The sequence below is a fragment of the Paenibacillus sp. Y859 genome, assembly GCF_056786405.1.
Genome location: NZ_JBXCIZ010000001.1, coordinates 230687 through 288357 on the forward strand (window position 1 = coordinate 230687; position 57671 = coordinate 288357).

Here is a 57671-nt window from a genome sequence, read left to right on the forward strand (position 1 = left end):
GTGCGAGTCCTTCGACATAGAAGTAATCTCCGTAAATTAGCGGAACATCAATATTCGTCCCTTGAGGATAATTGCTCGTTGCGTGGAGAATCAAGCCTTCCTCACTCGAATCATCCCATGTGCCATAGTTCTCGTACAACGATTTAAGTATACGAATCGCTGAATCTCGGTAGATCGCTGCCTCAACTTCATCCACTTTCTCAGCAAGCAACAGCAATCCACTTGCTGCGCACGCTCCAGCAGATGAATCCCGATATTGACGCTCTTCCATAGGTGCGCGGAAATCCCAATGCGGCACATCATCCTCTGGTAGACGAGTCAAGAAGAAATGGGACACACGCTTAGCGGCATCAAGATAATCTGTCTTCCCCGTATGATGATAAGCTAATGTTAATCCGTATATTGCCCATGCTGATCCCCGAGACCAAGCGGATTCAGCTGCATACCCTTGACCACCAATTCCCTCGATGACCTCCCCTGTGTGTGGATCGAATCGCACAATATGATATACGGAGCCATCTGGACGGATGAAATGTTCCATGACCATATCCATATGCGCTTCTGCGATATGACGATAACGCGGGTCCCCACTGACTTCTGAAGCCCAGAATAGTAAAGGCATATTCATCACGCAATCAATGATGGCATATCCTGCATTATCTTCACCTTCATACCATGGATTCCAGGCGCGAATGAAGTTACCTTTTATATTAAATCTTGCAGCAAGGAAATTAGCCGCTTTAAGTGCTCTAATCTTTGATACTTCATTACCTGATAATTTATAGGAAGCAACACTCGTTAATGTCCACATAAATCCAAGATCGTGATCCAGACGAACATAATCATTCAACACAGAATCAAGACGTTCCTCACATGCCTCCGCGATTAACCTCAATGATTCGTCTCCACTTTCTTTGTATAGAAGCCATAACATCCCTGGCCAGAACCCTGCTGTCCACCAATATGGCTCAGCCGAATCATATATTCCTCCTTGACTCGCGTGGGGAAACCCTGAGCCTATTCTCACACTGTTATGCTGAGTCTTCTTCAATGCTTTATGCCACGCTTCTTCTACCCATTGCTGATTCATCATATCCATTTCCATTCCCTCCACCAACCAATCTATCATTTTTTTAAGTCTTATCCCCGATACTCAACCGGTGTAACACCTACATGTATTTTAAATGTCTTAATGAAATAACTTTGGTTGTCGTAGCCCAAGAGCTCACATATTCCTCCAACCGTGTGATTCGTCTGATCCAACAGCTCCTTAGCACGTTCCATCTTTAACCTAGTTACATATTCGATGAAAGTGAATCCAGATTCCTTCTTAAACAGTCTGCTGAAGTAACTTGCATTCAAGTGCAGATGGTCTGCTACTTCATCCAAGCTAATTCTCGCATTCAACCGAAGAGAGACATATCTACAAGCCTCCATTACTTCAGCTCGCTTACTTGTACCTGGTCCATTAACTGTTGCTACGGACTCCAGATGTTCATTTAACCATAGACGCAATTCAGATAATGTATCCATATCAACGATTTCCCTATGAAGTGTATCTGCAGAATAAGAAGGCTTAATCGATTGCAATGAATGGAGCTTTAACTTAAGATCCAGTAGCAATTTTAACATCCAATCCTTAACATTCTCTGGAGCATACTTCTCTTTCTGAATAAGGCTGACCCAATTCTCAGTCACTTCACGGGCTTTATCCAGGTTCTTGCCTAAAAACACCCCACGCAGTTCTGAACTAGCCAGATCATAATAGTCAAAGATATTGTGCTGTTGTCCAGATACAGTAATATCTTGTATCTTCGTAATTTCTCCAGGTTCTAAATAGAATCGTTGTTTCTCGCATTCCAACATCCCATTCAAACTAACTTTCAAGCATTCTGGAGTAGCACAGCCGTGCCCGGTAATGAATGAAAACTGGATTTTAAGCACTTTGATTAGAGTAGCTTGAATCGCTTTCAGACTTGCAAGGACTTCGTCATATATATTCGTCTTTAAGCTAGGTTTATAAGTGAATAATAAGAATGACGTTTTGACGTCGTACTTAACATGCCGTACCTTCGTCTGTAAACTGTTCAAAACTTCATTGATAACATTAATGACCGCAAAATTCAATGTTTGTTCTGATAAGAAGCGATATTTAATCCTCCGATAGTCTTCCAAGTAAGTAATGACTGGCAAACAGAACTCACCATCTATGAACAACCCATATTCTGCTGCTTCCTTCCTCCATTCTTGCGGTGAAAGTAGTGGCTGATGAATGAAATTTTTAATATATTGTTCCTTGCGGAGTTCCTTTGTCTCACTATATAAATATTTCATTCGAGATTGCTCCCAACCTGCTTGCGCTACCTCATCTAATCCAATTTTGAATCGACTAAGTAACTGGACCAAATCCTCCGGATTCAAGCTATCCTTTAAGAGATAGTCCTGTACATTCAACCTCATCGCTTGCTGAGCAAATTGAAATTCATTATGACATGAAAGTATAATAATCCTTATGTCCGGTTTCACTTCTCTGATTCGGGTAATCAGTTCTAACCCATTCATCTTTGGCATACCGATATCTGTAATTAGAATATCTGGCATTTCTTCCTGCGCCTGCTCCCATGCGCTTACACCATTCTCATGAGTTCCGATCAGATGAAGTTCCAGTTCATCCCACTTGATTGCATCGGATAGTAGCTCGATGACGGGATAATCATCATCTACTAACATGATTTTATACATCCCGTTCCCCTCCTCTTTGCGGAATCACCATCTCAATAACCGTTCCTACAGCCTCTTTGCTTTGGATTGTTATTTCGAACTCTTGCCCGAATAGAATTCTCATACGTTCAACAACATTTTGGAGACCCATGCCAGAGAATGAACTCACTGCCTCTCCCTTGGCAATAACCTCTGATTCAACAACTACTAATTTATCGACAAGACGAGCTAATGCGATTGAGTCCATTCCCATTCCGTCATCCTCAACGGTTAGAATCAGATTCTGTTGATCCATCGTTGCAGAAATACGGATACTTCCCGCTTGCTGGTTAAGCCCATGAATCATAGCATTCTCGACAATGGGTTGAAGGAAGAGACGGGGTACTTTGATCAAAAAGGCCTCAGGTGCAATATTTAGTTCAATCTTCACTTCTTCTTTCTGTCTCATATTCATTAGAGTCATATAATGGGTGACCAGATCAACCTCTTCATGCAGATGAATTTCATCTTCCTCACGGCTAATAGTCATTCTAAGGAGTATAGATAATGAGCTTATCATCTGTGCACTCTCCGGGTCCCCCCGTTTCATGACCTTCATCCGAATAGAATTAAGTACATTGAACAGAAAGTGAGGATTAATTTGAGCCTGAAGCATCTTTAGCTCCGCTTTTCTTTTACGCGCATGCGTAACTGAAACTTCTGTAATCATTTCTTGGACTACATTCAGCATCTGATCGAACATAATTCCAAGATGACCAATCTCATCATTCCCGCGAACACCTGAGCGTAACTGCAGATTGCCCCTCTGCACAGCCGATGTAACTTTTCCTAATGTAACCAATGGCTTCGTAAATGCCCTAACAAGTGCAATTAGCAATACTAGAAAAATGATGAAAGATGATATCTGAAAAATAAATACTCGGTTAAAAATCGAACTAATATTTACAGTAGCTTCATTATACGGTTGCAATAGAACAAGCGACCAACCTGCATATGAGATCTGTTGTTGTGATAATAGATAGTTATTGTTGTTGACCTTAATCATCGATGAGGAATTTTTAAGATTAGATTGGTCCAAATAAGTGAATTTTGTTCCAATCCCCTTCGGATTCGGATTCGAAACGATAACCCCTGTATCGTCTACCAGTTGAATCTCACTTCCCGCTGAACGACTGCCCATAATTGAACTAATCTGATCCTCCATTATCGTAACCACGACATACCCATAAATCTCAGAATTAGCAAGCCTCAGTGTCCGAGCTACCGAAACCTGATACGGATGATCGAACTTGTCATATTGAAAAGAGGTCGGTTCGGCACCAATCCAATACGATTGTAGTCCTGTCAGCTCCTGTAGATTACTGAACCATGGTTCGTTTACGATATCCATCGGGTTGTAATCGCTTACAGAATAATTCATGTAATAAGAACCATTCGTTAGTAATACCGTTACATAGCTTTTCACACCGCCAACGGTCAAGCTGTCCAACTGTTCCAAGATGCGATTCGCTTCCATGAATTTAGTGTAAGGATTTCCATCCATATGGCCTGATACTACTTGCTTAAAATAAGATGTCATTCCAGAATTCACTTGGATATAGTTCACTGTCTTTAACATATTATCAAGCAGATTACTTACCGATTTATTTACAAGTTGCAGGGAATCTTCCGCATTAGCCAAAGCCTGCTGTTTCACAGCTTCTTGTGTTAAGGAATTGTAGATCAATAGTGTGAACACAGCGGGAACAACAATACAAGTAATAGAAGCTATAATTAGCTTATGACGAATAGATTTAGGAGTCCATCTTCTAATCCAATGAAACATCGTTACTCCGTCCCCTCTACATGAAAAAAATGGAGGCGGGAACTCCGCCCCCATTGATGGGTCCATTATATCAAATTATTTTTTGTTAGCGTCAATAATTTGCTGCACACGTTCTTGAGAAGCTTTCACAGTGGCATCAATATCTTGATTTCCTAGGATGAGTTTCTCATATTCATCGTTAACTGCTTTATATACTTCGTTTTGATACGAGGATGGTGGAACGATTGCCGATGCTTTCGAGACAACCAGTGTATCTACTAATGATTTCTTATCCACCTTCTCTGGATTCTTGGTACCCGCCAGAATGGTATCGATGATACCTTCCACTTGCTCCGTCTTCACTTGGCTCCATGCCGGAATATTCTTACCTTGTACAATCTGTCCTTCTGTCGTATACCAACGAACGAAGTTATAAGCTTCTTCTTTATGTTTGGATTTCGCACCAACTGCGACATAATCCGTTGTAACTGGCGTTAATCCTGTTGCATCCGCCGCTTTATTCTTAGGGAAAGGAGCAACGGCTATATTAAAGTTAAGTGGAACCTTTTCCGTACCCCCAATTTCGGTATTCATCCAGCTTCCAATCGTTAGCATACTCGCAGATTCATTGAAGAATTGTGTTCGATAAGCTAACTTCTGTGAGATCATATCCGAATAAGGAACTGAGGACTGATCTTCCTTCTCCATTCTAACTCTTAGTTCAAGTGTTTCTCTAAATGTAGCGTTGTCTAGATTGGACGAACCATCAGCCTTGAGGAAATCTGCATCCTGAGGTTGATTCTCCATTTTCAATTTCAAGAACTCCATCCAGCCACCTGCTTGCGGACCATGGAAGTAAGTACCGTACCGCTTCGCAGCTCCTTCTCCCTTGGTTAATACTTTGGCATAATCTGCATACTCATCCCATGTCCAATCCGTTGGAACGGCAAGCCCTGCTTCGTCGAGATGATTCTTATTGAGCAATACATACCATGGATTGAATTTACCAGGGAGTGCATACACTTTTCCATCTAGGCTAGTGTCTACTTTATAATCTTCCGCTTCCTTATAACCATCCTTAGCGATGAAATCATCCAAAGGTTCAGCCATACCTAGAGCTACACGCTGTGCATAACCCGCTGGATCACTGAACATGAGCACATCTATAGCTGCCCCAGATGCTGCCTCAAGATCAAGTTTCTTAAATGCTTCTTGTGTATCCCCTTTGTCACTAAGTTGTATGAGTTCAACCGTAACGCCTGGCGTTGCATCTTCATAAGCTTTCAATGTGTGCTTCCAATTGTAGGCTTCCTCTGTTCCATAGGTGTACAGACGAAGATTTACTTTTTCCACACTTTCGCTTGGAGCTTTAGGCGTATTGGTGGCAGTATCTTTAGCTTCTGTATTACTATTATTCGACCCACCACAGCCTGATAACAAACTAATCATTAGAACACCAGCGATTGCACCTGTCAACGCTTTTCTTTTCTTCATTCTATAACCCTCCCTGGTATGTTTAATGTCTACACTTTACATTATATATAGCGCTTTCATTTCACTGATAAAACTATATTTACTTATCTCGAATTATTTTTACCATTCATGGGTCTCTACCCCTTTACTCCACCGAGAGCAATTCCCTCAATAACACTTTTCTGTCCGATAATAAATATGATAACGAGCGGAAGAATCGAGGATACTGCGCCAGCCATAATCAATGAATAAAATTCTCCACTCATCGAAGTGAATTTCTGCAATGCTAACGGTAGTGTGTACAGATTGTCGGTTCTAAGAAATATAAGCGGATTCTGATAATCATTCCATGTCCAGATAAATCTTAGAATGGCATACGTCGCCACTGCAGGCTTTACAAGTGGTAATCCAATGGAATAAAAAATTCGAAAATGCGCTGCACCATCTATTTTGGCAGATTCTATAAATTCTTGATGAATGCCCATGAAGAACTGTCTGAGCATAAATGTCCCTAGCACACTAAAGCTTCCAATAATGATCAAACCGAAATGGCTATCAAACAATCCAATATTACGATACAGAATGAACTGCGGCACTAGAATCGCTTGGCTTGGAATCATGTAGGTAACAAGAACAATGATAAACAACCCATTACTTGCGGCAAAATGAATTTTCGAGAAACCGTATGCCGCGAGAGCAGACACAAGACAAGAGGTTATCGTCGTAAGAATACTTGTTTTAATAGAGTTCCAATAATATAGGTAGAATGGATAATCACCAAACCATACTTCTTTATAGTTCTCGATCACGTTCCAAGTCTGTGGAATCCACTGGATAGGGTAAGTGAACACATCCGTCTCCATTTTGAATGAAGTCATTAACATCCAAATGAAAGGTAACAGGAATAATATACTGATAACAAACATGATAGCTGTCATGACTGCTTTGCGCCAATCAATCCCAGAATGAACATTCATACTCTTCGCTCCTTCCTCTTAGTCTGTTAGTAGTTGACCCATTTCTTCTGAGCAATCCATTGGAATAACGTAATTAACATCACGAATCCGAATAGAACGGTCGCAATAGACGACGCATATCCAATCTTCAAATTCACAAAGGCGGTATCGTACAAGTACCACACCATCATCGTCGTCGAACCGATCGGTCCACCCTGTGTCATAATAGCGATCAGATCGAATACTTTAAACGTTGAAATAATCCCTGTCACCATAAGAAAGAATGACGTTGGTGATAACAACGGAAATGTAATACGTGTAAACTTCGTCCAGCCGTTCGCCCCATCCATATCAGCAGCTTCATATAAATCCTTCGGAATAGACTGCAGACCCGCGATGTAGATGATCAAATTGAATCCAATCGATATCCACACGGAGATCATCATGATGGAGATCAACGCAAAGTTTGGATCAGCAATCCATTTCGGCGGATTAGCAATCCCAATGGACTTGAGCATCTCATTAATAGGACCATAGGATGGCTGGAATAACACTTGCCACACAACCCCTACTGCTACAACCATGGAGATATAAGGCATAAAGTAAGCTACTTTAAAATATGACTTAAAATATACTTGCTTATCAATTAATATCGCAAGCACCATAGAAATAATCATATACGTAGGCACGGTCAGCAGAAATAGCAACGTGTTACGAACGGATTTAATAAACAGTGGATCATCAAGCAATTTACTAAAGTTCCCGAACCCAACCCATTTGATTCCACTCCACCCCTGTACGAAGTTCCAATCAGCGAACCCTAGAATCATCGTAGCCATAATCGGCAAGAGCACCAGTACGGACACGCCGATTAACATAGGACTTACAAATAGGAATCCCGCCAGTGTCTCTCCGCGTTGCAGCGAATAAACTTTACGTTTTCTCTCAACAGGTGGCCTCTTGGTTATCACTTTAATATGCTGCGCCATGTCAAACACCTCGCTTGTTTTAAATTAGCATCCTGTAATCTATCTTCATTATAAAAAAAATACCGTCAAATGAATGACGGTATTTTGATCATATTAACGTTAATTTTTACATTCTGTAATTTAAGTAGATTCCTTATTCAATAAAGAATTCTTGCTCTGGTCGTAATTTGGATCTTAACTGCTTCAGATTAAGTTCCATTTGTAATACGATATCCTCTATTTGAGTCGGATCAATTTTAGGCGTCGTCATCGTATCATGTACAACTCCCGCTTTTAAATCACGCATAACGATCTGCTGTTCCTGCCATTTATCCATGAGATCGGCAATCGTAGCATAGAAGCGTTCATAATCTTTAATCACCAGGTCCAGAAATGTATCTACTTCATCCGGATCGTATCCTCTAAGCTTATTACTGAACGCTTTTTCGTGGATCGATAGAGCATCCAAATGAATTCCCAATTGGTTAAACAGTTTTTTTTGTTTGTCTAGTCTACGCTGCATATGCTCGTCCAATTCCAATACCTCCTACAAAAGTTAATAATTATCTTTTACAGCTTTATTTAGTATCCCAAGACAACGATCAAGATCCGTCTTGATCTGTTTCTTATATAGATCAGCTTTCTCTCTACCCTCATCTGTAAAATGATATAAGACAATCTCCTGAAAATCAACTTTGGGATCATTTCCCTTCAATTGCTTCTGCCGATATAATACCCCTTCTTGTACTAATTCATGAAGCGCACGATATATTTCACTCTGTGGAGGTGAATAACCGTAATCGCTGAAATCCTTCCGGAGTTCCTCTAACATTTGATAGCCATAACCCCGTTGCTGCTCGACCATCGTAATCAGATAGACTTTTATAAATGCTCGCTGTGCGATCATGAATGCCATGGGTGGAGCCTCCTTAATTATGATAGATTTTCAAAACAAGTCCTTAAAAAGGAAAACCTTAAAATCCAAGTCCTTAAAACCAAGATCTTAAAACTTTCGTGTAGGGTAACCGCTTCGGTGACGGATTGTCCTTACGATCGCTGTTGCAATATCCATAACTTCATTATAAACCACTATTTCTCAAATTGCACAGCATGAATTATTCATGGGGATCCATTTGAACCAATGATGTGAATGTGATAAAAAGCTTCATAGTATGATGACGTAGGTATGAACTAATATTTTTTTGAAATCACTGTTATGAATTTTTCATATGATGAAATAATTACTGCATAAGCGTATTTAATGAACAACTCAAATTTTACACATGAATCAAATGCTCCAATTGCAGAATCCAAACACCACTTCAGCATCCGTAATGAAATACAGTAATGAATTTAATGTAATCACGGCCCCTAGACAATATGATATTGACGATGTAAATGTAGCTTATTAGTTCAAGAGATTTGGAAGAGGCAGTCATGAACAAGTTCATATCTATAATTTCGGTATTTCGTATAATTCCCTTGCTACTTATCGGATGTGGTGAAACAGCTCTTATGGGATAAGGCATCAAATCATTGTTTATTAAGTAATTTAAGCTAAATCTTTGTTAAGATTAGCAATGAATAAGTCGAATAAAAAAATTAATTGATAAACAATCGATTAGGCAAACTTGATTGTGTTAATAATTGCTGTAGTGGCTTTTGGCTACCTTGTTTCCATTACACCGAACTTTGGCTGGTTAAACTCTCTATTTTTAGGAGCTGTTTTATTTATCTGTGGTTTAATCCCTTTTTATTATGCTTATCGTTTAAGAGTGAAGCAAGCCAAAGAATCGGAAGATGAATAAAGAGGAAGGAAAAAACTCTGTTCCTTTAAAAAGACAGAGTTTTTCTGTCGTAATTTCCTCAATAGCTGCTGATGTTTTCCTTTTCACATTTAATATGCCGATAATTAATTTCTATTTATAATAAGTTTTCCTGAGTTCATTAAGGTAACCATCAAGTTCTGCAAGAATATTGTCATAATCCAATTCACTGATCTCTGAGTTTCTAATATCCTCCAGTATCTGATTTGTAAAACCAATATTCGCCCAAAAAATAAGCTGTTTGCATCTTTCAACGTCCAGCCCTTCTCTGAATTTAGATTCATCAACTATATCAAACATTGTCACATGGCATGATGATTGTTTTCCGTTAATTCTTTCCTCTAACTCCTTATTGATTACATCAGATTTAGTACTGGCAGTAATTTTATTGAATTCGAAAATCCAAGGATGCTTTTGCAGTAACTCAATCTGGAGAAGATATGATTGCCGCAATCTTTCAAAAATATCTTTTTCGTTAAAGTTCATTAGATCCAGATATTCTTTATTAATCATGTCAGTGCAATAATCATAAAGGAATAGAAAAAGGTCCTTTTTGCTATTTACATAGTGGAACATTAACCCTTTTGAAATTCCAGACTCTTTTGCAATAACATTTGTCGAGGCATCATCAAATCCTTTAGTGGCAAATTCCTTTAATGCTGCATTTAAAATAACTTCTCTTCTTTTGGATTCTAGTTTCAAAATTTTTGAAATCGTGATAACCACCTTTATATATTTTTGTATTTTACCCCCTAGGTCAATCATATTATAATTTCATTTTCCTATAAGATCAATACGCATCATCCCGTTCAGCATTTTCACATGCTTCACATTGAAGCCGTATGAAGCAATCATATCCGAACTGGATTTGGACATCACGAAACGATTCACCAGTGTTCAATAACAAAAAGCCCCTCAAATCAAAATCTCTACAGAATTGAAAGTTCTGTAGAGCAAAAAATACCAAATATGAAAGGTATTAAATCAATTTACTTCCTGAGCTGTCTACACTATCGAGTAAGTTCCAGATCGCTTCTATCACTTGGTCTGGACAATCCGTGTGGATCGTAGTATGTCCAGCATTCTCGAGTATACGATGCTCCCCACGCGGAACTGAATTTGCTAATTTTGTATAGATCGTACTTTTTATATTATTGAATGGATCAATAGTCTCACGCAGAAATGATTTACTCATGAGCGGAGTCATGAATGGGTCGATCCCCATCGCTGTAAACACAATCAACGGAATATCCGGCATGTCTCCACCATTACGGACTTCGTTATAGAGCTCGCTGTTCAAGTTTTTCCTTTCAGTAATCGTTTTCGATAATGTCCTGACATGATATTCAATCAGCGGTTCACGTATCGAATCTGGCCACTTTGCAAACATCTGCTCGAATAAACCACGAAAAAGCTGCTTGTAAGTTAGGAGTGTCTGAAGGATTGCAAAACCCTGCTGAAAAAGGTAGCGCTTCTTTAACTTTGGTGTATTGGTGAGAAAGTCCTCATGAGCTGGTTCTAGCAGAAGCATCCCAGCTACCTCATCTGGAAATCGTTGGGCGTACAGGCGTGAGTATATTCCACCCAACGAGTGGCCGACGAACAGATAGGGAGCTGGGACACCGGCGGTATGCAAAACACTCCGCAATTCATCAGTGACCTCGAGGGCACTTCGAGGTAGCTTAACCTGATCGCTCCAGCCCGTTCCCGCTCGATCATAGATCACTGATGTTGTACGCTGACTAATTTTATTGTGGATATTTAAATAATCAAGTCCGACCATGCCGGATGCCGGTATAAATACTACTGTTGGACTTCCAGTCCCAGAACAATCGAGTAACAATTCTCGTCCTTCCACGTTGTAGAAACTTCCAATCGGCGATCCACTGCCTAGGGACTTGTTACCTTGGTGTTTGTTTGTATAATCTTTCATCGCTGCATCAAGACCTCCAAAAGTTATTTTTTCTCATACATTGGAATCAGTGAAGATAGCAGCCCAAAAGAACCATGCGAGGCATCTTCAAATCCCCTTCGTGGCAAGTTACTTTAATGCTGCATTTAAAATAACGCCCTTTCTTTTGGATTTCAGATTCAAAACTTTTGAAATCATGATAATAACCATTATATATATTCACACCTTACCTACTAGGTCAATTTCATTATAACTACGTTTACCTAATAGGTCAATACGCATGAGCCTGTTCAGAATTTTCACATGCTTTACATTGAAGCCGTATGAAGCTAACATGTCCGAGCTGGATTTGGAAGTCACATTGATATGCAGGATGGTCACCTTTGAACTGTAGCTCAGAATAATGAAATCGCGTATTCTTGTGAGTAGAAAACCGTGTGTACATCAAAATATTCCCCATCATGCGTACATTCTCCCTGAAACTGCTTACTCCCGGATATTAAGGGAGTCTCCCTGCTGACTGTTTAGATACCTTTCGACAATTTCAAGCAAAAATAAGAAGGGAGCGTGACTACTACTCCCTTCTTATTTAACAAGTACACATTTGTACGATGATGACTACTTGCTTGCTCATATGTGCCAAGATGTTCAGCAGAACCGTTATGGTCTCTGCTCTTGTAGCGTGGTGTTGAGGAGCGAATTAGTTATTGACTTTACCTTGTCCAATCCCTGCTTGCTTCACGAAAGCAACACTATTTTTCGCCCACGCTGGTATATCCTTGTCATCTGCAAAGTCCGTTGTTGCATTTACTTCGATAGACTGCCCCTTAGTGATTGCGAGTATCGCTGCCATCTCAGCACGTGTAATGTCTGCATCTGGACGGAAAGTACCATCAGATTCCACCATTTACTGCTTGCATGATATTTGACCACTATTATAAGTAAGTGTTAATTACTTATCCACAAATTGGAGAATGCAAACAATTTCACATGAAATACCATCAGCAATATTATTGGGTTGCCAGTTCTTTTTACGTATTATAAAAGAAACGATATTTAAGTAAATAGCCTAAACAAAAAAACCGCTCATGATAAGAGCGGTTAATTTAACTATTGTATCTTAGTCCATCCCATGTTCTTTTCGAATCTTGTACATGCCTTGAACTAACAGCTCTGAAGGGTCCCGATTCAATTGTAAATGTGTGAACAATAGATGTAATGGGAAAGCGCACACGTTATTTCCTTCTTTTATCGCTGGGAATCCAACTTCGAAGATCGGACCGATCTCTTGGTTCCAAGCTAGACCCGCATGAACTTCCTCTGGAGAAAATTCCTCACGTACCTCTGCTATACATTTGGGAACTAACACCTTGTCTATAATTGCTTTCGCTTCGTCTTCGCTTGAGGCTGGTTGTGGAAGAGCTTTGCCTCCCTTATTCTTCATCAGCTCATAGAAGAAAGAAGCCATCCAAATTGCCGGATCATTGCCCGACTGAAACTTTGCAACTAACTCTTGCAGAAAAAAACCACTTGAATAAACATCATTCGAGTCATCCTTCACATGATAAACAAAAACAGGACCATAAGCTTCCAGATTCAACACTTGTCCTTGGACTTCGTTGAAATGCTTTTTCAAAGATACGATGCCGTTATGATGAACTGCCTTTAGGAGCTCAACCCTGTTTTCTTCAGATATAGTTCCTTGATTATTGTTTATTTCCTCGTTGGTTGTCTCATTGTTGGTTTTCATATTCATCTTCACCCCACTTTCTATCATACCATTCCGTCACTTGATTTTGTCCATTTAAAAACAGTACAATTAGGAAATCTATTACTTCATGCACTCTCTTCCTCGCAAAATAGTAGTCATTGAATTGTAGATTTGGTGAATAGATTAACTCAAGGAGACATAGACGATCATGGACATAAAAGAATTATCCAGTTATTGCTTATCAAAAAAGAGTAGCCTAGAAGACTACCCTTTCGGTCACGATGTTCTTGTAATAAAAGTTGCCTCAAAGATGTTCGCTTTAATTGCCTACCATAATAATCAGCTAACGATCAGCCTAAAATGTGATCCATTTATAGCAGAAAACTTAAGACAACAATACTCTTCGATCATTCCCGGGTATCACTTAAACAAAAACCACTGGAACACTGTCTTGATCGATGGTACCATTCCAGAACTAGAATTATTCACAATGATTGATCATTCTTACGAATTGGTGTTTAAAGGATTAAAGAAATCAGAGAAGGATGCCATTATCCAACAGTAATCCATTTTATTGAATTGAAGTATTACTTTCTCCAAATTCTAAAAATTAATCTTCTCCAAGTAAAGCCCACTTGCATCCGCCATGCCACCCGTTTGGACTCGTTCCTTGGAGAGTAGAATGGTAGGTAGTTCTTCCACCTCTATCTCTCCCAATCCAATCTCGATAAGCGTTCCAATCATCTTGCGAACCATATTATAAAGAAATCCATTCCCGCACACACGTAATTCGATGAAGCCTGCAACCTCTTCTAATTCTAGAGAATAAATTTCACGTACCATCGTCTTTTTATTAGACTTGGCATTGGAATATGCAGTGAAATCATGTTCGCCGATAAAATGCTGACATGCTCTTCTCATTTTTTCAATATCCAGCTTCTTCCTAACATGCATACTGTATTTCCGCATAAAGGGATGGCTATATGCCTCGTTCCATATTTTATACAAATATGTTTTATCTTTGGCATGATAACGGGAGTGAAAACGATCATCGACTAGAGTAATCTCCCGAATGCTAATATCCTGGGGTAAATAACTATTCAAAACACTCATCATTTTAGATTCAGTCATATTTTCACTCATTTTAAAATTTGCTATTTGCGCAAGAGCGTGTACCCCCGCATCCGTCCTGCTTGACCCAATAATTTCAATCGGTCGACCTATCATTTCGGATATCGCCTTTTCAATTTTCCCTTGAATCGTATTTTCATTATCTCCCAGACGCTGCCAGCCCTTATATCGTCCACCATCATATTGAATGGTTAGTTTATAATTATTCATTGTTTTCCCCTTTTTCCTTTAACATGATAGTTGCGATTGCGTTTAGTATTATTCCGTTAATTATATAGGATTGTTCACCGAGAAGCACATATTTACACAATTATAATTGTGAATTTTGATTATCACTAATTTACATATGATTTCCTTACAAATTAGCATGGTATTTTTGGCGAATATTATATGTTAGTCTTATTTAGATAGCGCTTTCATAACTTTTGATATTTTTTTATGAAAACGTTATCGAAACCATCTGTACCGAATCAAGATCATATTTATGTATCAAAATTTATCTATTAAAGGAGAACTCAATGACTACAAAAATGCACAAATCTTTCTTATCACTCACCATTGTCACTGCCCTTCTACTCTCTCTGTTCTCTTCCGTTACTTCCGCTGCTCCCACCGATGAGCAAGCTACGGTAGCACCCAAAAGTAAGATGCAATCGTATGTAGACAACATGCAACCTGGATGGAACCTTGGCAATACATTGGACGCACTAGGTGACGATGAAACATCCTGGGGTAATCCGCGTATAACCAAAGCGCTTATTAACGAAATCTCCGCACAAGGCTATAAAAGTATTCGACTTCCCATCACATGGGATAATCACATCGGTGAGGCACCAGATTATACTATTGAAAAATCCTACCTCGATCGTGTAGAAGAAGTGGTTGGCTGGGCGCTAGATGCAGACCTGTATGTGATGATTAACATCCATCATGACTCTTGGCTATGGGTAAGCCATATGGAAGAGAAACATGATGAAGTTCTGGCACGTTATAACGCTGCCTGGACCCAAATTGCTGATGTCTTCAAGGATCAATCGGACAAGCTAATGTTCGAAAGTATTAATGAGCCACGCTTCACTGATGGTGGCAGCACGGATGAGACAAAGATGGAAGAAATGCTAGTGGAACTCAATACATCCTTCCATACCATCGTCCGCAAATCCGGTGGCAACAACGCTGAGAGACCACTGGTCCTGCCTTCATTAGAAACTACTCCTTCAGAAACAAGAATGAATGCGCTTTATAAGACCATTACAGCGCTGAACGATCCAAATATAATCGCAACCGTCCATTACTATGGCTTCTGGCCATTTAGCGTGAACATTGCGGGTCACACGACATTTGATAAAGATACAAAGAACGATATTACTCAAACTTTTGATAACGTATACAACACTTTCGTTGCTAAAGGGATTCCGGTTATCATCGGTGAATACGGCCTACTTGGCTTCGATGTAGATACAGGTGTTATTGAACAAGGTGAGAAGCTGAAATTCTTCGAGTACCTAACTCATTATGCGAAAGAAAAAAAATTAGCTACGATGCTTTGGGATAACGGTCAGCATTTAAATCGTACGACTCATAAGTGGTCAGATCCTGAACTGCATAACATCTTGATGTCAGGTTTGAAGGAACGTTCAGCAACTCTTGAATCCGACCTAATCTTCCTTAATAAGAATTCTAAGATTAAGGACACGAACGTTAATCTTAACCTGAACGGTAATAAATTCAAAACGATTAGTGCCAATAATAAATATTTGATTGAAGGAAAAGACTACACCTTGAAAGGCGAAGTACTTACCTTAAAGGCAAGCAAGCTTTCTGTACTCACCGCTTCCAAGAAAATAGGTGAAGAGGTGGTCTTTACTGTCAAATTCAACAAAGGCGTAACTTGGAAGCTAAAACTGACAGTGTCAGACACAGTTAAATTCAGTAATGCAAAAGGTACAACCGAAGTTTTTGCCATTCCAACTATCTTTAACGGCAATCAACTTGCCACGATGGAAGCCGTATATCCAGATGGCAGCAATGCAGGTCCACAAGACTGGACTCCATTCAAAGAATTCGGCTATACATTCGCACCATCTTATGACACTAATGAGATCAAGTTGCTTCCGAACTTCTTTAAAGATGTAAAAGACAGCGATGTGACTTTGAAATTCCATTTCTGGAATGGTGATGTTATTTCCTATAAGATCACGAAGAATGGAACGAACGTTGTCGGTACAGTTTTGTAATAGCTATTCATGCGAACAAGCAGAAGTTATAATTCCTTATATTTCCAATAAAAGGCGTTCTCCAGAGAGGTTTCTGGAGAACGCTTTTTGATCTTGAGAAACCTATATTTTCTCCAGTAACTCTATTCCTCATCCAATACGCCGAGCGCTTTATTTTATCGACAAAATTTCTTTTATATACCCAGTTAATTCTTTTGCTGCCTTCTCGTGGGATAATATTCCTGGATGACTTCTTGCACCTACTGTTTCATCACTCATATTGGGTAGTTGATAAACCGAAACCTTCCGATCTCCAGTCTTTTTAGTATAACAATCTACTGCGCGGTAGATAGCTGGCATCAAGGGTACACCTAGCATTCCATATGCCCATATAATATGTGCCTCTTTATTATATTTTCTAAGCTGAATAAGAAAATTTCCGACTGCTTCCTCAAAGGATTTTAAATCATCTGCATTATAGGTGCCATCTTCATTTAATCGTTGTTTATACCTTTTCCCATTTACTTCATCTATCCACTCTGGTGAATGAAAAGCACCCGCATCATTTGTTCCAAGATTAACCACCACAACGTCTGGCTGCCACGAATAAAAATCATTTTCTTTCAATGCTCCTAAAGCTTCATTTTTCACTCCAGTAAGAAGTCCACACACTTTATCGTAATATTTAGGAATATTAGCATGTGGATTATTGTCCCAGCTTGTAAGTACACCCCATCCACTTTGAGATATCATTCGATAGTCTGCATTCAAAGCTTCTGCTGTTATCGTACTATAATTGTTTGATGCGCTAAACCACATCGAAATCCAGTCTTCTTCCGTCTTTGACCCAATAATTCCTTCCCCTGAAGTAATACTGTCTCCTATAAACTCAACCTTATATGGTTTCTCCTCAACAGCCAACAATTCCCCATCAAACTTCACTGCATGGATCTGTAGTGAGCAATCAGGATCTCCACTCATCGCCTGGACCTCTTTTACAATACGAACATTTTTCACAACATCCTCACTCATCCCTCTAAATACACAAACCCAATACCTCCCTGCTGTCAGCATTTGTCTACTTACAGGAACAGAGTTAATTATTGTGCTAATCCAAGGCTCATAACTTTCATAATCCACTTCTACTTCAATCCATAGTTCAGAACCCTTTGCATTTAATTCAATAGCACTTCCTGTCCAAAAAAGAGTCAATGGGGAAAGACACCCTGTTGTTCTACCATGAACTTTTAAATTTTCGATATCCGCTAATGTATGTACCTCTAACCTTTCATTCTTCTTCATTGTTGTTCCTCCTTTATTAAATATTTCAGTTCATCTTAATAACATATACTATCTCGGCTATTTCCTTTCCCCATCAATATTAAGCACCCCACATTCATGGAGTGCTTTGCACGAAATAAAGATTGAGAGCTATAATGAGCATCCTAATGTTATGGTTCTTGATTATTCACTCTTAACCTTCCTATGCAATATCGCATACCCAAATGGTGGAAGTTCCAAGTTCAATTGACCATGCACAGTTGTAACTAGTGTATCGGACACTATGTCCATCCAGCCTTCTCCCGTTACCGTTGTCCGAAATGCAGAGGCTTCTTCTGATTTGTTAATAAGAATAACGAACCGATCCTGAGCATCTCGGCGCTCGTAGATTAAATTCCCGTCGTTCGCCTGATCCTGTAGAAAGGTGAGCATTCCGTCTTGTAATGCAGAATATTGGTGTCGCAAAGTGATTGTTTTCTTGAAAAATTTGAGTAAGTCACCATTCTGCTTCTGCGGATCCCATTCCATACATTTGCGGTTATCAGGGTCATGCTCCCCGTCCATACCAATTTCATCGCCGTAATAAATACAAGGAGCGCCTGGGAACGTAAGTTGGAACAAGGAAGCTAGCTTCATCCGTTCTATGCTATTTCCACACAACGTGAGCAACCGCACCGTATCGTGACTGCCGAGCAAATTAAAAGCAACTTCATTCACTTGCTGTGGATAGCTACTCAATTGCCCGCCAAGCCTATTAACGAACTGACTTGCTCCGATCCGATCATGTGCAAAAAAGTCCAGGCATACCTTCGTAAATGGATAATTCATGACCGCATCGAATTGGTCGCCAAGTAGCCACGGTAGTGCATCGTTCATAATTTCACCAACAATATACGCGTCTGGATTGACATCCTTTACTGTTTTTCGAAACTCCCTCCAGAAGGCATGATCAACCTCGTTCGCTACATCGAGTCTCCAACCATCGATTTCAACTTCTTCTATCCAATACTTCGCTACCTTAAGTAGGTAATCCTTCACTTCAGCATTTTCGGTATTCAATTTCGGCATGATCGGCTCGAAGCCGAACGTATCGTAAGTCGGTACGCCATCCTTCACCGTGAGCGGCCATTCATGCACGTGAAACCAATCGGCATAAGGAGAGGTATCACCATGAGCCATCACATCTACAAACGGTTCAAATGTGTGACCGCTATGAATCAGCTTTCTTCGTCCGAATCCGGATATGCAAAGTCTGATCATCATAGGCATAAGACCAATTAAATTTTGCACGGTGATAAATAGCTTCTATATTCATATTTGTATCATTCTCCTTTTCCCGGGATAATGCAAAAAGGGCCCAACCCACGTATACACGAGGTTGAACCCAAAGGTTACATTGCCCTTTAATTACCATCAGACTAACATAGCATCTTTATTTCGTCAATAACAGGACCATATTGGATGCAGTCTTTCCTAAAAGTGGTTGTGCTGCCGCTCGTCGGGTATATGAGTGATGACATCGTCCATATCTAGTTTTTCGAAAATCTCATTGATACTTCCCAATGAAAAAGTAACAAAAAAAAGCTCAAACATCATGTTTGAACTTCATCAACTTACTCTGGCCATTCAAAAGATTCATCCGCAACCTCTCGCTTCATCTCATTGAAGAACCAAGTGACTCCCTTCCACCAATCTGGATCCTCGGCATAGGTGAGATTTAACCATTGAATCGGGTGACTTGCTCCTGGACGACGACCACTAATATTAAATACTGTCCGTGCTGCTATCGTAGCTGAACCTTCAATCGTTGTATTGTAACTCTCCCAACTACCAAAAACGTTAAAAGGATTATTCGCTATTTCTTCAGCCCGCGTATGATCCTTTCGAACGAATCCTTGTTCTTGTCCAGTAATCGCGAACAACAAGAGAGGGTGAATATTGAATTCCTTGCTTGCTTTCACAATCGCGGACAAATAAGGTTCCTCGGCTAACATGGAGTTTTTATCCCGCAAATATTGCTGCAAACGTTTCGTATCTATAGAAACATATTCGAAATCTTTAGGAATTCCATCGACTGGCTCCTGCTTCACATTCTCATTCAACTTAAGTTCTAGCACTTCACCTGTTACATCTGGTACGAGTACAGACGACTGTTGATCCCATGGAAGTGGCATAATCAGTAATAACGAGAGAATAACGGCCATCGAACAAGCTAGCGCAATCCATTTCTTTCGATTGAACCATTCCTTGTTCCATATTGGAACAACAGGCTCGCTGGCAACTGCAATCTCGCTATATACACTCATCTGATGCTGATCCAATTCCTGCTCCAGCACTTGTAGTGAGACGGCATCTATAGGCATTAATTGCTGTGACCACTGAAGAAGGTTGTTTCGAACAACCGCTTCATCCACAGGAGATTCAGATCTACTGCACACCCATGCAGCTAAGGAGGATAATAGATCCTCTTGTCTCAAATCCAAAGACATACAATGTTGAAGCACATCTTCCGCATGAATGACGAGGGTTTCTCTATGCTTCATAAGTAGCTCATGACAAATCTGCTTCTTCACCTCATCTGGAAAAGAAGGAAGACGGCTCTCAATGATCCGATGCACCGCATCGGCTAATATCGGTGCCCGTTGCTTCGGCTCAAGACTGCGATGCTTGTCTTCAATATAATGCTTCAATCGTACAACTTCTCCACCAGATAAAACATACTCTTGCATCCTAATGATCCCAGCCCATCCTCAAGTTCAGTTAGGGATACATCCCCTTTGAAAGTGATTCCACGTTCGGGCTGGAATATCCTTCTTGAATGTATCAGCATTATCGTATGCGAATTGTAAAAGTCATCCGTTCGACTCTTCCATCCACAATTCCAGAAGATTATCAAGCTGTGATTGTCTCTCTACCCGCTCATGCCACCTTGCTTCAAGTTGAAGTGTATCGCCTATATGATCTAGACGATGAAGATCTTCGTCGGCACGGATTAGCTCCTCTTCAAGTACAGCAATTTCAAGTTCCAACTGCTCAAGTTTCCGCTCGTTTGTACGACTCAAGTCGGTGCTTTTAACCCCTTTGACTCCTTGTTTCTGCCGATCAGTAGCGAAAGTTTTCCCTTCGGTTATACGTGATGCACCACTCACCAATTTGCTCTCTTTCGACAACCGTTCTTCACTCTTCCCTTTAAAATCATCATAATTACCGAGATATTTAGCAATCTTACCTTGCTTCAGCTCCCACACACTCTTCGCTAGACGATTAATGAAATAACGATCATGGGAAATCGCCAATACCGTTCCTGGATAATCTTCCAACGCCTCCTCCAATGCTTCGCGTGAAGCCATATCAAGATGATTCGTCGGCTCATCCAGCAGAAGTAGGTTCGGCTTACGTCTTACAAGCACTGCTAGACGCAAGCGAGACCATTCACCGCCAGAGAGCATTTGCAATGGCTTGAATACGTCAGCGCCAAAGAACAAATATTTCGCCAACACATTTCGCGCTTCACCTTCCTCCAAACTTCCCTCAGTCTGAAAATATTCCAATACCGTCAGCTTATTGTCGTTCACTGGTTCTTGCTGAGCCAAGTAACCCATTTCCACACGTGCCCCTCGCTCTACCTCACCTGCATCCGCCTCAAACGAACCTAGAAGCAGGTTGAACAGCGTCGTTTTGCCCGATCCATTATCCCCCAATAACACGACCTTCTCACCGTACAGCAGACTCCCCTCTGCTCCATTCAAAATCACCTGTGTCCCGAATTTCTTCGTCAAACCCTCGAATGTGATCACCTTGCGGCCAGAACGATCGAGTGGGGACAGATCGAAATCCGCCGTTTTCTGCTCCAGTACGGGACGTTTTACAGCCTCCATCCTTTCTAAAGCTTTACGAATCGACGCTGCCCGTTTGAAAAATTTCTCATCCCCTGCAACTCGCCCCCATTCCTCTAACTGACGAATCGTTTCTTTCATTTTTTTCATCACCTTCTGCTGCTCTTGAAACTGCGCGAACTGTTGCAAAAGACGTGCTTCCTTCTCCTTCATATATCCACTGTAGTTAGTAAGATACGTATAAGCCTCTCCATCCTCCAATTCGATCATTTTCGTGCCGATAGCATCGAGGAAATAACGATCATGCGATACGATAATACATGCGCCATCATAACGTTGAAGAAACTGCTCCAGCCACTCTATCCCCTTGAGATCTAAGTGATTCGTCGGCTCATCTAATAGCAATAAATCTGGACGGACAACTAATTGGGACGCCAGAACAATACGAGTCTTCTCCCCACCGGACAAACTGCCAAACATCCGCTCATCGTTGCTACGATCAATCTGCAATCCACTTGCTACTTGATCAATAGCCGTATCCATCTCATAACCGCCACTTCGTTCAAAGCGTTCCTGAACTACCGCATACGTCTTGAGCAGAGCCTCCATCAGTTCAGGATTGACAACAGCCTCAGAGCTGGACATTTGCTGTTCGATAACGAGCATTTCCTGCTTAGTGACCATCAGTTCCCGATAACCATAAGCTAGTACCTTATATACGTTTAGTTTCTCGAACTCGGCAGGAATTTGTGGCAAATAACCAATACGTAATCCCTTCTTGATCGTTAGCATACCTTCATCTACCCGCTCATGGCCCGCAATTAACCGGAGTAAACTCGATTTTCCGCTGCCGTTACGGCCTATCAGACCGACTTTCTCACCGGTTTGGAGTTGAAGCGTTACCCCGTCCAATACAAGATTTGCAGCATGGTATTTTTTTATTTGTTGAATATTAACTATTATCATTTCAAAAGCCTCCTATTTAGATGAAGACCCTAACATTTGATGCACAAAAAGAGCCGCAGCAACAAGCCCGCGACCCTCAGGATGGTAAAAATATCCGTTGTGGTTAAGGTAGGCGTCTTCTCACGAATGGTTCAAACGTATGTTCAGAATTGGACAGACTGATCCCGTTCGTGAAAAATGTATGAACAATACCAGCCATAGAAATCGGCAGCTGGCTAATACGGTTATTGACCATTTCGTGATTCACCTACCTCACCCCCTTCACATTAATTTCTATACTTTAACATAAATAATGATGTTAAGCAATGCTTTCCATATGTGTGGAGTCGGTAATAGAAGCTTACGTTTGTTGATGGTATAACAATGGTTAATAAAACTAGGGTTTTACGATAATATAACTACTTTCCATAAATAGGTTCGCCCGAAACTGCATCTATATACTGTAAAGTTCGTTTCTCCCCCCACTCATTGCAGGTAGTCGCGGTCGGTTCATATAATAGCCGATATGCAGTAACCTCTTGATCAGGGTCTAAGTGCCACTCAAGATGAAGTTTCATCTGTTCGGCATAGTAATCAAATACGGTTTCCGACTCGAGAATTGGATTGAAACTGCGTCCTACCAATTCTAGAATCATCTCATAAGAAACACCCATATAGTTACAGACGTCTCCCGTCGATGTGCTAACACTGATCGTTATTCTCTCATGGTTCACGGGGATTCCGTCGATATAAACGGGCAAATAGAAAAATTCACGTTCGCACGGTTCCCCATCTGATTCATCTTTATCAATTTCAAGTTGGAGATAATCGTTGTAGTCTGGAAATACGATACGCAGAAATTGTTCAGCCTTCTTCCAACACTGTTCCCGGTTTAGCGCCGTTTCTCCTTCCTTCACCCGATCTAACCAGTGATACCCGACCAGACGTCCAGTCGTCTTCTCCAGTTGTACCATGATCGAGGAGTCCCTAAAATTACGCAGATTTTTACCCCATTTTCGTTCCATGTAAGCATCTCTTGACAAGGGATCCCGTTCTGGGTTCTCCTCCTCCTGCCCCCTTAGTTGATAAAAGGATCTTATTCTCTCCCCGTCATCCGTCGACTTCTCTAGCACATAATGCTCTAGATTGATCCCAAGCCGTTGTTCCCAGGACACCGTCTCGTCAGTAGCAGGCGTCGGAACAGTATCGATTAGCACCAAAGGGCGACTTGGCGGCATGACGTAGTGTTCAGGACCAAACAGATCACGACCTGTAACAGCATCAATACTTTGATGGCCTAAAATCGGTTCATACACTAGTCGATATTCCTGTTCGGTTCCTTTCATTTCATACATAGAAGGATGTAGGGAAACAATCGTTAGTGCCATCCGTAAATTGCTCCGTATATCCTTCATCACAGTATCCGCATCCACAATGGGGGACGGCCATTCAGGCTTCCGAGCCTTATTAGCCTTTCCCCCATCTAGATGATATCGTACGACGTTTAGTTCTGTATCTAGCGTCAGCCAACAACCTGTGCCGGGTAGAGGCAGCCCGCCGACTTCCTCGCGAAACGTAAAGTCGACTCTGTCTCTTCTTTTTTCAAGTAAGACTGACGTATATTCCTCAGGATAGGGAGCAAACTTCGCAACGAATTCATCGGCTACCGCTCTAGCCTTCCCATCCATGCCTAACCGTTTAGCCTCCTCCTTGGTCTCTCTCACTTCTTCCCGATCAATAGCAAGCCGTGTCAGGTGTCCGGTTACCAAATCCAGTGTGATCTCAATTGTGTGATCCCGATTTGCAGGGTCCTCCCAGATAAAGCACCGTTCTTTCTCATCGCCTTCGGGCATGTTGTCTTCCATCTCTAGCTGATAATACTCGGGTATCATAACAATGGTTTTCGCTCTAGCCAAAAGCTTCTCTTTATCGATTGACACGTTTTCCCTCCTACTAAAGTCATCCTTTTACGCAATCATTACAAGCAATACCTATGAGCAATACTATCACATCTATTCTTTCAGACCCATCAATATCAAGCACTCTACATGTGTCATATACATGATTACAAACATCCTCAAACAAAGAAATGGCACATGTGAGCTACTTCCTTAGCAATCAAGGAGTTGTTAATCTCACATAGCCCACTTCCTCTACCAACTGTTGGCCTTGAGGTCCTTGCATCCACTCTAGAAATGGAGCAATCATTGGCTTAGGATTATCCTTCCTCAATGTAATAGCATACAAATGAGCGGAAAATGGATAAGTGCCATTTGAAATATTATCTTCATTGGGTTCCACCCCGTTGATAGCAAGAAGTTTAATACCCGTGCTTTGATTCATACCTGTTGCAAAAAAACGAAATGAAAACCCAATTGAATTTTCATAATTCCGATAATCAGCTACTTGCTCTAGAATTCCGCCCATACCGCGTGGTACCTCTTCTTTTAAAGGTTTAATTATAGGTGTGTCTCCCATAATCTTTTCCAAAAGGGTCTGGCTTCCCGAATTTTCGGGACGTTGGAATGCAACGATCTTCTTGTTCTTCCCACCAACTTCTTTCCAGTTCTGAGTCTTACCGGAGTATATGTCTGTAATCTCTGACACCGTCAACCCTTTGATCGCATTATTTTCGTTCACAAAGAATACGAATGCTTCCTTACCGATGGGTGTCATGACTAGTTCATGCCCACTCTCTTTTGCCATTTTCAGCTGATGCGCAGACGGTTCTGCCCCAAAGTAAATGTCAACTTCTCCTCTCAATAACCGTTCATAAGCATAAATAGTGTTTGTGAAGCTGACGAATGCCCCCTTAGAATCCCCTAAATCCGTCTGGTCGTATGTGGCCTGAGCAAAAGCAGAGTAGACAGGAAAAGCCGCTTCCGCTCCATCTAAAATAAGCATACCTTTGGAATCTTCAATTCTAAATTGCGCTTCTTCTGCCAGCCGTGGCAATCGATTACTAGGATTTGAAACGTCATATGGCCACAAATCAGTACTTGAGTAGCCTCCTCCATGCTCAAATCCATAAGAAAGCAGTACGGTTTGGCTACGCTGCCACTGCACTGAGCCTCCGATTCCACCTGCTATTAAAATAACGATAGCTACGGAAATCAACTGTTTACTATGTATTTCAACCCTTGGCAGCCGCGTTCTCTCTTTCAAGAAATATCCTAATACAAAAGTCGAGTGAAAAAATAAAGGGGCTAATAAATATAAGATTCCCGTCCCTCCGAATGAAGCCATAAAGCTAATAGGGAGAAACGGTATATGCAACAAGGCGTAAGCACCCCATATAGGGTCTCCATAAAAACCATCACTGATTAACATCCCTACAGCCCAGACCACAACAGTGTAACCTAGTGGATATACAACGGGTAAATATCTTTTACCAAAACTACCAGGAAGATGTCTGTCCATAGCCGCAAATATACCCGATGCTATTCCACTTATGGGCATTAACACCATTGTAATGTTCACCAAGCTCAAATTTGTGTTCATCAAAGCTAACGTCAGTATGGAAAAGGTGAATGGTAACAAACCACAATATAATAGCAATATCCGTAATACGTATCCCATTGTATTCACTCCTTCAGATTGGCATAAGATCAAAAGTAAGTTAATCGAATCATTATACCATGGCAGTTGAATAGAAGACCGCCATGAATAGGAATATACCGAACCAACCGTATCCTATCTAAACGGAATGTGCGGATCGATAGCGGCTAGGAGTCATCCCAGATAAACGTTTAAAAGTATGGCAAAAGTGAGAAAGATCTTGAAAACCAACAGTCGCTGCGACTTCCGTGATCGGCAGTTCAGTTCCTTGTAAGAAGTCCTTTGCCTTATTCATTCGAATAGTGATCAAGGATTCATTAATAGAGGCTCCTGTATTCTGCTTAAATATCCTGAATAAGTAGGAACGCGACAAATGGAACTGTACACATAACGTTTCTGCGCTAATTGGCTCGTGGTGATGCTCCATCATATAACAGAGAATGTTCTCGACCAGCCTTTTCTGTTCACAGCTCCCTCCTTGATCTTCACCCGTTTCAAATTGATAACGTCCTAGTTGGGCAAATAATTGTAGGATGAGGCTTTTGACAATCAAAGGATAGCAAGGCTGTTTCTTATTAATTTCCCTTTCTAGTTGGGCCAGCGTATCCTGTAAATTCAATAACTGTCGGCCATTTAATTGAAAATGAATCGAATCATTATCTGGTTCTGGAAGCCATTGTCTAATTGTAATAGAAGAAGCCCTATCTTCTACATATAAATTTTCCAAATAACTTCTTTGGACCGCAAGAACATAGCGATGAAAGGGCACACTCCTATCTGGCCTCGAAAGATGTAACGCCATTGGACTGACAACGGTGAACGTTCCCATTCCCAGAGTATGTATCTGTTCACTGGCAATGAAATCACCATTTCCCTGTACACATAAATAAAGCTCAAATCCATTATGGGAGTGAAAATGTGGCTGTTCTAAGCTCGTTGTCCGATACGAGCAGTGAACTGGGAAATCCGATAGTATCGCATTCGTGAATTCATCCACTACGGATTCTGGCATATGAGACTCATCCTGCATATCGTACTTTTTAATAAGCTCCTCACTCTCCACTGTTTGTTCCCCTTTCCACTTATTTCTAATATGAAAGACAATATCCCAAACCGATAAGACGATAGACCAAGATTCACTTCATTCTACAATGTATATTGAATGTATACCTTTACACATCCATGGAGGAATGAATCGAATGCCAAATACGATTTCAAGCAATATTTTAAATCAAACTGCAGACCAGGTTTATCAATTTATGTTATTGGATCATCTGGGTAATTGGGGGATGGATATCCATCATTGGGACTGGGTTCCCGGCGTCGGTGTCATATCCATGCTGGCCTATTATGAAAGTACACAAAAAAGGGAGGTATTGGATGGCCTCGTCATGTGGGCACGCAGAAACATGCAACAATCGGAACATGTGAAAGTCATTAATTCCATGGCTCCTTTTACTATCTTCCCCGCCCTCTACGTACACACACAGGATCCTATATTTCTCGAGCAAGCCGAATACATCGGACGTTGGATGCTTACTGAAGCACCCCGTACCCGAGAAGGAGCATTCGAACATACGGTCACTGAAAATGTTAGCTTTCCAGAACAGGTGTGGGCCGACACTATCTTTATGGCGGTGTTATTCTTAGCACGTCTTGCTCACCTAACCGGCGAAGCCATCTATGCTAGGGAAGCCATTAAACAGTTGGAACTTCATTTGAGTCTGCTTGAAGACAAAGAAACCGGCGTATTGTTCCATGGTTGGAATTGCATCGCACAGGATCATATGTCCGCTGCTCGTTGGACTCGCGCTAATGCCTGGATCGCCGTTGGAACGCCTATGATTGTGCAGGAGTTGAAAGGATTAGCCTCTTTATCAGAGCAAGCTATAGAACGTTATCGCGCTATGATGCATGGACTAATTCACTTTCAGCAGTCTGATGGACTGTGGACTACCGTCATGGATCGATCCGATTTCTATCCGGAAGTCTCGGGAAGTGCCGGCATTGCCTGCGGAATCCTAAAAGCAGTTCGTCAAGGCTTATTAGACAACTCTTGCCAAGATTCGGCCTTTAGAGCTTTGGATGCCATTATGATTAAGATACTTCCAAGTGGAGAGGTAACTAGCGTTTCTGGTGGTACGCCAGTTATGCCTTCCATTGAAGCCTATAATGAAATTCCTTGTCATCCTACGCTTTATGGGCAAGGGCTTGTTCTAATGCTACTCTCTGAGTTGTATGTTAAGTAACTACACTTCAAACTCTATATCGTATAAAGAGTCTCAATGCTTACACCATTGAGACTCTCTTTGTAACATAACCTAACTATTCATCATACGGGATGATGATCATTCGGTTGTAAAGGAATAGATAACTCATACGGTGAACTATTCTGATTGCAAGTTGTAACCTTTGCTATCACATGACCGGCTTCTTCTACGACCGTAATCAGTGGCAATCTCTCAACCACCTCGCCTATAGCTAACGAGAATAGAAATGCGGATTTTTTGAGCGTATAAAAATCTATTACTTTTCGTTGACCCGCATAGATAACTAAATCTAAACCAACACTTTCTCCTTGTCCTTGCTTACTCACTTCCCAGCTCCATCCCTGCTGCTCTTTCTCTGCGCTGTCTGCAGCCATTCCCTCTTCAAAAGCTGCATAGATGCTGTCGAACCGCAAAGGCAATCCGTTAATGACTACTTGTGCCTTCGTTCCTTCCGTTTCAATACTCACATCATCAAGTAATCCTCCAAATTCCATACGAAGCCGGAAATCCGATACCTCTATACTACCCTGAATTCGATCCAACATCGGGTGGGTATCCCCACCATTGGTGAGGAACCGTACACCGAGAAGAAGATGTCCATGTTCCGCCGTAACACTGAGTACCCCCGAGCAATAGTCATATCCATCATGCAAGCAGCGCATCTGTAAATAAGTAGATGACCCGTTATTCTCGAAATAAGCGACCAATCCCCGTGTTTGGTTCCACATAATTTCATCTCTGAACATCCCTATTGTATACCGCGATGTCATGTGTGTTTCTGCCCATTTCACGAAACCAGTATCCTTATTTCGATAATAGGCCTGTTCAAGTACCTTGGTATCTACCTCAGTCATGAACAAATCTATATAAGTATCAGGGCATCGGCTGCCAGTGCCGAACCATTCGGCGTCATATTCGAGCTCATCATCAGAGAAGAATGACAGCTTGTTATCAGTAGCCATCTGTAGAAAGGATTTAATCTTGTTGGTCAGAAGTGTACTATAACTGCGACTATGTGGACCTGCCCACTGCTGGGAAATAGGATGATAATGCTCTGCCACCATCCGCCAAACCATGTCTAGTAGCCCAGAGACGATTTCCTTAGCCCTTTGATTAACCGAATGGGTATGAATTTTGGATAACTCTACGATAGCAATGACGGAATAATGAGGACTGTTGAATTCTTGGAAGGTCCCTAAGCCCTCCGTATAATGTTTTAACTTTTCCAGTCTTTGTAGCGAATAATCTATATAATCCTGACGTCCATAGAGTTCTCCAGCAATCAAAGTCACAAAAGCCCCCATAATACAAATATTCGTATAATGAGGTCCCACATCCCTTATGATGATCGCATCACACGCACAGATTATCCCTTGTGAAATCTGATCTCTCAGCTCTTCGGGAAGTCGATGACCGTGAATCAATACTGCAAGTACAAGCTCTTTACCACAGAAGTCGGCCCAGTTCCAGTCCGGTGGATCCATCTGTTTAAGCGGTTCCTCATAGAACCACGGCCATATGCCGAAGGTATCTCGTTCTGGGTCTCGATCTTGTAAAGTAAGTACGCATTTTATGACATCACAAGCCCTCTGTACATACTCGGGAACCTCTGTATTTAATAAGCCTACGGCATATAGCAACGATGGATGTGTAGGATGTACTACAGGATACAACTCGGTAGTTAATGTCGTATGATACCCAGGCGTGTGGAATGGCCTCAGCAGCATGTTAACATGTGGATCAAAGTCGGTTTCCTGGGAAATTATTTTTCTCAATAAAAGTTCTTTGTCATCCAACGATTGTGAATATCGGCTCATGTTTGAATCCTCACTTTCTGTTCCCGGCTTCTTGATTGTGAATGAGGAGAGATGCAATAACATGCTCTACTGCATCTCTCTCATTATCAAAGCTTTAAATTACCGTTACGATCATGACTTCACTTTCCTTTATACCCGAAGCATTCACCAGCTCTGCGCGATATTCATATGCACCCGAAGTTCGCTTAGTAATTTCAGTGATAACAGATTGAGCATTAGGAGTGGCCGCAGTCAACTGCTTTGTATCGATTAGCTGTCCGTTCTCGTAAAGATGATAATCCGTGGCGTTAGTCCCCCACCACATATTCATAGTTATCTTATACGCTCCGTCTTGATCCCAATTATCATTAGAGAGTATAGGCTTACCTGGTTCCATATTCGTCACGTCCACAATCATCGGTTCACATTCGGTCGTGCCTTTATCATTAATCAACTCGCAGGTGTATTCATAAGATCCATTAGACTTGCCTACGACTTGAACAGCAGTCTTCTGAGCAAGAGGCGTGGCATTCTCCATCGGTTGCGAATGGATCAACACACCGTTCTCATAGAGCTTATACATCCTTCCGTTCTCACCCCACCACATATCCATCGTAATGGTATAATCCCCGCCAAGGATCCCGTTATCATGAATATTGTTGGATAAGATAGGTTTACCTGGTACAGTAAATGCAGACTCGTATAAAGTAAGCTTCCCGATGTCTTCGCTCCCGCGTAGGAATACGTCGTCGTTCTGAGTATATATGGCTCTAACTTCTTTAATACCGCTGTCCGTATTGATCGGAATTACATACATGAAGTTTGCCTTACCCGTTACATCCGTGGTGGCTTCCCCCACTAAAAGGTCGTTTACATGGAAAGTAATAGATTGCCCTTCAATAGAGTCCCCATCACGATTCGTAAGCGCAGCCTGTAGTATTGCTTCACCTTCAATTGATGCTTCCGTATCGGCTACTTGGAGCGTTGTCCTGTAATAAATTGTGAATTGGACAGTCTCCGTTGCTATGTTCCCTGCATAATCCTCTGCCGTCACGATCAGCGTATGAATTCCATGCCCCGTTATGGGGGTATTTATCGTCCATTCCATTCCATCGAGCCATGCTTTACTTTCCTTCAGTCCATTTCCCGTATCCTTTACACTTATTATAGGAGTCACTTGATCGGTATAGTTCTCTCCACTTTCAACTCCAGATATCGTAATCATGGGACTCGTTAAATCCGCCTTCTGTAATAGAATCGGCTTGAACAAAGAGGCCTGCTTGCTTGAACCAATACCACTACCCCACTCCACATAGCCTTTACGAACATTACTGTCGTTCTCGTTGACGACGATAGACAGACTAAGAATACCGTCACTTGGAACGATCGGCGCCAGTTCACCCCATGGGAGAGCCAACTGGTAGATTGTATCTTTCTTCTCCTCATCTCTAGTTATTTGTAAATCAGGATTTGCTATGGTACCCGCCTCAACCCCTTGTGGCGCCATCCACCGATAGAGCTCCGGCCCTTGCGATGTTAAGGCCATACCATACTCATACCATTGTAAATTCTCTCCCGGCATTCCTGCAGACACGGCAAACTGGATACTATCACCTGCCCAGATTTCATCGCCCTGCTTCGACTGTGAGAACACATCGTCATGAACGCGTGCAACCATGTACAGATGCTCACTATCATAAGTGGACCAGAGACTCCCGCTGAAATCCTCTGGACCCTTATGGGAACCGATTCTTGAATTCACATCTGCTATAAGATCAATACCCACTAAATCTTGCAGATCCTCCAAGGAATTGACCGTTCGAAATATCAGTGGAACTCTTGATTCGGATGGAACAAGTTTAACGTTCCCTTCGATTAGCAACACCGCCCCATCGTCCATAAATAACTTAAATTGATAGGTTTGTAGTGTCCCTTCCGCCAATCCTAATAGCGGGAAGTCGACCGTCTGCAAGGTATTTCCGGGAATAATTACGTCATAGGCTTCCGAACCCGTAGATGACCCAATGCTCCAATCAATCTGCGTCAATCGGCGTTCTGTAGACCTTTCATTCACCATCGCCACTTCCATCACGTCAGCACCATTCTTAATTACATGCTTTGACGATACTTGCTCGGCCTGTTGGATCTCAACTGTTTCAGATAACCCTGCAAACATCGTCCCGGTGGTAAGTAAGGTAGCCGTCGCCTTCTTGTATCCAATCTTATCAATTCCCGGAAACTCAACAGTGTAATCTCCGGGTGCATTCACGGAAATTTCCTGTGTAATACCTTCGAAGCTTACCCTTGCGACAAGCTCCTCTTGCTCTGCAAGATCACTGACCTGGAGCACGAGTGTTACGGGATCGTTAGTATAAACGGAATCACTATGCAAGGAAAAAGGGCTTGATTGAACCAAGCTGTCCATGTCCCCATGAATAAACAGAGGCTCACCCGTCAATGTCAAATACACTTTCCCTTGAAATGGTGTATATGTGATCTTCCGCCCCATCATATCTGTCACTAGAAGGGGTTCTTGCGTATTCAAAGTGATATCTCTTTTATCCAATGACCACAGAACATTAATCTTTTCGCCATTCTTATCGAATGTATAGTAATAAATACCATCCTCTACATCTTGACTCACCGGAATCGCACCCGTTAGCTGTCTGGTAAGTGTAGCTAGAGCAACGTAGGCAGGCTTAGGCGTATATGCCCCTAACGCATCACCTGTATTATGGATGACTCCGAAATTATGCTCATTGTTGAGCTTATCCGTCCCAGTATCCATCAAGTTGTACCAGAATATTTTCTCAACACCCGCCGCGATACTCAGCACATAAGTGCGGATCAAATAGGCAGCCTGAGTCGTTTCATCTACACCCGTTGGGTTCAAATGGGTTGGCCAGCCAATCTCCGAGAACCACAGGGGGATGGTCTGGCCATTATTGTGATCGCGCACAAGTTGGTTCAATTCGTCAATCTCTTCTAGCAATCCTTCCGGTGTTTGAGGATAGCGGTAAGGGTGGACTGAAAGTGAATCCATATAATCCAGCCCACCAAGCTCGAATAAGTCTTCCAACCAATCTTCTGGAATTCCTGCCGTTGCGCCACCTACGACGTTTAGTTCCGGTTGAACCGATTTGGATGCCTCGTAACCCTTCTTCAGCATATTGAAGTAAATATTCGCTCTCGAGTCTGCAGGACCATTGCCACCAAAGTACGGCAGGTTGAACTCATTCCATATTTCACCTGAATTAATCTGACTTCCGAACTTTCCCAGCATGGCTTTCACATAATTTCCGTATGCGAGATGAGCTTCCTCTGTATAAGGTGTTTTACCTTCATCGTAATACTTATTGCTGAACGCGAAGGAGAGGAATGGATCGATGCCGAACTCGTTAAAAGATTGCATAGGAAGCGTAACCTTGGGATTAAACGAATATTGTCCTTTATTGACCTCTACTTCTGACCAATAAAAGGAGTCTCGTACGTTCTTGGTACCGGCATATTTAAGAAGTGGAATCATTTCCTTGTTCCAACTAATTCCATAATGGGTCTGTACACCGAATGGAGACTCCGTTACCGCCGCTAGATCAAACTCAGGAAGCGTGGCAAATGTCGTTTCCTTTGTATTGATTACGGCACCCCCTAAAGAAGCTACTACCTTCAATCTATAATATCCATCTTCAGTCACCGGTACGTTAAGACGAAGCTTACTTCCAGTGACTGGAGCAGTTCCGGTCGACACTGGCTCTCCCCATGCATTGAAGGTACTCCATTGAATAGCATCACCCGTTGTCAAAATGTCAAAATGGGCTGATTGGCTTCCTGCAAAGACGTTACCAACTTGAACCTGAGCAATGGCTAGCTCGGGAACCTCGACCTTAACTCGAATATTATCAATCCATATGGAGCCCATGGTTTTGCCTGCTTTCATCGATGCTTTAGTCAGCTTAAAGTGCATTTTCTTTAGCGGGCCATGCCATAATCCATCATTACTCCCTCCCCACTTTGTATAATTAACCCCCGATGTGAAAGAACTCACTGTAATCTTCTGCCATTCTGTTGTCTGATCTAGTATGATCGTCTGTTGATGATTCTGATTCGTGTTGTCTACCAATATCAGATCGAATTTAGCCATATCCGCTGTCTTCACCCACAAGCTGAGCTCCACAGCATCCGTAGGTAGTACACGTTTAAACAAGTACTTCTCCAAGGAAACATAACTGTTTGTATATCCCGAATTGCTACTAAAATTAAGCTCTAGTTTTCCTGAGGAACTCCCAGACTGAGCGTTCGTAGAATCCCTACTAAATTCACCATTTCCAAGCGCTCCACCGCTTCCAATCAAGAAGTCCCAAGCCTCATCAGCACTTTCAAAATCTCCTATCGTCAACTCAGGGGTACTTACTTCGGCATAAGTATGGGATTCAGGTAATCCCATTAGGATTAGAGATATAAATAAAGAAAGAAGGAAAGTAGCGACAAATTTAATTACATCCGATTTCTTCGATCTGATCATGTGCATACCACTCCTTTGTTTATAAGAAGTTTATTAGCAGAAAGACAGATTCTGTTGAAGATCACTTCTTAGAATCTGCCCTCCCACCTATGATCACAACTCTTTATTTACTAACTTATTTCAAGAATTCCTTATTTATTTCATACCATTCCTGGGCTAGCTTCTCAACATTTTCTCCACCAAGACGTTTCCATTCCTTTCGAACCTGCTCCATACCCGCTTCGGGACTTAATGTTTTACCCCCAGTTACGATCTTAACCTCAATCTGTGTCGCAATCGGAGCAAAGGTCGCAATCAGCTGACTCACTTCCGGTAAATCCGGACTAAACGCGATATCCCTACGATATTCATTTTTGAGCGCTACTTCTAAGGCTTGAGATTTAGCCTGAGCGATTTCTTGGGAAAGAGGATCTTGAGCAGCCATGACCGGAATCCATTCCGCTTTCGTATTCCATTGACTCAGAATTGAATATTCGTTAGCATAGGCTACTTCCTGCCGAAATTGATCTGAATCAAGCCTTTGCGGAACTTCACCATCTACCAATTTGTAATGTACATTCTCCTCGCCGAACTTCAAGCTCATCCAACCTTCTTCCAGCATCCAATCGAGGAATTTAATGGCTGTTTCGATTCTATCCTCATCCATGGTGCTGTTGAATGCGACTAGAACATTGGAAGGTAATTCTTGGTACAGACCATTTTTCCCATATTGGCTCGCCACAGATTCTAATGGAGCCAGCTTGGCTTCAGGAACATTCACCTTTAGATCCCGAATTTCATTATCCATACTCCAGTTAGCAAAATAGATCCCTGCCTTACCTGTCGTCCATAGTTGAGTTGCACGCTGGAAGTTACTATCGGTAATATACTCTTTATCAATCAGTTCTTGGTCGAATAATGACTTCTGAAAGGTAAGTGAATCAGTAAAGCGATCTAACGTTCTGGCATATTTCATCTGGCCATCTTCTAAGTACCACTGGTTCTCATTGGTGAAGAAGAAAGCACGCATAATTTGTACAGCATTACCGTTAAATACAATGGGTACCGTATCGTCTTGCCCATTACCATCGGGGTCTTCGTCCTTAAATTTCTGAGCCACCTCAATTAGTTCTTCTACTGTTGTAGGCGCCTTAAGTTGCAGCTTATCCAGCCAATCCTGTCGAATCCACATGCCGTTGTTAGCAATAGACTCAATACTCCTCTTACTTGTAACCGCATACATCTTACCGTTGATTGTCATAGCAGACTTCAATTCAGGATTATCCTCTAAATACTTTTTCAAGGTTGTACTGTACTTTTCAATGAAAGTATCAATGGGCTGAATAGCCCCCTGATTCGCTAATTGAGCGATATAATTTCGATCATATTCCCATATTAGGTCTGGTGCGCTACCTGCCGCGATAAGTGTACTTAACTTTTGTTGAGCTTGACCCCGATCAACCGGAATCCACTGAACCGTAGCTGGTGAATTTTCATTGATCCATTTCGTCCACCGATTGCTTTCGTAGCTACCTTCCTCCGTAGCCACACTCCCACGGTCAAAGGCTGAAATACTTATTTCTTTCTTCGTTTCTGCTGAATTATTCTCTGAGGTTGTAGCAGCTGGGCTACTTGTTACGGGCGATGCTGATGGATTCTCCGATGTAGTTTTATTGCTGCAAGCTACCAGGATCATCATAAGTGATAAGCTTGCCACTAGGACCGTTTTCCACAAATACTTTGCTTTTCTCAATTGCTTCATCCCCTTATTAGATAGTTATAGTTATGCCTATATCAAGGACATATAGTCCGACGATATCATCCTTTTACAGATCCGATTAATACCCCTTTAACGAAATGCTTCTGCAAGAACGGGTATACGATCAGAATAGGGGTGACCGCTATCACGATAGCTGCGGCTTTGATCCCTTCCGGTGTCAGCATCACCTGTCCCACCCCTTCGCTCCCGGAGACATTATTCAATAAACTTTGATTCACTTGGAGAATCATTTGATAGAGCTTAAGTGTTAATGTCTGCTGAGTACTCTTCGTAATATATAGCAACACGTTGAAATAGGAGTTCCACCAACCCACGGCATAAAACAATGAGAGTGCAGCCATTATCGGCTTACATAAAGGAAGAATAATCTGGACTAGAATCCTCCAGTCTCCGGCACCGTCGATGGCCGCTGATTCCTCAATTTCCTCGGGTAAGCCTTCCATAAATGTCTTCATGACAAACATGTTATAGGTACTAATTAAAGCCGGTAGCCACAATGACCAATAAGAATCCATAAGTCCCAGTGATTTAATAAGAATAAAATTGGGGATGATCCCCGTAGTTAACAACATCGTGAATATGATAAACATAAGTAGCAGACTACGTCCCTTAAGTCTTCGTCTAGAAAGAGGATAGGCAGCTAATGTCGTTAATACCATATTTAGTAGTGTACCTACAATAGTTACTACAATCGTGTTCCCCATGGCGCCAAAAAGCTGACCGTCATCGAAGAGTCGTACATAGGCATTTACGTTAAATTCAACTGGCCATAAAGACACTTCACCCGCCGTTATAGCCCTACTACTGCTAAAGGAAGATACAATGACATACCATAACGGGTATAAAGCCATTAGTGAAAAGCACCCGAGTATGGTGTAATTTATAGTCGTCCACAACCGAGACACGACGGATACGTTGTTTCTTCGAGATAGCATCATTTACCATAGACCCCTCTCCCCAAACATTCGGGTTAATCGATTTACACCTACCACCAGAGTCAAGCTGACCAGTGATTGGAACAAGCCTAATGCAGTCGTATAGCTATAATTCATATTTTGCAAGCCAACCCTGTATACATACGTACTAATAACATCCGCAACATCTAGTACAGATTGATTCTGTAGGATCAATGTTTGCTCTAGTCCAACGTCCATCATATTACCCATGCGTAGAACTAGCAGAATAGCAACGGTACTACGAATCCCCGGAAGTGTAATATGCCAGGTTTGGCGTAATTTACTCGCTCCGTCGATCTTAGCGGCCTCGTATAGTTGAGGGTCGATCGAAGCCATTGCTGCTAAATAGAGAATCGTACCCCATCCTGCTTCTCGCCATATACCTGACAGCGTATACGCTACTGGCCACCATCTAGAATTAGCCATAAAGTAAATCGGTTCAATACCGAATACATGCTCAAGTACTGCATTAACAACACCAGTACTTGGCGAAAGGATAGCGATAAAGATACCACCCAAGACAACCCATGATATAAAATGAGGCAAATACAGTAAGTTCTGTACTGTCCTCTTATACCATTCTTTGCGAACTTCATTTAGTAAAAGAGCCAGTATGATAGGTACTGGAAAACCAAAAACAAGACTGTACACGTTCAATACTAGCGTATTTCGAAGAACTCTCCAGAAATCAATACTCCCGAATAAACTTTCAAAATGCTTGAATCCAACCCATTGACTACCGAATATCCCATCCCCTAAGCGATAATCTTTGAACGCTATAATCTCGCCTACCATCGGAGAGTATTTAAATAAAAGATAAAACCCGATAACAGGTAGCAGCATCAGGTACAAATGTCGGTCCCTCTTTAATCGGTTGAATACATTGGGAGTCCTTGGCTTCGTTCTCGTCCATGTCGACTCTGAATCGGCCAGTACAGTTTCGAGTTCGGGTCGTTTATGCTTCATTGGGTTCATCCTTTCTTGGTTTGGAGGCCTAAGTACGTCTGGGCAATTCAATCGTACCTTGGGATAGAATCTATGGATATAGACACGATCTAAACACGATGACTATTCTTGCTATAGGTACAGTCACCATTCTTAAACAGGGTTCATTTTCTTGTGATATTACATGAATATACCTACAGGGACGTGGGTTTCTAGTCGTAAGACACACAACTCAAAAAGACATATACAGAGATCATTCTTCCACAAGTGAAGAAGATCTCAAATATATGTCTTGATATTAAAGATATTAAATGCTTGATTATTGTTCATTATCAGTCCGTGACTTGGCTCGGTACTCTAACGGGGTCATCCCTGTATACTTCTTAAATGTTCGTAGGAAACTTCGTGCGTTTAGATAACCAACAGCTTCGGCAATCTCGTTCACTTTCATGTCCTTCCCTGCTAGAAATTTCTGAGAAGCAGTAATCCGGATTCCGATCAAATAATCAATGAAGTTACTTTCGGTATATTCTTTAAACTGTTTGCTTATATAAGTTGGACTTAAATGGAACACTTGGGCAAGCTTTTCCAAAGAAAGATCACTTTCCTGAAAATGTTCTCCGATATAGATGAGCATACGTTCAATAGTCTCATTACTTCCCCTCTGCCTCCGCTTAGCTTTGATTCTGCCAGCCATCTCTTCTAGAAACGAGAAGACAATCCTCTCCATCTCCTTCAAGTCTCCACTGCGGTTAATCAGCTCATAGATGTTGTCCAGTTGGCTCATCGATTCCTTCAGGTCGATTCCTATGGAACCAACGGACTGTACCGATTTTATAATGATATCAAAAGAAAGCTGACGGATCAGATCTGGAGGCAAATTGCTATCTATCGCCTCTCGAAATGTCTCCTTCACATACTTCATCAGCTTCACCGTATCCGTCATCTTCAGTGCGTCCGTAATTCGGTCCGATGTACGAATCAATCGATAATAATCTTGGCTGTCCAGAGGCTGTAGGTCTTCAATGGAGATAACGGAATGCTGGCCGAACACCATCTTATAATGAAGCGCCTTCTGTGATTCATCGTATGATTTAGGAATTTCCCTCATCTCACTATAGCCTCGACCCACGCCAACAGTCACGATCAGATCGAATTGCTTCTTCATAATATCGAGGATTAGCTCCATAATCGCAAGCGAACGTAAGTGATTCTGCTCCGCATCTCCTTCTGCAAAGCTGAAAATGACTGCTGCACGCCCCCCTCCTAAGTCAATAGCCATCCCAGCGTTCTCTAGATTAATCATTTCCTCCGCAACATTACAGAATGCATAAGTATAAAGTGTCTCATCCTGAGCCCTTAAGTCTATTCCCTCTTTGCTAATCTCCGCCGTACATACAAGAAATCGATCCGGGTATAAATGAACACCCACGAACTCAAGATGATGAAGCACAGCCAGATAATCCGTTCGATACCCCACAAGCATATCCATCATGATTCTCCACTTCAGTACCGGCTTCGAGTCCCGCACATGTCGCTGAAGATGTTCTCTGTCCAGCATTAATTGGTCGAATACGCTTTCCAGATAAGGAAGTCCAGCATCTGTTTGTTCATAGTTCTCGCTGAATTTATATGTACCCGACATTTTGCCCACCAATTGATTAAGCGGTTTAAATGTCCAACGGTTTACGTAAAACAACACGATCAACGCTAGCAGAATCATACCCGCCGCCAGAGTAATCAGCAGATTCCGCGTAACTTTGAGCGGCTCATAGATCTGTGACTCTGGAAGGATGCTGATCAATTTCCAACCTGTATAATTGGAATCAAGGTAAAATATCGATTGACGGTCACCATTAATCTGCTCTGTAAATGACCCGCTTCCTTTTTTAGTGAGCACATTTTTAATATAAGGCAGTTCCTTTAAATTACGATAGATTTGACTTTTGTCATCGTGAGTCACCACATTTCCATCGTTATCCATAATAAACATATGACCCATGTTGCTATCCTCGTAGACTACTTTAACCATATCGTATAATACCTTTTCATTAATATTGACGGCAACAATTCCCTTACGATATCCCGGGCTACTGATCGTTGGGTAAGTCCTCACTAAAGTGATCACATCTTTATTCCCGTTACCTTCCCATACCTGGTGGGTAGTTAGCCACTTGAAATATACTGGCATATCCAAATAATCATCCAACCAGTTATCCATCAAGGGGGCATCCTTCATATACACTTTGTCCGTCAGAATGTGACCGCTTACAGAAGAATAAACAAAAATGGACGAGAACTGAGGATTGGCATCAATAAATTTCCTCAACTTCGTGTTTAATCCAAAAAAATTACTATATTTCTGACCATCATCCGAATAGCTATCGAGCATAAAGTAAACGAATTCAAGCTCGTTCATAAGCGCTAGCAGATCCTTTTCCGTCTGACGAAAGGCCACCTCAATCTTCTGATCGACTTGTTTCAATAAAGCAAGGTTCGTATCATTCAGATCACTCTCTAGCTTACCTACTGTTCCTATATACGATAACCCAAAGGTCAGCGTGATGATTACTAAGAATACGAGCCCATAAACCAGCATAATCTTAGTCGATATGCTTATCTTCATCATGCTATACCTCCAAATGGAATTTCTTTCGGGTTAGACCTCACTTCTTTCACTGACAACCTGGATATCTATCTCTCCATCAGCTTCTACCCTATGGACATCTGTGTTTAAGAACAACTGAATGATTTCTTCTGCCTGTACCACTTCAGTACCACTAAATCCCACAAATATGGATTCCCTTCTGGATTCCGGTATTGATTCTCACAAAGGAGTTCAACCGATTATATGCAACACTTCCGATCTCGATGCATCCCACAGCGAATAGAGTATCAGTGAGTACGACTTCAAATTACGCAATAATCTTACAGCATCAAACACCAATCCCCTACATATCCAACCACTCCAAATCCCCTTATGGTAGCTAACGCAAAACGGAAAATCCTTGACAACCTATCGAGAATAAGCCATTATATGAATACATTTAATAATTCATCGGCGTGAAGTACAAGCCGCTTTAATACGATAGCTCATATGAGCATTATCGTATTAAAGCGGCTTTCTTTTTATATAGTGACTACAAGTTAGGGGGATGTGAATTTGTTTGAAGATGTCTATGAGGTATGGCTGTACAAACACATTGCCGAAGAGAAGAACCCCAGAGTGCGGGAACTTCTACTCAAAGGATTAGGACATGGAACGATAGAATTTCTTCGTTCAATCTGGTTTCCAGCAGTAGGGAATCTAGATTATTTGTATCCTGAATATGAGGTGCGTGACTTTAATAACGGATGCCGCTACCTTGACCTCGCTTACAGACCAAACGATGCAAAGGGCTGTATAGAGATTCATGGATATCGATCTCACGCGAGGGACATCGAAGTCAGTCGCTTTAAAGATTTATGTATGAAGCAAGCCTTGCTTGTACTTGACGATTGGATATTCCTACCCATCGCTTATCCCTCAATTAAAGAAGATCCGGGCGTCTGCAAACAATTAGTGCTCGCATTTGTCGGAAAGTTCCTATCCACAGTAGTACCTTCTGATCTTAACTGGGCTGAGGCAGAAACGTTACGCTTTGCCCGTAGATTGATGCGTCCTTTCACACCACGAGAACTTTCTACTCATCTGCAACTCTCGGATCGCCACTCAAGACATATTTCTCTCGAATTAGTGCATAAAAAGATACTGGTCGTTGCAAGCGGAGTCCAGCGGTATCGCACATTTAGGTTACCATAGTAGACGTATCGTATCTCTTAGTAAGCATATCGCATCTTCGAATTTCTAACGGAAATCACAGACTCTATTCGATGGAAAGACACCTTTATAAAATTCTAACGGAAGTACACGCCCCTATATGTAAATAAACAGCCCAGATCGTGCAAAAAGGATCAAATAAGGTCTCCTAGATCCGTTAGAATTTCAAAAGTGGTGTATACGGCCAAATAAGGTCTCCTGCTTCCGTTAGAGTATATAATGAGAAAAGAGGCTGATCCTATTGGATCAACCTCTTCCTCATTATAGTCTCTAAGCGATGCATGAATAGAATCGCTATCTGGCTATCTCGTTAACTGGCTACCAGTGAACTATTCGCTACGCAATGCGGTTACTGGATCCTTCTTCGCTGCCATCTTCGCAGGAATGAATCCACCTACCATCGTAAGTACTACGCTAATAATACCAAGCGTTAGCGCATGCATAGGATCAAGCTGTGCAACATTAGAGAGATCCGTTAGATTATAAAGTATTGCATTGACTGGAATTGTCAACAGATACGTTATACCAATTCCAAGAATCCCTGAACAAGCTCCAATGATAAAGGTCTCTGCATTAAACACACGCGTGATATCCTTCTTCCTTGCTCCCAATGCGCGAAGAACACCAATTTCCTTCGTTCTTTCCATCACTGAAATGTAAGTTATGATAGCAATCATGATTAGGGAGACCACGAGGGATATTGCCGCAAATGCAATCAGCACCATTGTAATACCATCCATAATGCCTCCTGAGATACTTGTGACAATCGCTGCCAGATCCGTGTATATCACTTTGTCTTTTGTATCCAAATTCGCATTCCACTCATCCAGATAAGCGTTAACTTTTTCCTTTGATCCAAAGTCTAATGGATACAGAGAGACTGATGTTGGAATCTCCGTTGCTCCCAAGGAGGCAAGAATATCAGCCTTCGTCGAAGTCGTTGGGGTGACTGCTGCCATAGCAGCAGCCATGCTAGGATCCATAGTTGGCATTCCAGGTTGAGTCATCCCTGCCATTCCACTACCAGCTATGTCTTGAGAGAGCATTTGTCCTGTTAACACGTTATAGTCAGCTTCCTGTTGTGCCTTTACAATTTCTGAACTCTTCGCATCTTCAATAAAGTAAGTTGCCAGTTCATCAGAATATGCAATTCCCGCAGCTAAAGTAGACATCTTGGATTCTTCCTGACCGCGGATAACACCGACAATATCTAAAGTGATTGCATCGTCGCTATTATACATATCAATCAGATTCGTAGCTGTTCCTTTCACTGCGAACTGCTCACCATTTCTTTGATAATAGTCATCGTTCTTCATGAGCTTTAACTCATAACCAATCAGATCAGCGAAGTCAATACTATCGACATTATAGTCCAGACCCAACGCATCAATTGAAGCTTCTGTCAGACGATTATATTCATCCACGATCAGTACAAGATCCGTCTTCTCCGAAGGAAAACTTCCCTCAAGCACATCATAGTACTGCTCTAAATAACTTTCTGTGGAAGCCCCCTGTTTACTAGGATAAGAAGAAAAGCTAATATTCCCCTTATTAACCGTGCTAGCCTTTTCTCCATCTGATTTCAACATATTCATATTAACCGTACGCGTATATGATATCCCATCAATCAGTTTAGGGTCGATCTTCTCCAGATAGGCTAAATATTCTGTTGTCAGCACATTCGTATGAAGGATTGAATTCGCAGTTGGATCATACGGTATCAACTTCTTCTCTGTCGGATAAGACGGTAGATCTGTCCCCCCCATAGCAGCATGTTGTGATACATCAACACTCATAGCAGTCTGGTTGATCGTAATAGGGAAATTAGACATAGCCCCTGCTTCATAGGAACTGATCTGCTTATCAAATCCATTCGATAAAGATAGAATCAATGCAATACCAATAATACCAATACTTGAGGCAAAAGCAGTTAAGCCCGTTCTCCACTTCTTCGTCGCAATATTTTTACCTGATAATTTTAATGCCGTTAAGAAACTCATACTCGTTTTCTTGAGCGTATAGCTGGATGATATCTTTTGGTTCGCCAGCGGGTTAGTATCAGATATTGACTTGCCGTCGGAGAACTTAATGACCCGGTCCGCATATTGTTCTGCCAATTCAGGATTATGCGTCACCATAATAACTAGTTTATCTGCCGCAATGGTCTTGATAAGCTCCATAATTTGTTCACTAGTTTCTGTATCCAACGCTCCTGTTGGTTCATCTGCTAGAATAATATCTGGATTATTCGCTAGAGCACGAGCAATAGCTACACGTTGCATTTGCCCTCCAGACAATTGATTCGGTTTCTTATGCACATGGTCTTTCAATCCGACCTTTTCAAGCACTTCTAATGCCTTCTTCTTCTTCTCCGAAGTGGACACACCACTAAGTGTCATACCCATTTCGACGTTATCCACGATGCTTAAGTGCGAAATCAGATTATAACTCTGAAATATAAACCCTACACTATTATTACGATAAGCATCCCAATCACCATCTTGAAAATTCTTCGTCGATTGTCCATTAATTGTGAGTTCTCCACTATCATATTGATCTAAACCACCAATTAAATTCAATAATGTTGTCTTACCCGACCCACTCTGCCCAAGAATAGCAACGAACTCACTTTTCCTGAAATTGAGGCTCACCTTATCCAAAGCTACCTGTGTGAAATCCCCAGTCTTGTAACTCTTCGTAATATCTTTTAACTGTAACATGTTGATGCTTCTCCCCTTCCAAATAACTATGTCTCTATGATTATAGAACAAGTATATCAAACAATTATAAACTAAACCTAAACTGAGCCTAATTACGTGGAATCATTATATTCTTGTGATTTAAATGAATGAGGTATACTAATATGTATTGTATATAAGATTCCCCCTGGAGGTCATAGTATGTTTACTATTCTAGTTGTTGAAGATGATCACAAATTGCGTCAACTATTCTGTACCGTTCTTAGCAGAAACGGTTATCATCCAAGATCTGCGGAAGATGGCGAGGCAGCCCTCGCTATTCTGGATAAGGAATATATCGATTTAATTATCTCAGATATTATGATGCCACGTATAGATGGCTACGAGCTTACGAGAACACTTAGAGAAGCAAACTTCAATCTCCCCATCTTGATGGTAACGGCACGGGAGAGCTTTGCTGATAAACAACAAGGTTTTCTCGTTGGGATAGATGATTATATGGTGAAACCGATTGATGTTAATGAAATGATTCTACGTGTCGGTGCCCTACTCCGCCGCGCCAAAATTATGACTGAACGCAAAATCGAATGTGGGAATACCCTGTTAGACTATGATTCTTTAACGGTCTTTCAACAAGATAGCAGCATTCTTCTACCGCAGAAAGAATTTTACCTTCTATATAAACTCATATCCTATTCTAATAAAACATTCACGAAACAACAACTGATGGATGAAATTTGGGGGATGGATTCTGAATCGGATGAACACACGATCGTTGTGCATATCAATCGCTTGCGGGAACGCTTTAAGGAATGCGAAGATTTTGAGATCGTGACCGTAAGGGGGCTTGGTTATAAGGTGGTGAAATCATCATGATTCAACGCAAAAGAAATAGTCTGTGGTGGTATTTTGTATCGAAGGTATTTCTTATTATGCTTTCTGCTTCTGTCATGCTAGCTCCAGTAGCATACTTTTATATTCGCAATGAAAATATAACCCAACATAACGGAAGTCCCATTCCTGTTCTTCTACTCATGGTCTTGTTCAGTCTTGTCATCGGTACAATCATAACATTCATGGTCGGCAAAAGAATTTTATCTCCTATTACTGATTTCAGCAATGCAGCTAAGGAAATCGCCAACGGAAACTTTGACATTGATTTGAACGAATCTCATCGGGTGAACGAAATTAATGAGGTAGCACATCACTTTAACATTATGGTTCAAGAACTTCGCAGTATCGAAACACTTCGAAACGATTTCGTCGTTAACGTATCTCATGAATTCAAAACGCCCATTGCAGCCATTGAAGGTTATGCCACTCTGTTGCAGGATAAGAATATTACTAAGGAAGAGCATGATGAATATACAGAGATGATCGTAAATAGTGCACGTCAATTGTCTACATTATCAGGGAACATTCTAAAGATCTCCAAGCTTGAGAATCAAGAGGTCATTTCTGGAAAAATAGAGTATCGTCTAGACGAACAAATTCGCCAAGCCATATTGCTACTAGAATCGATCTGGTCATCTAAACAACTGATTCTAAATATCGAGCTTGCAAAGCTTACCTATCACGGAAATGAAGAGCTCATGATGCAAGTGTGGTTGAACCTGCTTGGTAATGCGATTAAATTCACGCCAACAGGCGGAGAAATATCCGTTGCCCTCATATCTAATGACAACGGAATCTCGGTAATTATATCTGACAACGGTATAGGAATGACAAACAAAGTAAGTAAGCATATCTTCGAAAAATTCTATCAAGAAGATCATGCCAGATACTCAGAAGGCAACGGTCTCGGTCTCCCCTTAGTCAATCGTATCATTAACCTATGCGGTGGGAAGATTGACGTTATAAGCGAATTAGGTGAAGGCTCAACCTTTACGGTTAGATTGCCTATGGATTGAAGTAGGAGATGGATATAATCCCGAGCTAGCCTTAAGTGGTCGCTCGGGATTATATCCAACAATAAAAAGAACAATCTGATCATTTTCCGTGATGTATTTCGAGCTTATTCATTCTGGGACGGAATTTTTACTAGCACTTTATATTCGTTTTCTGATTTCAAATCCTTAATGATGCCATCTTCAATATAATTACCATTGACATACACTTCTGTTATACTAACGCCAGATTCCCGCTTCATATCGATATGCAGTTCTGCTCCTCTAAACAACCGTTTAACCGTAACCTCTTGCCAGTCAGAAGGAAGCTGTGGCTTGATCTGAAGTCCTGCTTTATTCCCCTGTAATCCAAACAGACCATCAATCAGACAGCGATAAACCCACGGAACCGTTCCTGTATTAAATAAATGACTGGAACGTCCAGCAGTATGCGGAATTTGTCTATATGCGCCACGATAATAATTAGGTATAAACACAGGCAATTGACCTCGTCTAATAATATCCTCTGGATCTGGCCCTGGAATCATTTTTCGAAGCAAACGAAACGCATTATCCTTCTCTCCCACGGAGTAAAGCCCATAGATATAAAATGCTGCAGCATGGTTATACACAGCCCCATTCTCTGCCGTTCCTGGATGTTTCTGCGTTACCCTACCTACATCCTCTCGCATCGATGTGTAGGATGGCGCTAGCTTTTCAACACCATATGGTGTTTCTAATTGCTCCCTAACTGCTTGTATCAGTTTCTTTTGTTTCAATTCATCGGCAGCACCGCTTAATAAAGACCACCCTTGAGGATTTATGAAAATCCTGCCTTCCTTATCTTCACTAATACCAAATACAATATTGTCATCCGTTATTCCTCGTGCATACCATTCTCCGTCCCATAAATATTGATTGACTACAGCATTCGTCTCATCAGCTGCCACTTGAAATTCCTTGGCTACATCCAGTCGCCCACTTTGTTCACATATATCCGCCCATACCATAAATGCATATGCCGTAGCAATCGTTAGCCACCCAGAAACACCTTTTCCTTTGTAGCCAACCATATTCATTGGGTCACACCAATCGCCTTGATTAATAAAGTTTAGTCCCCGCTCATCTCTATCACTGATAAGCCAGTGCATCGCACGATTAATATGTTCAAAAATGGAACCCGTTTCCAGACCATCAGCAAAAGGAACGATTTCGTCCAAAATAGTATAATCATTCGTTTCATCTAAATAAGTACTCAAACAGATGGGCAACCAAACACAATGATCCGTATGAGGGACTTGATTAATATATTTCAGCTCAGCATCCTTATGTAAAATGATTCCATCTGGCATTGCACCGGTTGTACTTTGCTGGCTTAACGCAGTTAGAAATGCATTTCTAGCCATCTGTGGTTTAATATAACTCATCCCCATATTGTCTTGAAGGTAGTTCCGAGTCTGGGGATCTGTCGTAAGTCGGTTGGTTTGGCCATGATAATACATTTGCCGCGGCAACCAGTGATTCACAAAATTATCGAAATCAGCATCCGGTGTTGTGATCTCAATACACCCTCTGCCTTCGCTTACGTATTCAGCATATTCTAATTCAGCTGCAACAAAACCATCATCGCCGCTGGCATCTGTATCTAAGAAGTATTTCTGGCGAATTTGACTAATCTCTTCCTCGTTTTTAGCCGGACCAAATATAAACCGATATGCCTTCTCCTCACCTGGATCTACATCGATTCTATATTGCAGGACAGCAATCGGTGATTCATACCGGGATTCCCCTTTTGACAGCACTTCGTTTTTGATTGCTGACGGTGATGTAATACCGCCTTCTCCTTCAAATGCTTCCTGATTAACTTCCCATGCAGAAGGCTTTTGATCAGCTAATAAAAATGTCTTGTCTTTCAGATTTTTTATCTTATCATAATCTTGATATTTCTGATAAGGCGTAATAGAAGAACACATAATTCCTTGTAAATCTTCCTTATACTCACCTGATTGATTCATCCATGACATATATCCTACTGTAAAATAGGGGTAGATACTTAATTTTCGTTTATTTGGCGAAAGGTTCTTCACCTTGACTCGCCACAATTCCATCGCATCCTCTTTAGGTAAACTCAAACTCATTTCTATCAAAATATCATTACTTTCGATCTTCCATACCATATTATGTTTTCCTACAGAAAATGTATATTTATCAGGGAGTACGCGTACTGGTTCATACGGAGCAGAGAAAATCTCACCACTCACCTCATCCTTCACATAAACAAAACGGCCAGGATGATGGGCATAATAAGGCTGCTCTGGCTGCATAAAAGACTTGGCTTCCAAATTCGGTGCATAGGAGTACTTCCCAGGTTCCGGTTGCATAAACTGAGCTACAGCGTACCCACGACAATTCATATGAATCATCATCTTTTCATTCCATAAAAACCCCGAAGCCTTTGGTAGAAGTGTAGGACTTGTTAGTTCATAATATTCATTATTTTCAGAAGCTCTTATCATCATCGTACCTCTCTTCTATTTAGTTTTTTAACGAAATCACTCTTTTAACACTTCCTCCCATACTATCATTTTAACAGTGTACGTAGATTATTTCTCCATCCAAAATAAGAATATCTTGGGGATATTTAATCTTGAACGCCGCTTGTTCTTCGAGCCGCGGTAATCGATAGCTGCATCTAGATCTTTGATAGAATAACGCTATTAAGAATGACCGTCAGAGCGATTAGTCAAGGCGGTCTTTTTTGAATTCCTTCCCCCTCTATTCCCCATCATTGGAATTCCACCCAACCATTTCCCCCATGTGAATCTAGATAGCAACTTCATAAGAACATAAGATAAAAGAACACATATCACAAAGGAAATCAGCATGCGCAGTAGGATAGGCCAATGTACAAACCATGCCACATCGAATATATAGCTAACTCTAAGCATGAGTGCATGCACTAAATAGGCACCATATGAATATTTTCCAATGGAAAGAATGAATGAACTACTTCGACTTCCATTTTTCACCTTCATCCATGTAGCAAGCATGTATACTACACAAATCGAACTGAGTAGAAAGAACACCATCATAGGCCGGATTAAAGATACTGCATGGAATCCAATTTGGAGCCCTGTAGGTGTTCGGAAGGTTCCCGTAACGAGGATGATATAGTAGATCGTTAAGACTATAAAACTAGATATATAAATCCAACGTCCTCTACGGATCCACTCTTTCCATATCTCTGGTCTTAGACCTGCACATGCTCCAAGTACGAAATAAAAGAAGAAATACAAGAAATTACGATCTGCATATTTCGTAAACATGGCGGTAATAACAGGGATTTGGATAGACGACATCAACTTTCCAATCGCTGAGACTTGACCTGTGAGCCATACATATAGTAATCCAACACCCACAAGACTAACGATGCAAACCGATAGTGATAGTTTCCTTCTCACTTTATTAATCACGTAGCGGAACATTGGAAATAATAGATAGAACTGAAAGATCATAACGACGTACCACAGGTGAGAGCTTGTCTTACCCGTAAATAGCATAGTAAACCATTTCCAGGATTGCTCGATCCAGCCTTGCTGCCAACCATAATTTAAGGAAAAGTACACAAATGACCACAATATGTATGGTATGATGATATCCTTCACTCTCTTTTTCAAGAAAGAAATATAGTTGAATTGACCTTCATAATTGTAGAATAACACCATTCCGGTTATAAATATAAACACGGGCACCGCAAATTTAGCCAGTATTAATAATACCGTCATGACAACACCATCCCCAAAGCTTACGCCTTCCACATAGGCGAAATGGGCAATGCTATGCTGTAATGCCACAGCCAGAAAGGCCAGACCTCGTAATAACTCTATCTCGGTGATTCTTTTCTTTTTTACCATTGCACTCTCCCATTAATAATGATTTGATACCCTAGAAATTAGCTCATAGCTGATTCTTGTGGAATGAGACTACTACATCATTCATACGATAAGAATCAAGCCATGAGCTATTATGACCTTAAGTATATAAGTTCAATCCCAACACCCTGAATTTTCAAGTTCTCAATAGCTCTAGGAGCTTCTACTTCTGTCTCAAACACACCAACTATTTTCTTTTCCATGATGAATTCTCCTATAATGATGTCCCAGACCGACTAATGTCGCGGCTTCACCCGTCGAGTCGCCACAGCCTCTAATGGTTCATCCGGCCAGTAGTGTTTAGGATAGCGAACTTTCAATTCCTTCTTCACCTCGAAATAAGTACCTCGCCAGAAGCTGGCTAAATCTGAGGTCACCTGTACTGGTCGTTGTGCTGGTGATAATAAATGAAGGATTAAAGGTACTCTACCTCCACCAATACGTGGCGTATCCTGTAATCCGAACATTTCTTGCAATCGCACAGCAACAATCGGTTGAAGTGGATCACTGTAATCGATCGGAATACGTGAACCACTGGGAACCGTCATATGAGTTGGCGCTTTATCATCTAATGCTCGCCGTTGATCCCATGATAGTAGATTCTGTTCGATGATATTCGTTAACTGTAGACGTTGTAGATCATGGCGATTCTTCATACCATAAATAGATAATAACAACCAGTCTTGGAGCGTAGCTAGCAATGCATCGTCTGTCACATCTGGCCATTCAGATGGCGTTAACGTATACATAAATTGTAATCTTTGTCGGAATTGGATCGACATCTTCGTCCATGGAAGTAACTGTAATCCTTCTTGCCGTATTCCTTCTAGTAAGGCGGATGCAACCTCTTCCTCTGGTGGCTTAGCATATGGCTGCTCCTTAATTAAAAGGCTTCCTAGCATCCATCTTCGCCGAGCTTTCACACCCTGCAAATCACGATCCCACGCTACGATATGTTCCTCTTGCATCGATTCCTCTTGATAGCGGTACAACATGGAATCGCTTAAACTTGCAGCAAGTTGCAATCTACCTTCTGTTCCTCGATCGTCTACTACTGCTGCTACGATATATGCTGATCGACTTAGTGGCTGAATCGTAGACATTTCCACACCGCGACCACTACTTAATAGAAATCGACCGTCTCCTCTTCCTTGTCCAATCCGATCTGGATACGCAAAAGATAAGAGCACACCACACCATTCCGTTCCGTCAGTAGACTTTTCCTGAATATGAATCTGTTTCTGAATATTTCGCGCCTCTTGAATAATCCGATGCATCGCTGCGATATCTAAGGAGGAATCATCTAAGTTCGGCAATCCTTGGCTCACCCACATTATTAACTGATCTATTCTATTAGAGATATCACAATGATCAGTAGCTCTTTTTCCTTTGAAAATATCCCGCTCCTGTAGAAGCGCTGCGATCAGACAAGCCAAATATCCACAATGAAGCGGAATCGCCTTCAATATCATATGTGCCAACCGTGGGTGCATCCCCAAATTGACCATTTGGCGACCGTGTGAAGTAATTCGACCTTGTTCATCTAATGCACCGAGTGATTGAAGTAAAGCAACTGCTTGCTCGAATCTCGTCTCACTTGGTGTATCAAGCCAACGTAATTCTTTGGGGTCTTGTACTCCCCATGCGGCAATTTCCAAAGCAAATGATGTTAGGTCAGCACTCATCATCTCAGGTGTGCTATCGTTCTGAAGCGCATCTTGCTCCTGTTGACTCCACAACCTGTAACAAGTACCTGGCTGTGTGCGCCCAGCTCGACCCTTACGCTGATCTGCCGATGCCTTCGATACTTTCATGGTCGTTAAATGAGTCATTCCACTACGTAAGGATAAGGCTTGTGTCCTCATAAGCCCACTATCCACAACAATGGCAACACCTTCGATCGTTAAGCTAGTTTCAGCTATCGAAGTCGCCAGAACGATTTTTCGTTTACCATCAGGTTCAGGTCGGATCGCAGCATCCTGTTCAGGCAATGACAACTGTCCATATAATGTTCTAATGACTATTTGATCTGGTAAAGACATCATTTCTAACTCACGCTTAACTTTGCGTATTTCTCCTACACCCGGAAGAAACGCGAGAACATTGCCTTTGTGGCGGAATAACGCTTGACCAATTACGGACGCTACACCCTTTTCCAATGAGGCATTAACTAATTGAGGGGAATATATCGTTTCTACTGGGAACTGCCGTCCTTTACAATGGATGATAGGTGCATCTTGAAGCAAGGAAGCTACCGGTTCTGCCGCAAGCGTAGCTGACATCACCAGAATCTTTAAATCCTCCCTCAACATCGATTGTGATTCCAATGCTAATGCTAGTCCTAGATCTCCTTGTATATTACGTTCATGAAACTCGTCAAAGATGAGAATTCCTACATCTACTAGCTCTTGATCATGCTGTAGCATACGGGTCAGAATCCCTTCCGTTACGACCTCAATCCGCGTTGACTTCCCAACCTTACTATCCATTCTAACGCGATATCCTACCGTTTCACCCACTCGCTCTCCTAGTTGAGAAGCCATGAAGTGAGCAGCAGAACGTGCAGCTAATCTTCGCGGCTCTAGCATAATAATCTTCTTGCCTTGAAGCCAAGGCTCATTAAGTAATGCCAAAGGGACACATGTTGTCTTCCCTGCACCAGGTTCTGCTATAAGAACAGCTGAAGAATGATGGGTTAATATTTCTTTTAACTGAGGTATAACTTCATATATAGGTAAATCATGCATTATATCTTCTCCATTTGAATTCCATTATTACGTTCTTGCCTATTATATAGCTAAGCCGCATCCGATATCTAGGAAGATATAAGAAAAGAGCATCATCCGTTGAAGGACGATACTCCTGTATACAAGGTTCACAATATAACCTTTTGAACTTTCTCTTTACAGTAGCGATTCGGCACCGTCAATAAAGATTTGCGATCCCGTAATATGGGAAGACTCTTTCGATGCTAGAAAACTTACTAAATTGGCTACTTGTTCTGGTTCTCCAGGACCATCTTCTAGGGGTTGTCTTCCTTCAGGAAATTCAACAGGAATGACAATATCCTTAAGTTCATCTGTTTTTTTCGTACTTTGATCAATGTTGGTCGATATCGCCCCGGGACAAATGACGTTCACACGAATTTTGAACTTAGCAAGTTCAAGTGCCGCCATTTTGGCAAAGGCAACCTGGCCCGCCTTCGATGTACTATAGGCTGACATACCAAAGCTAGAAAACGTACGGTTACCATTAACCGAGCTCGTAATGATAACACTCCCACCATTCTTTTTAAGATGCGGAATCGTATACTTCAATGTTAAGAAGGTTCCATTCAAATTGACACTAAGCGTCTGCTGCCAATCCTCAAGCTTCAATTCCTCGATTGGTGAGAGAACACCATTGATACCTGCGTTTGCAAATACAATATCAACTCCGCCGAACAACTTAACCGTTTCTAGAACCGCCTTTTCCACCCTCACCGCATCCGCAATATCTACATCAAATGCATGTGCTGCGCCTTGGCGAAACTGATTGATCTCAGTTTCCACTTCCGTTGTGCGTTCATCAAGTAAGTCGAATAAGGCCACATGGGCACCTTGTCGGGCCAATTTTATAGCTGCCGCTCTTCCGATACCTGAACCAGCTCCTGTGATAATAGCCGTCTGACCTACAAAACATTCTGAATTTATTGTATCCTTACTCATATGAACATCTCCTTTTGGTTTTCATATATCTCAGATTACCCAAATAGGAGGGATATTTAATCAAAATCACCATTTAAATTCTAAAAATGCTGCATCTTCTCTTAATCCGTCCGTATGTGGTGCATCAAATAGAATCTGAATTTGTTCATCGGGAAGCCAATCACCTATCGGATCTAGATCGCTAAGACCTTCTGTATACAATTGCAGTCTTATCGGCATTCCATATTCTAAGCGGCTTTGATATATATGTGGCGCTCCACCAACAGGACCATCGGAAGCAGACCACCACTCATCCGTGGTCATCGTTTGTTTGAAGTATTGACTTACCTCGAGCTCGTCCCTCCAATATTTCAAGCGAGATTCACCTTGCCACGCCAACCATATTCTTCCGATAGGGCGTTCTAACGTAGGTAGTTCTAACCGACCACATATATACATCGATTCGAGGCTTTGAAGCTGTAGTTCTTCGAATACTTTCCCCATAAATACTAAGTTTTCCTCTTGTGTAGCCCCTGTGTTCAAATCCTCTAGAGATAATGGCGGAGTATTCTTCAAAAAGGATAAGAAACCAGCAGAGGACCAGTCATCCGTTGTATCTAACCAATCCATTAACATATTCCCTAAATTACGCGAAGCTAAACTTTTTTGGTCGTTCTTACCGATCCCCTTACATAAAGTAAAGTTACATATATCATCTTTCAGATAGACTGCTAAAAAATCCCGACTCATTTCACCTTGCGTAATCTTCTCAATTGCTCTTCCATATCCATATCGGCAAGTCATTAAGCCTTGATAAGAAGATATCTTTTGTTCTTTAGCCTGCGAACTTATGTAACGAAACTTTTCAACTATTTCAGGATTCATGAGCATGATAACCTCCTATACCCCCTTATCGGCGATTATGAAATTGATTCAAGTGAAACTGATACTTTCTTATATTTTAATTAACTATACTACGGACTTCTGTGAAGCACAAAAGAGGATAGTCCTGGGTATATTACCCTATTACAAAACGAATGAACTATTGACTTTCACTCTGTCACAACTTGGACTAATTCGTTTTTAGATTGGATTATTTAACTATTTATAATCTATTTTTAAGGTAATCTTAAGAAACATTCACTAGTATAGAAACAAGACATACCCAGAATGGAGTGATTTCAATGACGATGTTAATCAGTTTTCAAAACAAATTAGTACCCGTTTATTTCGGTACTGATAATAAACAACCTGTACAAAAAACGATGAGACTTCTTAGCAAGACGCTTGAGCTTAAAATTCAAAGCGGCAAAGCAGCCATACAAAAATGTCTGGGATCTCTCATAAGTATCGAAATCGAAGGTTCTGAAGCCATACTGCACAGCAAGAGTGAAGATGACACGTTAGCGTTATCTCTTTATTAATCATATAGCTTTGACCTTAGATAAGTTGGGCGTCTTCCTTTTTTTATGGAAGGCGTTTTTCTGTTTCCGGTATATTGCATTATTCAGTACTATGTATTATACTTTACTTACACACTAGTATCTAATGTTCAGTACTGTTTATAACAACCTACATTATCAAGATTTGAGGGAGCAACCATATGAATGTTAGTATTCAGTTTAAAAAAGGAGTATTGGAGCTCTGCGTACTTGTCCTAATCCAGCGCAAAGATCAGTATGGTTACGAGCTAGCGCAATCCGTATCTAAGTATATTGATGTTGCCGAGGGCGCACTCTATCCTCTATTACGCAGACTCGTGAATGAGAGCTATTGCACCACTTATCTACAAGAGTCCACCGAAGGTCCACCGCGTAAATATTACCGGATTACAGCAGTCGGTAAATCCTATTTGACCGATATGATCTTCGAATGGAAAGACTTTGTTCAGAATGTATCCAATTTAATTGAGGAAGGAACTGAGCATGAATAAACAACAATTTTTATTTATTTTGCAACATCATCTGACCCCCATTTCTGAGGATGAAAGACAAGAGTTACTAGCCGATTATGAATCACACTTCATTCATGGTCTGCAAAATGGAAAGACCGAAGAACAAATAGCACATGAACTAGGTGACCCTTTCGAATTAGTTAAAGAAATACTAGGAGATCGATTTACGATACAAGACCCACAAATACAGGCAGTTCATAAAAAACCCATATCGATTACACGTAATATTTTTGTTTATACGGGTCTCTTCTTCATCAATATTATTATCGTTCCATTATTCATTGGCATTTGGTCAACATGGATCGGGTTATGTGCTACAACATTAGCCACCTTGGTCAGTCCTTTTCTACTCATTCCCGAATATTTCATTAATCATGAATTTTCCGTCGCGAAATTATTTGCCTCGATTGTGTGTGTAGGAATCGGCATTTGGTTATTTATAGCGGTCAAGTTCACCTACACATGGCTAGTAAACATGTGCAAATCATACATTAGGTGGAATATAAACATCACTAAAGGAGGGCATTTACAATGAAAAAGAACATGATCCGTCTTGCATTTCTCGGTTTAATACTCATCATTATAGGATTCGTAGGTATGTCAATGAATAAATTCAACTTTGGTAATGAACTTACGGAGTATCAAAAAAAGTGGACGATTGAGGATAATGTACTTACTCAACTTATTGTGAATAGTGATTACAACACTGATATTACATTTGTGCAAAGTACAGACGGTACTCAAACGGTAGAATTGAAAGGATCATTTGAGGATAAAGTGATCTCTAAGTTGAACCAAATTCATCCTCAGGATGAACAATTTGAAATCAATATCGATGATGATTCCATTCATTTCTTTCAGTTATCGTTCAAATCCCATAAAGTTACTCTAACGGTGTCTTTACCTGATCTGAATCAGCTTCAAGAAGTGGGAATTCATTTCAAATCAAGCAATGGAACAATTACCAATTTGAACTCATACAATGCTGAGATCACAGCAAATTCCGGTAATTTAACACTCCAATCCATTGTTGCAGACCAGCTTAGAATCGAATCAAGTTCTGGCGATGTGACTGGAACTGACATCCAAGCTCCTGCAATTGTCTCCA

General features: G+C 41.4%; 46 protein-coding genes (2 of these 46 running past the window's edge). 11 read left to right on the forward strand and 35 right to left on the reverse strand.

Features of this window, described 5'->3' with window-relative positions; genetic code table 11:
- From AC1TO8_RS01215 to AC1TO8_RS01250, 8 genes are all read right to left on the reverse strand, one after another.
- On the reverse strand, positions 1 to 1099 hold the 5' portion of the coding sequence (locus AC1TO8_RS01215; protein WP_482053798.1) for a glycoside hydrolase family 88 protein. It extends 35 nt beyond the left edge of the window; only the first 1099 of its 1134 coding nucleotides appear in the window; it begins with the start codon at positions 1097 to 1099; its stop codon lies off the left edge, out of view.
- A 41-nt stretch (positions 1100 to 1140) separates the two neighbouring features.
- Positions 1141 to 2742 (reverse strand): response regulator transcription factor, encoded by a 1602-nt coding sequence (locus AC1TO8_RS01220; RefSeq protein ID WP_482053799.1) that lies wholly within the window; start codon positions 2740 to 2742, stop codon positions 1141 to 1143.
- A complete protein-coding gene (locus AC1TO8_RS01225) occupies positions 2735 to 4546 on the reverse strand; it encodes a sensor histidine kinase (RefSeq protein WP_482053800.1) in 1812 nt (603 codons plus the stop codon). Before AC1TO8_RS01225 ends, AC1TO8_RS01220 begins: the two co-directional genes overlap by 8 nt.
- Positions 4547 to 4621: 75 nt before the next feature.
- Entirely contained in the window at positions 4622 to 6019 is a 1398-nt protein-coding gene (locus tag AC1TO8_RS01230; protein ID WP_482053801.1) for an ABC transporter substrate-binding protein, read from the reverse strand.
- Between the two features lie 116 nt (positions 6020 to 6135).
- The gene (locus tag AC1TO8_RS01235) at positions 6136 to 6975 is read right to left on the reverse strand and encodes a carbohydrate ABC transporter permease (RefSeq protein ID WP_482053802.1); all 840 of its coding nucleotides are present in this window, start codon (positions 6973 to 6975) and stop codon (positions 6136 to 6138) included.
- 26 nt (positions 6976 to 7001) lie between these two features.
- Positions 7002 to 7943 (reverse strand): carbohydrate ABC transporter permease, encoded by a 942-nt coding sequence (locus AC1TO8_RS01240; RefSeq protein ID WP_482053803.1) that lies wholly within the window; start codon positions 7941 to 7943, stop codon positions 7002 to 7004.
- 133 nt (positions 7944 to 8076) lie between these two features.
- Complete coding sequence (locus AC1TO8_RS01245; protein WP_482053804.1) at positions 8077 to 8457, reverse strand: DivIVA domain-containing protein; 381 nt, start codon at positions 8455 to 8457, stop codon at positions 8077 to 8079.
- A gap of 21 nt (positions 8458 to 8478) precedes the next feature.
- Positions 8479 to 8838: a replication termination protein gene (locus AC1TO8_RS01250; RefSeq protein ID WP_482053805.1), complete on the reverse strand. Its 360-nt coding sequence runs from the start codon at positions 8836 to 8838 to the stop codon at positions 8479 to 8481.
- Positions 8839 to 9559: 721 nt separating this feature from the next.
- Here AC1TO8_RS01250 and AC1TO8_RS01255 point away from each other — a divergent pair.
- Positions 9560 to 9730, forward strand: a complete 171-nt coding sequence (locus AC1TO8_RS01255; RefSeq protein WP_482053806.1) for a hypothetical protein — start codon at positions 9560 to 9562, stop codon at positions 9728 to 9730.
- Positions 9731 to 9841: 111 nt separating this feature from the next.
- On the opposite strand, the gene AC1TO8_RS01260 is transcribed toward AC1TO8_RS01255, so the two are convergent.
- The 4 genes from AC1TO8_RS01260 to AC1TO8_RS01275 form a co-directional block, all read right to left on the reverse strand.
- Positions 9842 to 10513 (reverse strand): TetR/AcrR family transcriptional regulator, encoded by a 672-nt coding sequence (locus AC1TO8_RS01260; RefSeq protein WP_482053807.1) that lies wholly within the window; start codon positions 10511 to 10513, stop codon positions 9842 to 9844.
- A 214-nt stretch (positions 10514 to 10727) separates the two neighbouring features.
- Positions 10728 to 11681 (reverse strand): alpha/beta fold hydrolase, encoded by a 954-nt coding sequence (locus AC1TO8_RS01265; protein ID WP_482053808.1) that lies wholly within the window; start codon positions 11679 to 11681, stop codon positions 10728 to 10730.
- 679 nt (positions 11682 to 12360) lie between these two features.
- Entirely contained in the window at positions 12361 to 12567 is a 207-nt protein-coding gene (locus tag AC1TO8_RS01270) for an S-layer homology domain-containing protein (protein ID WP_482053809.1), read from the reverse strand.
- Between the two features lie 213 nt (positions 12568 to 12780).
- Positions 12781 to 13410 carry a hypothetical protein gene (locus AC1TO8_RS01275; protein ID WP_482053810.1) on the reverse strand — a complete coding sequence of 210 codons (630 nt, stop codon included), beginning with the start codon at positions 13408 to 13410 and terminating at the stop codon, positions 12781 to 12783.
- 169 nt (positions 13411 to 13579) lie between these two features.
- On the opposite strand from AC1TO8_RS01275, the gene AC1TO8_RS01280 reads away from it, so the two are divergent.
- Positions 13580 to 13936: an MmcQ/YjbR family DNA-binding protein gene (locus AC1TO8_RS01280; RefSeq protein WP_482053811.1), complete on the forward strand. Its 357-nt coding sequence runs from the start codon at positions 13580 to 13582 to the stop codon at positions 13934 to 13936.
- A gap of 38 nt (positions 13937 to 13974) precedes the next feature.
- Here the strand turns inward: AC1TO8_RS01280 and truA are convergent, their stop codons facing one another.
- A complete protein-coding gene (truA, locus tag AC1TO8_RS01285; RefSeq protein WP_482053812.1) occupies positions 13975 to 14712 on the reverse strand; it encodes a tRNA pseudouridine(38-40) synthase TruA in 738 nt (245 codons plus the stop codon).
- A gap of 308 nt (positions 14713 to 15020) precedes the next feature.
- Here truA and AC1TO8_RS01290 point away from each other — a divergent pair, with 308 nt between their 5' ends.
- A complete protein-coding gene (locus AC1TO8_RS01290; RefSeq protein WP_482053813.1) occupies positions 15021 to 16739 on the forward strand; it encodes a cellulase family glycosylhydrolase in 1719 nt (572 codons plus the stop codon).
- A gap of 150 nt (positions 16740 to 16889) precedes the next feature.
- Here the strand turns inward: AC1TO8_RS01290 and AC1TO8_RS01295 are convergent, their stop codons facing one another.
- The 9 genes from AC1TO8_RS01295 to AC1TO8_RS01335 all read right to left on the reverse strand — a co-directional run bounded on the left by AC1TO8_RS01295 (position 16890) and on the right by AC1TO8_RS01335 (position 27401).
- Positions 16890 to 18020, reverse strand: coding sequence for an SGNH/GDSL hydrolase family protein (locus AC1TO8_RS01295; protein WP_482053814.1), 1131 nt, complete (start codon positions 18018 to 18020; stop codon positions 16890 to 16892).
- A 162-nt stretch (positions 18021 to 18182) separates the two neighbouring features.
- Entirely contained in the window at positions 18183 to 19289 is a 1107-nt protein-coding gene (locus AC1TO8_RS01300; RefSeq protein ID WP_482053815.1) for a glycoside hydrolase family 13 protein, read from the reverse strand.
- Positions 19210 to 19413 (reverse strand): alpha amylase N-terminal ig-like domain-containing protein, encoded by a 204-nt coding sequence (locus tag AC1TO8_RS01305; protein WP_482053816.1) that lies wholly within the window; start codon positions 19411 to 19413, stop codon positions 19210 to 19212. Before AC1TO8_RS01305 ends, AC1TO8_RS01300 begins: the two co-directional genes overlap by 80 nt.
- 199 nt (positions 19414 to 19612) lie before the next feature.
- Complete coding sequence (locus AC1TO8_RS01310) at positions 19613 to 20728, reverse strand: hypothetical protein (protein ID WP_482053817.1); 1116 nt, start codon at positions 20726 to 20728, stop codon at positions 19613 to 19615.
- 123 nt (positions 20729 to 20851) lie between these two features.
- The gene (abc-f, locus tag AC1TO8_RS01315) at positions 20852 to 22801 is read right to left on the reverse strand and encodes a ribosomal protection-like ABC-F family protein (RefSeq protein ID WP_482053818.1); all 1950 of its coding nucleotides are present in this window, start codon (positions 22799 to 22801) and stop codon (positions 20852 to 20854) included.
- Positions 22802 to 22904: 103 nt separating this feature from the next.
- The gene (locus AC1TO8_RS01320; protein WP_482053819.1) at positions 22905 to 23048 is read right to left on the reverse strand and encodes an RAxF-45 family protein; all 144 of its coding nucleotides are present in this window, start codon (positions 23046 to 23048) and stop codon (positions 22905 to 22907) included.
- 151 nt (positions 23049 to 23199) lie between these two features.
- Complete coding sequence (locus tag AC1TO8_RS01325) at positions 23200 to 24720, reverse strand: YcdB/YcdC domain-containing protein (RefSeq protein WP_482053820.1); 1521 nt, start codon at positions 24718 to 24720, stop codon at positions 23200 to 23202.
- A 178-nt stretch (positions 24721 to 24898) separates the two neighbouring features.
- Positions 24899 to 26359, reverse strand: a complete 1461-nt coding sequence (locus AC1TO8_RS01330) for a PstS family phosphate ABC transporter substrate-binding protein (protein ID WP_482053821.1) — start codon at positions 26357 to 26359, stop codon at positions 24899 to 24901.
- A 118-nt stretch (positions 26360 to 26477) separates the two neighbouring features.
- A complete protein-coding gene (locus AC1TO8_RS01335; RefSeq protein ID WP_482053822.1) occupies positions 26478 to 27401 on the reverse strand; it encodes an AraC family transcriptional regulator in 924 nt (307 codons plus the stop codon).
- A 136-nt stretch (positions 27402 to 27537) separates the two neighbouring features.
- On the opposite strand from AC1TO8_RS01335, the gene AC1TO8_RS01340 reads away from it, so the two are divergent.
- Positions 27538 to 28587, forward strand: a complete 1050-nt coding sequence (locus AC1TO8_RS01340) for a glycoside hydrolase family 88/105 protein (protein ID WP_482053823.1) — start codon at positions 27538 to 27540, stop codon at positions 28585 to 28587.
- Positions 28588 to 28670: 83 nt separating this feature from the next.
- On the opposite strand, the gene AC1TO8_RS01345 is transcribed toward AC1TO8_RS01340, so the two are convergent.
- From AC1TO8_RS01345 to AC1TO8_RS01375, 7 genes are all read right to left on the reverse strand, one after another.
- Positions 28671 to 30425, reverse strand: coding sequence for a hypothetical protein (locus AC1TO8_RS01345; RefSeq protein WP_482053824.1), 1755 nt, complete (start codon positions 30423 to 30425; stop codon positions 28671 to 28673).
- Between the two features lie 94 nt (positions 30426 to 30519).
- A complete protein-coding gene (locus AC1TO8_RS01350; RefSeq protein WP_482053825.1) occupies positions 30520 to 34926 on the reverse strand; it encodes a hypothetical protein in 4407 nt (1468 codons plus the stop codon).
- 115 nt (positions 34927 to 35041) lie between these two features.
- Positions 35042 to 36658: an extracellular solute-binding protein gene (locus AC1TO8_RS01355; protein WP_482053826.1), complete on the reverse strand. Its 1617-nt coding sequence runs from the start codon at positions 36656 to 36658 to the stop codon at positions 35042 to 35044.
- Between the two features lie 65 nt (positions 36659 to 36723).
- On the reverse strand, positions 36724 to 37536 hold the full coding sequence (locus AC1TO8_RS01360) for a carbohydrate ABC transporter permease (protein WP_482053827.1): 813 nt from the start codon (positions 37534 to 37536) through the stop codon (positions 36724 to 36726).
- Between the two features lie 87 nt (positions 37537 to 37623).
- Positions 37624 to 38607: an ABC transporter permease gene (locus tag AC1TO8_RS01365; RefSeq protein ID WP_482053828.1), complete on the reverse strand. Its 984-nt coding sequence runs from the start codon at positions 38605 to 38607 to the stop codon at positions 37624 to 37626.
- Positions 38608 to 38905: 298 nt separating this feature from the next.
- A complete protein-coding gene (locus AC1TO8_RS01370; protein ID WP_482053829.1) occupies positions 38906 to 41215 on the reverse strand; it encodes a helix-turn-helix domain-containing protein in 2310 nt (769 codons plus the stop codon).
- 30 nt (positions 41216 to 41245) lie between these two features.
- On the reverse strand, positions 41246 to 41377 hold the full coding sequence (locus AC1TO8_RS01375) for a hypothetical protein (protein ID WP_482054513.1): 132 nt from the start codon (positions 41375 to 41377) through the stop codon (positions 41246 to 41248).
- A gap of 366 nt (positions 41378 to 41743) precedes the next feature.
- On the opposite strand from AC1TO8_RS01375, the gene AC1TO8_RS01380 reads away from it, so the two are divergent.
- Entirely contained in the window at positions 41744 to 42388 is a 645-nt protein-coding gene (locus tag AC1TO8_RS01380; protein WP_482053830.1) for a transcriptional regulator, read from the forward strand.
- A 347-nt stretch (positions 42389 to 42735) separates the two neighbouring features.
- Here the strand turns inward: AC1TO8_RS01380 and AC1TO8_RS01385 are convergent, their stop codons facing one another.
- On the reverse strand, positions 42736 to 45126 hold the full coding sequence (locus tag AC1TO8_RS01385; protein ID WP_482053831.1) for an ABC transporter ATP-binding protein/permease: 2391 nt from the start codon (positions 45124 to 45126) through the stop codon (positions 42736 to 42738).
- Between the two features lie 180 nt (positions 45127 to 45306).
- Here AC1TO8_RS01385 and AC1TO8_RS01390 point away from each other — a divergent pair, with 180 nt between their 5' ends.
- Together AC1TO8_RS01390 and AC1TO8_RS01395 are read left to right on the forward strand one after the other, a co-directional pair.
- Positions 45307 to 45981 (forward strand): response regulator transcription factor, encoded by a 675-nt coding sequence (locus AC1TO8_RS01390; protein ID WP_482053832.1) that lies wholly within the window; start codon positions 45307 to 45309, stop codon positions 45979 to 45981.
- Positions 45978 to 47015: a HAMP domain-containing sensor histidine kinase gene (locus AC1TO8_RS01395; RefSeq protein WP_482053833.1), complete on the forward strand. Its 1038-nt coding sequence runs from the start codon at positions 45978 to 45980 to the stop codon at positions 47013 to 47015. Before AC1TO8_RS01390 ends, AC1TO8_RS01395 begins: the two co-directional genes overlap by 4 nt.
- 104 nt (positions 47016 to 47119) lie before the next feature.
- On the opposite strand, the gene AC1TO8_RS01400 is transcribed toward AC1TO8_RS01395, so the two are convergent.
- From AC1TO8_RS01400 to AC1TO8_RS01420, 5 genes are all read right to left on the reverse strand, one after another.
- On the reverse strand, positions 47120 to 49507 hold the full coding sequence (locus AC1TO8_RS01400; protein WP_482054472.1) for a GH36-type glycosyl hydrolase domain-containing protein: 2388 nt from the start codon (positions 49505 to 49507) through the stop codon (positions 47120 to 47122).
- A 201-nt stretch (positions 49508 to 49708) separates the two neighbouring features.
- Complete coding sequence (locus tag AC1TO8_RS01405; protein ID WP_482053834.1) at positions 49709 to 50905, reverse strand: acyltransferase; 1197 nt, start codon at positions 50903 to 50905, stop codon at positions 49709 to 49711.
- Between the two features lie 254 nt (positions 50906 to 51159).
- Entirely contained in the window at positions 51160 to 53670 is a 2511-nt protein-coding gene (gene hrpB, locus AC1TO8_RS01410) for an ATP-dependent helicase HrpB (RefSeq protein WP_482053835.1), read from the reverse strand.
- Between the two features lie 156 nt (positions 53671 to 53826).
- Positions 53827 to 54630 (reverse strand): SDR family oxidoreductase, encoded by an 804-nt coding sequence (locus AC1TO8_RS01415; protein WP_482053836.1) that lies wholly within the window; start codon positions 54628 to 54630, stop codon positions 53827 to 53829.
- 66 nt (positions 54631 to 54696) lie between these two features.
- Entirely contained in the window at positions 54697 to 55494 is a 798-nt protein-coding gene (locus AC1TO8_RS01420; RefSeq protein ID WP_482053837.1) for a hypothetical protein, read from the reverse strand.
- 299 nt (positions 55495 to 55793) lie between these two features.
- Here AC1TO8_RS01420 and AC1TO8_RS01425 point away from each other — a divergent pair, with 299 nt between their 5' ends.
- The 4 genes from AC1TO8_RS01425 to AC1TO8_RS01440 form a co-directional block, all read left to right on the forward strand.
- Positions 55794 to 56033, forward strand: coding sequence for a hypothetical protein (locus tag AC1TO8_RS01425; RefSeq protein ID WP_482053838.1), 240 nt, complete (start codon positions 55794 to 55796; stop codon positions 56031 to 56033).
- Between the two features lie 179 nt (positions 56034 to 56212).
- Complete coding sequence (locus tag AC1TO8_RS01430) at positions 56213 to 56542, forward strand: PadR family transcriptional regulator (protein WP_482053839.1); 330 nt, start codon at positions 56213 to 56215, stop codon at positions 56540 to 56542.
- Entirely contained in the window at positions 56535 to 57098 is a 564-nt protein-coding gene (locus tag AC1TO8_RS01435; RefSeq protein ID WP_482053840.1) for an HAAS signaling domain-containing protein, read from the forward strand. The genes AC1TO8_RS01430 and AC1TO8_RS01435 overlap by 8 nt, the downstream gene beginning before the upstream one ends.
- Positions 57095 to 57671 carry the 5' portion of a DUF4097 family beta strand repeat-containing protein gene (locus tag AC1TO8_RS01440; RefSeq protein ID WP_482053841.1) on the forward strand. It continues 269 nt past the right edge of the window, so 577 of the gene's 846 nt are visible here — the first part of the coding sequence; it begins with the start codon at positions 57095 to 57097; its stop codon lies off the right edge, out of view. The genes AC1TO8_RS01435 and AC1TO8_RS01440 overlap by 4 nt, the downstream gene beginning before the upstream one ends.

Excerpts from the sequence above, each read along its gene's own strand:
- AC1TO8_RS01220 (WP_482053799.1), bottom strand. The coding sequence starts at position 2,742 with ATGTATAAAATCATGTTAGTAGATGATGATTATCCCGTCATCGAGCTA.
- AC1TO8_RS01225 (WP_482053800.1), bottom strand. The coding sequence starts at position 4,546 with ATGTTTCATTGGATTAGAAGATGGACTCCTAAATCTATTCGTCATAAG.
- AC1TO8_RS01230 (WP_482053801.1), bottom strand. The coding sequence starts at position 6,019 with ATGAAGAAAAGAAAAGCGTTGACAGGTGCAATCGCTGGTGTTCTAATG.
- AC1TO8_RS01235 (WP_482053802.1), bottom strand. The coding sequence starts at position 6,975 with ATGAATGTTCATTCTGGGATTGATTGGCGCAAAGCAGTCATGACAGCT.
- AC1TO8_RS01240 (WP_482053803.1), bottom strand. The coding sequence starts at position 7,943 with ATGGCGCAGCATATTAAAGTGATAACCAAGAGGCCACCTGTTGAGAGA.
- AC1TO8_RS01250 (WP_482053805.1), bottom strand. The coding sequence starts at position 8,838 with ATGGCATTCATGATCGCACAGCGAGCATTTATAAAAGTCTATCTGATT.
- AC1TO8_RS01260 (WP_482053807.1), bottom strand. The coding sequence starts at position 10,513 with ATGATTGACCTAGGGGGTAAAATACAAAAATATATAAAGGTGGTTATC.
- AC1TO8_RS01265 (WP_482053808.1), bottom strand. The coding sequence starts at position 11,681 with ATGAAAGATTATACAAACAAACACCAAGGTAACAAGTCCCTAGGCAGT.
- AC1TO8_RS01270 (WP_482053809.1), bottom strand. The coding sequence starts at position 12,567 with ATGGTGGAATCTGATGGTACTTTCCGTCCAGATGCAGACATTACACGT.
- AC1TO8_RS01275 (WP_482053810.1), bottom strand. The coding sequence starts at position 13,410 with ATGAAAACCAACAATGAGACAACCAACGAGGAAATAAACAATAATCAA.
- AC1TO8_RS01280 (WP_482053811.1), top strand. The coding sequence starts at position 13,580 with ATGGACATAAAAGAATTATCCAGTTATTGCTTATCAAAAAAGAGTAGC.
- truA (WP_482053812.1), bottom strand. The coding sequence starts at position 14,712 with ATGAATAATTATAAACTAACCATTCAATATGATGGTGGACGATATAAG.
- AC1TO8_RS01290 (WP_482053813.1), top strand. The coding sequence starts at position 15,021 with ATGACTACAAAAATGCACAAATCTTTCTTATCACTCACCATTGTCACT.
- AC1TO8_RS01295 (WP_482053814.1), bottom strand. The coding sequence starts at position 18,020 with ATGAAGAAGAATGAAAGGTTAGAGGTACATACATTAGCGGATATCGAA.
- AC1TO8_RS01305 (WP_482053816.1), bottom strand. The coding sequence starts at position 19,413 with ATGGTAATTAAAGGGCAATGTAACCTTTGGGTTCAACCTCGTGTATAC.
- AC1TO8_RS01310 (WP_482053817.1), bottom strand. The coding sequence starts at position 20,728 with ATGCAAGAGTATGTTTTATCTGGTGGAGAAGTTGTACGATTGAAGCAT.
- abc-f (WP_482053818.1), bottom strand. The coding sequence starts at position 22,801 with ATGATAATAGTTAATATTCAACAAATAAAAAAATACCATGCTGCAAAT.
- AC1TO8_RS01330 (WP_482053821.1), bottom strand. The coding sequence starts at position 26,359 with ATGGGATACGTATTACGGATATTGCTATTATATTGTGGTTTGTTACCA.
- AC1TO8_RS01340 (WP_482053823.1), top strand. The coding sequence starts at position 27,538 with ATGCCAAATACGATTTCAAGCAATATTTTAAATCAAACTGCAGACCAG.
- AC1TO8_RS01345 (WP_482053824.1), bottom strand. The coding sequence starts at position 30,425 with ATGAGCCGATATTCACAATCGTTGGATGACAAAGAACTTTTATTGAGA.
- AC1TO8_RS01350 (WP_482053825.1), bottom strand. The coding sequence starts at position 34,926 with ATGATCAGATCGAAGAAATCGGATGTAATTAAATTTGTCGCTACTTTC.
- AC1TO8_RS01360 (WP_482053827.1), bottom strand. The coding sequence starts at position 37,536 with ATGGCTTTATACCCGTTATGGTATGTCATTGTATCTTCCTTTAGCAGT.
- AC1TO8_RS01365 (WP_482053828.1), bottom strand. The coding sequence starts at position 38,607 with ATGAAGCATAAACGACCCGAACTCGAAACTGTACTGGCCGATTCAGAG.
- AC1TO8_RS01370 (WP_482053829.1), bottom strand. The coding sequence starts at position 41,215 with ATGATGAAGATAAGCATATCGACTAAGATTATGCTGGTTTATGGGCTC.
- AC1TO8_RS01385 (WP_482053831.1), bottom strand. The coding sequence starts at position 45,126 with ATGTTACAGTTAAAAGATATTACGAAGAGTTACAAGACTGGGGATTTC.
- AC1TO8_RS01390 (WP_482053832.1), top strand. The coding sequence starts at position 45,307 with ATGTTTACTATTCTAGTTGTTGAAGATGATCACAAATTGCGTCAACTA.
- AC1TO8_RS01395 (WP_482053833.1), top strand. The coding sequence starts at position 45,978 with ATGATTCAACGCAAAAGAAATAGTCTGTGGTGGTATTTTGTATCGAAG.
- AC1TO8_RS01400 (WP_482054472.1), bottom strand. The coding sequence starts at position 49,507 with ATGATAAGAGCTTCTGAAAATAATGAATATTATGAACTAACAAGTCCT.
- AC1TO8_RS01405 (WP_482053834.1), bottom strand. The coding sequence starts at position 50,905 with ATGGTAAAAAAGAAAAGAATCACCGAGATAGAGTTATTACGAGGTCTG.
- hrpB (WP_482053835.1), bottom strand. The coding sequence starts at position 53,670 with ATGCATGATTTACCTATATATGAAGTTATACCTCAGTTAAAAGAAATA.
- AC1TO8_RS01415 (WP_482053836.1), bottom strand. The coding sequence starts at position 54,630 with ATGAGTAAGGATACAATAAATTCAGAATGTTTTGTAGGTCAGACGGCT.
- AC1TO8_RS01420 (WP_482053837.1), bottom strand. The coding sequence starts at position 55,494 with ATGAATCCTGAAATAGTTGAAAAGTTTCGTTACATAAGTTCGCAGGCT.
- AC1TO8_RS01425 (WP_482053838.1), top strand. The coding sequence starts at position 55,794 with ATGACGATGTTAATCAGTTTTCAAAACAAATTAGTACCCGTTTATTTC.
- AC1TO8_RS01430 (WP_482053839.1), top strand. The coding sequence starts at position 56,213 with ATGAATGTTAGTATTCAGTTTAAAAAAGGAGTATTGGAGCTCTGCGTA.
- AC1TO8_RS01435 (WP_482053840.1), top strand. The coding sequence starts at position 56,535 with ATGAATAAACAACAATTTTTATTTATTTTGCAACATCATCTGACCCCC.